Annotated in this window: 41 protein-coding genes, 2 tRNA genes and 1 riboswitch; of the genes, 13 read left to right on the top strand and 30 right to left on the bottom strand. The window is 44.8% G+C overall.

The window, feature by feature from the left end:
• Nucleotides 1-440 (top strand): Smr/MutS family protein (locus tag QVP35_RS01085; protein WP_288187714.1); only part of this gene is annotated, 440 nt, incomplete at its 5' end.
• On the opposite strand, the gene QVP35_RS01080 is transcribed toward QVP35_RS01085, so the two are convergent.
• Both QVP35_RS01080 and QVP35_RS01075 read right to left on the bottom strand, forming a co-directional pair.
• Nucleotides 437-1,090, bottom strand: a complete 654-nt coding sequence (locus tag QVP35_RS01080) for a DUF3793 family protein (RefSeq protein ID WP_009291061.1) — start codon at nucleotides 1,088-1,090, stop codon at nucleotides 437-439. The genes QVP35_RS01085 and QVP35_RS01080 overlap by 4 nt on opposite strands.
• A 117-nt stretch (nucleotides 1,091-1,207) precedes the next feature.
• The gene (locus QVP35_RS01075) at nucleotides 1,208-2,080 is read right to left on the bottom strand and encodes a LysR family transcriptional regulator (RefSeq protein ID WP_009291060.1); all 873 of its coding nucleotides are present in this window, start codon (nucleotides 2,078-2,080) and stop codon (nucleotides 1,208-1,210) included.
• Between the two features lie 139 nt (nucleotides 2,081-2,219).
• Between QVP35_RS01075 and QVP35_RS01070 the strand changes: the two genes are divergently transcribed.
• From QVP35_RS01070 to QVP35_RS01060, 3 genes are read left to right on the top strand one after another with little or no spacing between them, the layout of a single operon-like run.
• Nucleotides 2,220-3,704 (top strand): UbiD family decarboxylase, encoded by a 1,485-nt coding sequence (locus QVP35_RS01070; RefSeq protein ID WP_022260697.1) that lies wholly within the window; start codon nucleotides 2,220-2,222, stop codon nucleotides 3,702-3,704.
• Nucleotides 3,705-3,707: 3 nt separating this feature from the next.
• Complete coding sequence (locus QVP35_RS01065; protein WP_009291058.1) at nucleotides 3,708-4,271, top strand: UbiX family flavin prenyltransferase; 564 nt, start codon at nucleotides 3,708-3,710, stop codon at nucleotides 4,269-4,271.
• A gap of 4 nt (nucleotides 4,272-4,275) precedes the next feature.
• Nucleotides 4,276-4,623 carry a hypothetical protein gene (locus QVP35_RS01060; RefSeq protein ID WP_009291057.1) on the top strand — a complete coding sequence of 116 codons (348 nt, stop codon included), beginning with the start codon at nucleotides 4,276-4,278 and terminating at the stop codon, nucleotides 4,621-4,623.
• A gap of 62 nt (nucleotides 4,624-4,685) precedes the next feature.
• On the opposite strand, the gene QVP35_RS01055 is transcribed toward QVP35_RS01060, so the two are convergent.
• Both QVP35_RS01055 and QVP35_RS01050 read right to left on the bottom strand, forming a co-directional pair.
• Nucleotides 4,686-5,657, bottom strand: coding sequence for a sugar-binding transcriptional regulator (locus QVP35_RS01055; protein ID WP_022260696.1), 972 nt, complete (start codon nucleotides 5,655-5,657; stop codon nucleotides 4,686-4,688).
• A gap of 64 nt (nucleotides 5,658-5,721) precedes the next feature.
• A complete protein-coding gene (locus tag QVP35_RS01050) occupies nucleotides 5,722-6,987 on the bottom strand; it encodes a zinc-binding dehydrogenase (protein ID WP_022260695.1) in 1,266 nt (421 codons plus the stop codon).
• 277 nt (nucleotides 6,988-7,264) lie between these two features.
• On the opposite strand from QVP35_RS01050, the gene QVP35_RS01045 reads away from it, so the two are divergent.
• Genes QVP35_RS01045 through srlE form a run of 3 tightly spaced genes read left to right on the top strand, consistent with a single transcriptional unit; the run spans nucleotide 7,265 to nucleotide 9,199 of the window.
• The gene (locus QVP35_RS01045) at nucleotides 7,265-7,663 is read left to right on the top strand and encodes a transcriptional regulator GutM (RefSeq protein WP_009291053.1); all 399 of its coding nucleotides are present in this window, start codon (nucleotides 7,265-7,267) and stop codon (nucleotides 7,661-7,663) included.
• Nucleotides 7,664-7,676: 13 nt separating this feature from the next.
• Nucleotides 7,677-8,210, top strand: coding sequence for a PTS glucitol/sorbitol transporter subunit IIC (srlA, locus tag QVP35_RS01040; protein WP_009291052.1), 534 nt, complete (start codon nucleotides 7,677-7,679; stop codon nucleotides 8,208-8,210).
• Entirely contained in the window at nucleotides 8,207-9,199 is a 993-nt protein-coding gene (srlE, locus tag QVP35_RS01035) for a PTS glucitol/sorbitol transporter subunit IIB (protein ID WP_009291051.1), read from the top strand. The genes srlA and srlE overlap by 4 nt, the downstream gene beginning before the upstream one ends.
• 51 nt (nucleotides 9,200-9,250) lie before the next feature.
• On the opposite strand, the gene QVP35_RS01030 is transcribed toward srlE, so the two are convergent.
• From QVP35_RS01030 to QVP35_RS00990, 9 genes are all read right to left on the bottom strand, one after another.
• Nucleotides 9,251-10,321 carry a helix-turn-helix domain-containing protein gene (locus QVP35_RS01030; protein ID WP_009291050.1) on the bottom strand — a complete coding sequence of 357 codons (1,071 nt, stop codon included), beginning with the start codon at nucleotides 10,319-10,321 and terminating at the stop codon, nucleotides 9,251-9,253.
• A 139-nt stretch (nucleotides 10,322-10,460) separates the two neighbouring features.
• Nucleotides 10,461-10,697: a helix-turn-helix domain-containing protein gene (locus tag QVP35_RS01025; RefSeq protein ID WP_009291049.1), complete on the bottom strand. Its 237-nt coding sequence runs from the start codon at nucleotides 10,695-10,697 to the stop codon at nucleotides 10,461-10,463.
• Nucleotides 10,698-10,723: 26 nt separating this feature from the next.
• Nucleotides 10,724-11,626, bottom strand: a complete 903-nt coding sequence (locus QVP35_RS01020) for a hypothetical protein (protein WP_009291048.1) — start codon at nucleotides 11,624-11,626, stop codon at nucleotides 10,724-10,726.
• A 148-nt stretch (nucleotides 11,627-11,774) separates the two neighbouring features.
• A tRNA-Gly gene (locus QVP35_RS01015) sits at nucleotides 11,775-11,845 on the bottom strand.
• A gap of 55 nt (nucleotides 11,846-11,900) precedes the next feature.
• Entirely contained in the window at nucleotides 11,901-13,142 is a 1,242-nt protein-coding gene (locus QVP35_RS01010) for an MFS transporter (RefSeq protein ID WP_022260693.1), read from the bottom strand.
• Entirely contained in the window at nucleotides 13,139-13,927 is a 789-nt protein-coding gene (locus tag QVP35_RS01005) for an ABC transporter ATP-binding protein (protein WP_009291045.1), read from the bottom strand. Before QVP35_RS01005 ends, QVP35_RS01010 begins: the two co-directional genes overlap by 4 nt.
• Nucleotides 13,928-13,936: 9 nt before the next feature.
• Nucleotides 13,937-14,944 carry a FecCD family ABC transporter permease gene (locus QVP35_RS01000; protein ID WP_009291044.1) on the bottom strand — a complete coding sequence of 336 codons (1,008 nt, stop codon included), beginning with the start codon at nucleotides 14,942-14,944 and terminating at the stop codon, nucleotides 13,937-13,939.
• Nucleotides 14,941-15,924 carry a FecCD family ABC transporter permease gene (locus QVP35_RS00995; protein WP_009291043.1) on the bottom strand — a complete coding sequence of 328 codons (984 nt, stop codon included), beginning with the start codon at nucleotides 15,922-15,924 and terminating at the stop codon, nucleotides 14,941-14,943. The genes QVP35_RS01000 and QVP35_RS00995 overlap by 4 nt, the downstream gene beginning before the upstream one ends.
• Nucleotides 15,917-16,876: an ABC transporter substrate-binding protein gene (locus QVP35_RS00990; RefSeq protein WP_009291042.1), complete on the bottom strand. Its 960-nt coding sequence runs from the start codon at nucleotides 16,874-16,876 to the stop codon at nucleotides 15,917-15,919. The genes QVP35_RS00995 and QVP35_RS00990 overlap by 8 nt, the downstream gene beginning before the upstream one ends.
• A gap of 167 nt (nucleotides 16,877-17,043) precedes the next feature.
• On the opposite strand from QVP35_RS00990, the gene QVP35_RS00985 reads away from it, so the two are divergent.
• On the top strand, nucleotides 17,044-18,045 hold the full coding sequence (locus QVP35_RS00985) for a helix-turn-helix transcriptional regulator (protein ID WP_009291041.1): 1,002 nt from the start codon (nucleotides 17,044-17,046) through the stop codon (nucleotides 18,043-18,045).
• Between the two features lie 87 nt (nucleotides 18,046-18,132).
• Entirely contained in the window at nucleotides 18,133-18,591 is a 459-nt protein-coding gene (locus QVP35_RS00980; protein WP_009291040.1) for a DUF805 domain-containing protein, read from the top strand.
• Nucleotides 18,592-18,748: 157 nt separating this feature from the next.
• Here QVP35_RS00980 and QVP35_RS00975 read toward each other — a convergent pair whose 3' ends face one another.
• The 7 genes from QVP35_RS00975 to metG form a co-directional block, all read right to left on the bottom strand.
• Nucleotides 18,749-19,801: a zinc-dependent alcohol dehydrogenase gene (locus QVP35_RS00975; protein WP_009291039.1), complete on the bottom strand. Its 1,053-nt coding sequence runs from the start codon at nucleotides 19,799-19,801 to the stop codon at nucleotides 18,749-18,751.
• Nucleotides 19,802-19,811: 10 nt separating this feature from the next.
• Nucleotides 19,812-20,642, bottom strand: a complete 831-nt coding sequence (locus QVP35_RS00970) for a PTS system mannose/fructose/sorbose family transporter subunit IID (RefSeq protein WP_022260691.1) — start codon at nucleotides 20,640-20,642, stop codon at nucleotides 19,812-19,814.
• 15 nt (nucleotides 20,643-20,657) lie between these two features.
• Nucleotides 20,658-21,479: a PTS mannose/fructose/sorbose/N-acetylgalactosamine transporter subunit IIC gene (locus tag QVP35_RS00965; protein WP_009291037.1), complete on the bottom strand. Its 822-nt coding sequence runs from the start codon at nucleotides 21,477-21,479 to the stop codon at nucleotides 20,658-20,660.
• An 18-nt stretch (nucleotides 21,480-21,497) separates the two neighbouring features.
• Nucleotides 21,498-21,974, bottom strand: coding sequence for a PTS sugar transporter subunit IIB (locus QVP35_RS00960; protein ID WP_009291036.1), 477 nt, complete (start codon nucleotides 21,972-21,974; stop codon nucleotides 21,498-21,500).
• Between the two features lie 11 nt (nucleotides 21,975-21,985).
• A complete protein-coding gene (locus tag QVP35_RS00955; RefSeq protein WP_009291035.1) occupies nucleotides 21,986-22,417 on the bottom strand; it encodes a PTS sugar transporter subunit IIA in 432 nt (143 codons plus the stop codon).
• Nucleotides 22,418-22,775: 358 nt separating this feature from the next.
• Nucleotides 22,776-23,513, bottom strand: coding sequence for a MurR/RpiR family transcriptional regulator (locus QVP35_RS00950; RefSeq protein ID WP_009291034.1), 738 nt, complete (start codon nucleotides 23,511-23,513; stop codon nucleotides 22,776-22,778).
• 266 nt (nucleotides 23,514-23,779) lie between these two features.
• Nucleotides 23,780-25,726, bottom strand: coding sequence for a methionine--tRNA ligase (metG, locus tag QVP35_RS00945; protein WP_022260690.1), 1,947 nt, complete (start codon nucleotides 25,724-25,726; stop codon nucleotides 23,780-23,782).
• A 124-nt stretch (nucleotides 25,727-25,850) separates the two neighbouring features.
• Between metG and QVP35_RS00940 the strand changes: the two genes are divergently transcribed.
• Genes QVP35_RS00940 through QVP35_RS00930 form a run of 3 tightly spaced genes read left to right on the top strand, consistent with a single transcriptional unit; the run spans nucleotide 25,851 to nucleotide 29,826 of the window.
• Entirely contained in the window at nucleotides 25,851-27,647 is a 1,797-nt protein-coding gene (locus tag QVP35_RS00940; RefSeq protein WP_009291032.1) for a DUF885 domain-containing protein, read from the top strand.
• Nucleotides 27,648-27,700: 53 nt separating this feature from the next.
• Entirely contained in the window at nucleotides 27,701-29,368 is a 1,668-nt protein-coding gene (locus tag QVP35_RS00935; protein WP_009291031.1) for a phosphoenolpyruvate carboxykinase (ATP), read from the top strand.
• 20 nt (nucleotides 29,369-29,388) lie between these two features.
• Nucleotides 29,389-29,826: a MarR family winged helix-turn-helix transcriptional regulator gene (locus QVP35_RS00930; protein ID WP_006567972.1), complete on the top strand. Its 438-nt coding sequence runs from the start codon at nucleotides 29,389-29,391 to the stop codon at nucleotides 29,824-29,826.
• Nucleotides 29,827-29,860: 34 nt separating this feature from the next.
• Here the strand turns inward: QVP35_RS00930 and QVP35_RS00925 are convergent, their stop codons facing one another.
• The 3 genes from QVP35_RS00925 to QVP35_RS00915 form a co-directional block, all read right to left on the bottom strand.
• Nucleotides 29,861-30,334 carry a nucleoside recognition domain-containing protein gene (locus QVP35_RS00925; protein WP_006567973.1) on the bottom strand — a complete coding sequence of 158 codons (474 nt, stop codon included), beginning with the start codon at nucleotides 30,332-30,334 and terminating at the stop codon, nucleotides 29,861-29,863.
• 196 nt (nucleotides 30,335-30,530) lie between these two features.
• Entirely contained in the window at nucleotides 30,531-34,610 is a 4,080-nt protein-coding gene (locus QVP35_RS00920; protein ID WP_022260688.1) for an MSCRAMM family protein, read from the bottom strand.
• 81 nt (nucleotides 34,611-34,691) lie between these two features.
• Nucleotides 34,692-34,784: riboswitch (cyclic di-GMP riboswitch) on the bottom strand.
• A 48-nt stretch (nucleotides 34,785-34,832) separates the two neighbouring features.
• Entirely contained in the window at nucleotides 34,833-35,414 is a 582-nt protein-coding gene (locus QVP35_RS00915; RefSeq protein WP_006567975.1) for a hypothetical protein, read from the bottom strand.
• A 141-nt stretch (nucleotides 35,415-35,555) separates the two neighbouring features.
• Here QVP35_RS00915 and QVP35_RS00910 point away from each other — a divergent pair, with 141 nt between their 5' ends.
• Entirely contained in the window at nucleotides 35,556-35,819 is a 264-nt protein-coding gene (locus tag QVP35_RS00910) for an AbrB/MazE/SpoVT family DNA-binding domain-containing protein (RefSeq protein WP_006567976.1), read from the top strand.
• Nucleotides 35,820-35,879: 60 nt separating this feature from the next.
• Here the strand turns inward: QVP35_RS00910 and rsmI are convergent, their stop codons facing one another.
• The 7 genes from rsmI to QVP35_RS00875 all read right to left on the bottom strand — a co-directional run bounded on the left by rsmI (nucleotide 35,880) and on the right by QVP35_RS00875 (nucleotide 41,581).
• Complete coding sequence (gene rsmI / locus QVP35_RS00905; protein ID WP_009291027.1) at nucleotides 35,880-36,728, bottom strand: 16S rRNA (cytidine(1402)-2'-O)-methyltransferase; 849 nt, start codon at nucleotides 36,726-36,728, stop codon at nucleotides 35,880-35,882.
• Nucleotides 36,729-37,481, bottom strand: a complete 753-nt coding sequence (locus QVP35_RS00900; RefSeq protein WP_039930759.1) for a tRNA1(Val) (adenine(37)-N6)-methyltransferase — start codon at nucleotides 37,479-37,481, stop codon at nucleotides 36,729-36,731.
• Nucleotides 37,471-38,337, bottom strand: coding sequence for a PSP1 domain-containing protein (locus tag QVP35_RS00895; protein ID WP_009291025.1), 867 nt, complete (start codon nucleotides 38,335-38,337; stop codon nucleotides 37,471-37,473). Before QVP35_RS00895 ends, QVP35_RS00900 begins: the two co-directional genes overlap by 11 nt.
• A complete protein-coding gene (gene holB / locus QVP35_RS00890) occupies nucleotides 38,331-39,323 on the bottom strand; it encodes a DNA polymerase III subunit delta' (protein ID WP_022260686.1) in 993 nt (330 codons plus the stop codon). The genes QVP35_RS00895 and holB overlap by 7 nt, the downstream gene beginning before the upstream one ends.
• 38 nt (nucleotides 39,324-39,361) lie before the next feature.
• Nucleotides 39,362-39,997 carry a dTMP kinase gene (gene tmk / locus QVP35_RS00885; RefSeq protein WP_022260685.1) on the bottom strand — a complete coding sequence of 212 codons (636 nt, stop codon included), beginning with the start codon at nucleotides 39,995-39,997 and terminating at the stop codon, nucleotides 39,362-39,364.
• 1 nt (nucleotide 39,998) lies between these two features.
• A complete protein-coding gene (locus QVP35_RS00880; RefSeq protein ID WP_009291023.1) occupies nucleotides 39,999-41,378 on the bottom strand; it encodes an aminotransferase class I/II-fold pyridoxal phosphate-dependent enzyme in 1,380 nt (459 codons plus the stop codon).
• Nucleotides 41,379-41,508: 130 nt separating this feature from the next.
• Nucleotides 41,509-41,581, bottom strand: a tRNA-Phe gene (locus tag QVP35_RS00875).
• Nucleotides 41,582-41,765 lie beyond the last annotated feature (184 nt).

Here is a 41,765-nt window from a genome sequence, read left to right as displayed (position 1 = left end):
TTTCCCTAAGCGGCACGGTCCAGACACTTCCCAACTCTAAGGGAGACCTGTATGTACAAATGGGCATGATGCGTTCCAAGATCAATGTCAAAGACCTGGAGATCACCAAGAGTGTGAAGCAGGTAAAACGGGAAAATGCAAGAAATGAGGCCAGAAACAGCGGACGGACTGCCATCAATAAGTCTTCCAGTATCCGTCCCGAAATCAACGTCCTTGGTATGACCGTGGATGAAGCCGTCTCCCATCTGGATAAGTTCATTGATGATGCGTGTCTGGCAAACCTAGGACAGATCACTGTGATTCACGGCAAAGGAACCGGTGCTTTGAGAAAAGGCGTACACAATTATTTGAAGACTTTAAAAAAACAAAAACGGATTTCCGGCTACCGGGACGGGGAGTTCGGCGAAGGAGATATAGGTGTGACCGTGGTGATTCTTTAATTGCCTGTCACATTAAAGCAGCAGGGACAGCAGATGTTCCTGCTGCTTTTGAGAATACCGTAATTTGGGTAGGATGCAGTGATCTGTGCCAGAGTCTTATTGTTCTGTACCTGCTTCATGATCTGATACTTTACAAGATCGTATACTTCAAATAATTTCCTGGTATCTTCTGCATTTCCATAAACCTTCCAGTAGCCTGAAAACAGACAGCCGCGTCCCTGATGCCGGATGAATCCTTCCACATCGCACAGAGGGTATCCAAGAATCAACCCAAGTTCATGGGGAAAACCCCTTTCTCCATTCTTATACTGCCGGAAATTTTTACACAGAACTGAGAAAGTATCACTCAGCCGAACGGAATTATATCCGCAGCTTTTCATAAACTCCTGATGTTCTCTTATCATCAGATAATGTTCAAGTTCATTTTCCCTGTAAAGCAGCCAGACACACCTTTTTACTCCGTCATATATGAGTCTTCTTTGTATACCAGTGCCTGTTAACGCCTGAATAAAAACCGTTGTGTCTTCTCTGCCCAGAGTAACCGAATTTGAAGGCTTTACTCCCGCAAGCACCTGTGCACAGTGCGCTGCAATCCTCATCTGCACATTGTTTTTATAATTTATCTGGTTCCATTCTGATCGGCAGTTCATCCGGCTGCTCCTTCCATCGGTTATATTTCTATACTTTAGGATGACCGCTTCAGAACCTTTCTATGTAAAATTTTATTTATAGAGAATCTCTCTATTGTTTTTAGAAAAATGAAATCATTAATTTTCGCATATATACTCAGCAAAATTCCTCATAGCCTCTGTCTCTGTGGTACCTGCAAGTTTTGCGAGGACTACTGATATCGTCTGCGGCGGATCCAGCGGAAGTACTTTCACCTTGTCTGCCTGAAATATACGGAAATTGCTTTTTGCAAGGAGACTCACTCCTTCCCCCACCGCCACTCCGCTGATGATCGATTCCACTCTTCCGGTCCGTATAATTTCCGGCATAATTCCTGCCTCGTTCAGCAGCTGGATACAGAGCTGATATACAGATGTATAAGAGTTCATGAAAATAAACCGCTCTCCGGCAAGATCCGAAAGCCTGACAAAAGGACCCCCTGCAAGTCTGTGGTTTTCAGGCAGGATTGCCACAAGTTCATCCTCTGTAAATGGGTAGGATACACACCCTAATTTTGAAAACAAATTTTCCCGTGCAATAATATAATCATATTTTTTTTGGCGCAGGCCTACCAAAAGTTCAGCCTCTTCTGCCTCTTCAAAAGAAAAGTCAATCTGCGGGTATGTCTCCGTAAAACTTTTTAATCTGGCTGTCAGGTCATATTGTGTTAAGATTGGCAGTGTCCCGATGCAAAGTTTCTGCTTCTTGTTCTTTCGATAAGGTTCTAGCTTAGAAAGCATCCCCGCATAACATTCGGTGAGACGAAGTGCTTCCTGATAAAATACAGATCCTGCCTCAGTGAGTGAAGCCTTTCTTCTGCTGCGGTCAAACAATGTAATATCCAGTTCTCTCTCCAGCTTCATAATCTTTTTGGACAGTGTGGATTGGGAAATGTTTCTGCATTCTGCCGCTTCTAAAAAGGTTTCATTCTCTACTACGGCAATCACATCATTCAGTTGTTCAAACGTCATAGCCTCCTCCTATTCATTCTGTTTTGGAATCAATTATACTGCAAATCGAATTGATTCACTACCCTCACCTTGCTAAGATAGTCCCAAAAGTACCTCATTTCACATAAAATTCATCGAATTAAAAGAAGGAGAAAGTTCTATGTCTGTTAAAGTTACCGATTTGCGAAGTGCTATTGAACGACTGAAAGAAATGCCGGGACAACTGCTGGAAACCCATGTGCCCGCAGAACCTATGGCAGAGCTCTCCGGCATCTACCGTCATGTAGGCGCCGGAGGAACCGTCATTCGGCCCACGAAGGAAGGACCTGCTATGCTGTTTCACAAAATAAAAGGACATCCTGATGCAAAAGCTCTCATCGGCCTTTTGGCAAGCCGGAAACGGGCAGCGGCTCTGTTAGACTGCCCGCCTGAACAGCTTGGCTGGAAACTGTCTGAATGCGCTGAAAATCCCATTCAGCCTGTTAGCATCAATGGAAAAGGGAAATGTCAGGAAGTGGTTCACAAGGCTGGGTCCGCTGATTTTGACCTAAGAAAACTCGTTCCGGCACCTACCAACACACCCGAAGATGCCGGGCCTTATATTACTCTTGGTATGTGCTATGCCTCACATCCTGACACAGGCCAAAGCGATGTGACCATTCATCGCCTCTGCATCCAGGGAAAGGACGAACTTTCCATTTTCTTTACACCCGGAGCCCGGCATATCGGTGCCATGGCAGAACGGGCAGAAGAACTGGGACAAAAACTTCCGATCTCCATAAGCATCGGCGTCGATCCTGCCATTGAGATCGGTTCCTGTTCCGAACCTCCGACCACACCTCTGGGATACGATGAACTGTCTATTGCCGGAGCTCTCCGCGGCGAACCGGTGGAATTGTGCCAATGCCTTACCGTGAATGAACGTGCCATAGCAAATGCAGAGTATGTAATTGAAGGGGAAGTGATTCCCGGCATCCGGGTTCAGGAAGACCAGAACAGCCATACAGGGTATGCAATGCCTGAATTTCCGGGATATACCGGCCCGGCCAGTGATCAGTGCCGGCTGATCAAAGTTAAGGCTGTCACTCACCGTAAAAACCCTATTTTGCAGACATGCATCGGTCCCAGCGAAGAACATGTGTCTATGGCGGGAATCCCCACAGAGGCAAGTATCATCGGCATGATCGAAAAAGCAATGCCGGGCCGTCTGCAGAATGTATACTGTGCTTCAGCCGGAGGCGGTAAATATATGGCTGTACTGCAGTTCTGTAAAAAAGCACACAGTGATGAAGGGCGTCAGAGACAGGCGGCTCTTCTAGCATTTTCTGCATTCAGTGAGCTGAAACACATTTTCCTTGTGGATGAAGATGTTGACTGCTTTGATATGAATGACGTGCTGTGGGCAATGAATACACGTTTTCAGGGAGATACCGATATTATCACAATTCCCGGTGTCCGCTGCCATCCGCTGGATCCTTCCAACGACCCTGATTTTTCAGCAAGTATCCACGATCACGGCATCGCCTGCAAGACCATTTTCGACTGTACGGTTCCTTTTCACTTAAAGCACCGCTTCAGACGCGCACAGTTTTTAGATTTAAACCCGGAACCATGGTTAAAAGGCTGCAGTGAACACGAGGTATAACACATGAAACAGAAACGATTATTAGTGGGAATCAGCGGAGCATCCGGCATGCCGATTGCTGTGGAATTACTGCGTGCTTTAAAAGTTTCCCAAACAGAAGTCCATCTCATCTGTACAGACAGTGCCGTAAAAACTCTTTCTCTGGAAACAGACAATCCGATAAATGAAATTCAAAGTCTCGCAGATGCCGTCTATGACAGCCATAATATCGGCGCGGCTCCTGCCAGCGGAAGCTTTCCCATGGACGGCATGGCTGTGGTACCGTGCAGTATGAAGACTCTGGCAGGCATTCACAGCGGATACAGCGACAATCTGCTGCTGCGGGCTGCAGATGTAACCTTAAAAGAACGCAGGAAACTTGTTCTCGTCACCAGAGAATGCCCTCTAAGTAATATCCACCTCAGAAATATGTATGAGGTTTCTCAGGCAGGTGCTGTCATTCTGCCGCCTGTTTTAAGCTACTACAATCGTCCACAGTCTGTTGAAGAAATGACAAGGCATATCGTCGGGAAAATTTTAGATCAGTTTGAAATAGAATTTAATGAGTTTCGGCGCTGGGAAGGATGATAAAATGCAGGAACAAATCTCCTTAAAAACTGAGCTATTTGGTCATGAACTCCGTGTCAATGCAGCCCGTTTGGATGAAGGCATTCAGGTAACGATTGCAGGAGGAAGCCATTCTCATATTGGCTCCGTAAGCTTTGTCGGGTATAATGGAACTATTGAAACAATCCAGCTGCCGGGACACAAAGATGCCCACATCAGCACACACTGGGCCAAAGTCTTATGGAATCATTTCAAAGAGCCAGTCTGTGTTCAATGCGGTGTTCATTTTGACAATTTAAGCCATTCTCAGATTAAATATGTTACCGCCTCCTGTAACCGAATGCTGGATACTTTACTGAAGAGTTTGAACTGACCAAAGTTATCTGCAGTATTAGACACCATCAATTCATACTGGAACTGCTATGGGAAAGGGTGTTAGTCCTTTCCCATAAGCCTCCTGTTATCCATCTCAACTAATTCCCTGCCTGTCTGCACATCGGTAATCAGCCCGTCCACAATCTTATGTTTCAGCGCTGAATATATACTTGTCACTTTCTCGGTTCCTTCTGTTACGGCAATCACTTCGGGTATTCTTTTTATCTCATCAATATTTAAAGACATGAGCTGTCTGTTCCATTTACAGTCGATCATTTTCCCATCTCTATCAAAATAATTATAAGAAATATCCCCGATCAGCTGCCTGCTGATATCATTTTTTTCCCGGTTAATCCCATGGAGATAGGACTCTGTCAGCTCGAAATACTGCGGCGAACTGCCAAGTCCTACTATGGCCAGATCCGCATTCCTTGCTTTTTCCATGACACTTTTAATAAAATGCTGTTTCAAAAGTATTTCTTTTGCCTCATGAGAATCCAGAACAATCGGCGCATGCAGCTGGAGGCTGTTTCCCCCACTGTTTTTTGCCATCCTCTCACAAACTACATTGGCCTGGATCTCCCACCGTTCTTCTCCCAGACCGCCGGACATGGGCACAAAAGTCACATGGTCAAACGGCACGCCGGAAGAAAAATTTTCAGCGATCTGGCGTGTAGTATTTCCCGCGGTCATTGCCACATATTTCACGGAAGACAGCTTTCTTGCCAGATATTTTGCTGCTGCCGCTCCCACTGTTTTTACCGGAATTTCACTGTTTTCCACGCTGACGCATACGGCTTCTTTGATCTGAAAACGCTTCTTCAGCTCCTCCTCCAGTTTCCTGTACGGATGAAACTCTTCATCATGAATGATGATCTCAACGATCCCGATCTTCCTAGCCTTTGAAAGCAGTTTAGAGACCAGCGACCGGCTCATATTAAACTTCTTTGCAATCCTCTGCTGTGTCCATTCCTCCTCATAATAAAGCCGTGTGATCTCAGCGAGCATCCTGACTTCCTCTTCATCTGCCATCGTTCTCCCTCCCACAAAAGATGTATTCCCTCTTCCTAATCGATTATAGCAGATTTCAAACCTCCTATCTCGTCAGATCCACTTGATATGCATCCAGCAGCAGCTTTTCCGCCTCCGCATTCCAGCATCCGTTATGTGCTGCACAGGATTCTTCAAGCCTTTTAAACAACGGGTTTGTCTTACCCAGTTCTGCAAAGTCTTCAATGGCAGTCAATGGCAGATCGATCTGTGTATAGATCATCTTCTTGCCTCCCGGAATTTCAGGTACGTGAAGGGTCGTCTCAATAGCACTCTCAAGTCCGCCGATATGTGTCACCATGACTGTGGGACGGATTTTTTTTTGTTCCATCAGCTTGAGGGCATCGTGCAGGTCCTCATTTGTACTGCCGGTAAAACCGACCAGATGGGTATATAAATAATGCACATTGTACATGTTGATCCTCGCGGACAGCTGCTGATCCACAGGGCCCGCGAAGAAATTCATACAGCCGTCTTTTCCAAGCACCTGGTCCGCCTGTTCGATCAATGATTCAATAGGAGCATATACGAAGACATCATCATAACCTTTGCCTCCATTGATTTCTCTTAACTTTTGAACTACATCTGCATATTTCCCTGCGTTTAAAAATACAAGTTCTTTCTGGTTTCCCGATGCCAAATCAAACATTTTTTTCGCCCTGAAAAGTCTTTCCTCCGATACGTCCACAGCGACGATCTTTGAAGGGCCGTTTTCCAGCTGAAGGGCATAGTCGATACATTCCAGGCCCATCGGTCCGCAGGCGCCGAAGATCACAAGGCTCCCTCCCGGTTTTACTCCCATCCTGTGTTCGTGGTCTTCCTCCGATGTGTGGTACATCCTGCGGTACCCTGCGATAATGCAGGCTGTGGGCTCAGACAGGGAAGCCTCAAAGAAAGAATCTCCCTCAAACGGTATCAGGCATCCGTGTTCCATCACCTCTGCTGGTAGAATACAGTATGTACAGTCTCCCCCATAGGTTTCATAATAGTAACCTGCTGTTTTCAGCCGGCCATCCTGAGTCACGGCAGGCAGGACCGTAAATTTCTGTCCGTTTCTGTACTCCCCTTTCCATTTCTCTCCCACCTCTATGATCACTCCCGACATCTCATGGCCGATGACCGACGGGTGTTCAGAGAGATCCGGCCTGGCCCGTTTATGGGAGACCCCCTGTTTTGCCAGCTTATAAGTAGACATACACACGCTGTCGGAAATAATCTTTACCAGTATTTCGTCTTCTTTCAGCGGCGGCAGTTCAAAAGTATCCAGCCTTAAATCATCTTTTCCGTAAAGTCTGATTGCTCGTGTTTGCATAGTTTGCACCTCTTTCTTAAGTTTCAGGTTTATCCTTAAATTCACCCCCATCATAAGGACCTTATCTGCTCTTCGTCAATCAAAAGTGAAGACTTGGAACATTTGTTACAGAACCGTACAATTTTATGTATTCATTTCAATACAATCGTAAATTATGTTCCAAAACATTGAGAATAATTGACTTCCCTTTGTGCCCGGGATAGTATCAGCATATGTTAAGAGTTCACGTGAAACCACTTACTGATTTTTCTCATATCAAGGAGGTGCAAACCGCTTTATGCTTACTTATGTTCTTGGATTTTTAATGGTAACCATGGCAGCTCAGGCAGCCCTTGGCTGGTTCCAGATCAAACGCATGTATCAGTCTATGGAAGATCTGAAAAGGAGTTACCGCCACACCCCGTATATTTTGGCCATTGGCTCTGCCAAATCCGGTCTTACCTTCCGGCCGGGCGTGATCGTGATCGTTGTGGTCAATGATTCGGATGAGATTGTTGATTACTACGAGATGAAAGGCCGCACCGTATTTTCCAAATTCGTTCAAAAGAATGATTACATTGGCTGCTCTGTGAATACCGCCGGAACTTTCATGAAACGGAAGAATGAAAAGGCCGCCTTTGCATCAGCCTTGGAACAAATTGCCGGAAAACGAAAAACTGCTGTCTGTCCATGTTAAGGAGGATGAACTTATGAATGTATTTGTAAAACTAGCCGAAGGATTTACCGGCATCGTGTCTGCCGGAGGTGAAAACCTAATGGGCCTGATCACCGGAATCCTTCCGAACCTGCTGATTCTGCTCACGTGTATCAACGCCATCATTACACTGGTAGGAGAAGACCGGGTCATGAATTTCTCTAAGAAACTGACCCGTTTCCGCCTGCTCCGCTACACTCTGCTGCCTGTGATTTCTCTGTTTTTCCTGACCAACCCTATGTGCTATACCATGGGACGGTTTGTGGAAGAAGACCAGAAGCCCGCCTTCATCGACGCCTGCTTCTCCTTCGCCCATCCGATCACCGGACTGTTTCCTCACGGAAATGCGGGAGAGCTGTTTGTCTGGACCGGTATCGCCGCCGGTGTCACAAAACTCGGTTATTCCACGATACCTCTGGCTATCCGTTATCTGCTGGCCGGTGTCATCGTTATCTTTATCAGGGGAAATGCCACAGAATTCCTTACCAAAAAAATCATGGCGAAGAATAGAGGAGGTGCTGCAAAATGAAACCAGCCGTAACCATCACAAAAGGCTCCAGCGGATGGGGCGGACCGCTGACGGTCTGTGAAACTGAAACAAGAAAAGTTGTCGCTTCTGTCACCGGGGGATCGATCCATCCGTTAGCTGAGAAAATAGCAGATCTCCTTGGAGTTCCAGTCGTAGATGCCTTTAATAATAAAGTAGAACCCGACACGATCATTATTGCAGTTGTAGACTGCGGAGGAACTCTGCGATGCGGTGTTTATCCGAAAATGGGAGTCAAGACCATCGACATTCACCCTATTTCTCCCTCAGGCCCTTTGAGCAAATACATAAAAGAAGACAATTTTGTCTCAGGCTGTACACTGGATTGTATTTCTCTGAACGGGGAAGCAGTGTCTTTGGAGAATGAAGAGGCTGAAAAACCGGCTTCTGAAATTCCTGTGCCTCAGGCCCCAGAGCCGAGCGGTCCGGAAGGCAATAAGTTCTTTAGCTTCATTACAGGCATGGGCCGGGGAATCGGAAGTATCGTCAACGTATTTTATCAGGCCGGCCGGGATACCCTGGATATCGTTCTGAAAAATATCCTCCCATTCATGATCTTTGTCAGCATCATGGTGGGGATCATCAACTATACCGGAATCGGAGATCTTCTTGCCAATACCATCAAACCTCTTGCAGGAAGCCTCCCCGGACTTCTGGGATTATCCGTATTTTGTGCAATCCCATTCCTGTCACCGGTCTTAGGACCTGGCGCAGTCATCGCACAGGTCGTCGGTGTTCTTCTCGGTGTGGAAATCGGAAAGGGAACAATCCCGATTGCCTATTCCCTTCCCGCACTTTTTGCCATCAACTCTCAGGTTGGATGTGATTTCGTGCCTGTCGCACTGACTCTTGCCGAAGCAGAGGATGAGACCGTAAGTGCTGGTGTTCCTGCCATGCTCTTTACAAGGCTTGTGACCGGACCGGCCGCTGTGCTGGTTGCATACCTTCTAAGCTTTGGACTTTACAGCTAAGATACAAAAAAACATTCAAACTGCGTCCTAACAGTTTGAATGTTTTTTCTTTTATGATATTGTTTTTGACTTCCACTCCTTCATGAGACTCTGAAATTCCGGATTTCTCTGAAGAAATCCAAACTCCTTATTGCCAGGATCAAGGAACTCACTTAACAGCTTTGGAAGTATCGTCTCACCAAAATTTTCACTGCTTTTCTTATCCGTCATGTGCCTGTACAAAGGAGACCTGTCTAATTCCCATGGCTCAAGGACTGCCGGGATCATCTCTTTTAATATTTCCACACAACGACCGGTATCTTGTCTGGCAAGCGCAAGCTGAAGCGACGCCGAGTAAGAACCAAATCTCCATAAGCCAAATAATCCGGCTGTCTGCCTTGATATTTCCGCAATCTCTTCCGCATCAGTATCCCGGCCTTCTTCAAGTGCTATAATCATAGAATCCAGCAAAGCAGACTGGATCTCATTTAATTTCGTCATAAGCTTCCTCTCCAGTATGTTTGCCGCTTCCTTCCACTGCTTTTGTTTCATATACAGCCTCACCTGCATCTGCCTTTTATCCATCATAGACCCGGCTTCTTCCGGCAGCTGCTTAAGAAGTTCTTCCGCCTTTTCATATTCCTTTCTGTCAATGTATTTAAGGATCAGCAGGGAATTAGCTCTGTCTCTAATCTGCTCATCCGTGCTCTTCGCTGCCCGTTCGTATAGTTTTTCAATTTCGCCCTTAAATGCGGGATGTTCTTCTTTGGCATACATACCCAAAATCCCTTTCAGCGTTACGGCAATATTCAGGACCAATAAATGACAGGAAGGATATTCGTGCACCTTATCCATTCCCATTCTAAATGCATGTTCTGCCCCATTTTCAGCAGCATCCACAGCCAGTTTATTTAAAAAATCCCCGATCTCCTCACGTGTTGGCTCATTTTTAAAAGAAAGCAGTGTGTTTAAATCCGTATCTAATACACGGGCCAGCGCAGGCAGCAGCGTAATGTCCGGATAAGACGCGGCCTTCTCCCACTTGTTGACCGCAGGCGCAGAGACCCCCAGTAAAGATGCCAGCTGTTCTTGTGTAAAACCTTTTTTTATCCTCAATTCACGTATCATTTCATTTATTTTCATAGATGCCGCCTCCCTTCCTGTTTAAATTGTATCAGCCCTCTTTTCTTCCGACAATTGAAAGATTCTTTCTTTTATGATTCATAAAATTAACTGTTGGTTATTTTTCTAAAACCAAAGAGAGAAGGCCCAAAAGGCCTTCTCATGACAATATTTCTTTAATTTGTGCGATTGAGTTTCCCTGTTTTTTAAGCTCCTGGATCAGAGAAATTCTCTCTATACTTTCCTCCCGCTTGTATCTTCGGGTTAAATTTTCTTCTTCCTGTTCAAATGGAAGGATCTCCTCCTCCGTGTAATATTTTAATGTGCTGTAACGGCAGCCGGTCAAACGGACTAATTCCCCAACTGTCACATACTCGGATGAAAGGATCTTTTCCATACTCCTCTGCCTGGACATGCAATCACCTAATAATACACCGGAACCAGGCTGGCGCCCTGGATCGGAATATGATAGGCTGCTTTTGTCATAGGGAAGATGCGGTAATAGCTGTTGTCAATGCGCAGCAGTGTCTCCCGTCCGTTTTTAACTTCCTCCGCATAATGTCCCCGTTCGGATAAATAACAAAGCACTTCTTTTCTTCTGTCTGCTACCGTAGTACCGAGAACCACAAAATCAATAAAGATCGCGCTTCTTCTCTCTAAAAATGGGAACATGAGATTGACTCCCTCAAGGTACGGATTTTGAAACAGATTCTTTTTTGCCTTTAAAAAGCTTGTGCTGAAATTACTTAACACACTGTGAAATTCTGCTTCAAACAGCCTTCTGAAGCAATCATTTTGGGATGAGATATCTCCAATCTTTTGTTTCACCAATATCTGCTCTGAAGAGGAAAACACCTCAGACATCAGACAGGATTCCCGGAACATCCACAGCAGACAGACACTCTCTAAAGACGGTTCCCCTTCCTCCAAAATCTCGGCTCGTATACTTTCCACTACTTTTCTGTACTCTGTCTGGCTGGTCCGATACTCCGTAATCTTCACCCCGGCAGTCTCATAGTTCATATCACAGGCAATCAGCGCCGGAACTTCTTCCAATGCCCCTTCCTGTTTTAAAGTTAAAACTGTTTCCTTCTCTATCTCTTTTAATTCTTTTTTCCCAAGTTTTTTAACCTGTTGTATGAGTTTCGTTAAACCTTCCTTAAAGACAATCGGTTCTCCGCTTTGTATCTCAGCCAGCAAAGGCTCCAAAGCCGTGAGGGCAGCAATCCCCCGGAGCACAGCGCTCTTTGCCTGCGTATAGTGATTCGCCTCCAGTGTGTCCAAACCTGCCAATGCAGCCTTTTGCGGCAATCCATAATCCCTCATAAGTAACAGCCCCTTTCCCGTATACTTACTACTTATTACTTACTACTTACGATTTAATTATAACACAAAGTTTCATAAAGTAAATGAATATGTTCTGAAAAACAAAAAAACTGCCTGTAAAAACAGACAGTTTTCATAATAATATAAAAGCGGGTGATGGGAATCGAACCCACGTGATCAGCTTGGAAGGCTGGAGTTCTACCATTGAACTACACCCGCATCTTTCAGACAAGTGATAGTATAGCAAAACTAAATCTAAAATGCAAGAACTTTTTCAAACTTTTTTGAAATAACTTCTCACTGCAGCTTTCACAAAGAAAGCTGTCCCCAGGCTCGCAGCAGATACAAAAAGAAACAATACCGGCACTGAGACTCCGGCCTCTAAGATCTGTCCAAACAAAAATTGTCCGGGAGGGATCGCTGCCGTGGCTGCTGCCGTAGAAAATGCACTGGTCTTTCCAAGCATAATTCCGGGAACCGCCTGCTGCATATAAGTCAGTGATATGACATTAGAGAGTCCAAGGGAAAGCATAACAAGAAATCCCCCCGCCGTAAAAGCCATTAGGTTCAGGAAAGCTGCCTCTGAAAGGATACCTGAAAGGCACATGAAAAGAAAAGCTGCCGGCATCAGATAAAGTATCCTGTGGATTCCGCCCATTGAAAAAAATCCCGGATAAGCGCTGATCAGCATGCCTCCCGTGATCATTCCCAGGACAATGATCCCTTCTGCGGTGCCGTAAACTTCCGAGGACATTCCAAGGACATTTTTTATATAATGAGGCGCCGCCACAGAAAAAACCGGAACAATAAAAAGATTTGACAGACCGTAGGAGATGATCATCTTTAATACCACGAGCCTTGACTTCTTTAAATATAAAAAACCTTCGTACATTTCTCTTACACTGCCTGCCAGTGACACCTTCTTTCCGGTGTTTCCTGTTTCTTCCGGCAAATGCAGAAAACCTTCCATCAGTGCCGATACAAAGAAGCTGATGCCGTTTAAAATAACAATCCAGCGGATGCCCAGGAGTCCGTAAATCATCCCGGCTGCGACAGGCCCTGCGAAATTTGCGGCTGAACCGATCTGCTGAATGATCCCATTAGCCCTGTAAAGCTGCCTGTCCGGCACCGCCAGAGGAACAGAAGCCGTAACCGCGGGACCATATACAGTGCTCGCGCAGGATAGAAGAATCATGATCACTGTAATGATAACCGACCGGTCATTTCCGGAAAATAAAACAGCCGCATAACATGTGATCACGACTCCGCTGAAAATGTCACAACCGATCATAACTTTCTTTTTTGAAAACGAATCTGTTATTTTACCGGCGGCAGGTGCAAGCAGTACATACGGCAGCATGGACACTGCAAGAACTGCGGCAAATAGTTCGGGACTTCCTGTAAGGTCCAAAAGATAAAGGGACATGCCGAACCTCTGCACCGCGCTTCCAAGCAGTGAGATCAGCTGTCCCGCTGCAATGATCGCAAAGTTCTTTTTTATCCGCTGTGTGCTCATTCTAAGTCGTACTCCGTACAGACAGGGTAAGTTCCGTCCTCACTCATGCGCAGCTTTGCACGGATTCCATAGAGAGTCTTTAAATGCTCCTCTGTGATGACATCCGCCGGAGCCCCTTCAAATACCGCACGCCCATCTTTCATCCCAATGATATGGTCTGCAAATCTGGACGCATGGTTGATCTCATGAATTACCATCACGATCGTTGTATCGTTTTTACGGTTCAGCTCCTTCAAAAGCGTTAAAATCTCCAGCTGATGAGACATATCAAGATAAGTAGTCGGTTCATCCAGCACAAGGATCCCGGTCTCCTGTGCAAGTGCCATAGCGATAAACGCCCTCTGACGCTGGCCGCCGGACAAAGATTCTGCCGGCCTGTCCTGGAATTCACAAATTCCTGTGGCATCCATGGCCCAGCGTATAACCTGATGATCATGTTCAGAAAGTCCGCCCATGGGCTTCTGATAGGGAAACCTTCCGTAGGCCACCAGCTCTTTTACCAGCAGTCCCTCCGGTACATGCGGGCTTTGGGGCAGTACAGCCATCTGCTTTGCCGTTTCTTTTGGCGCCATCTCCCTAAGCTTTGCACCGTTGATCAGGATCTCTCCCCTCTTTGGCCTGAGTATCCCCGCCGCTGTTTTGATCATAGTGGATTTTCCGCATCCGTTTGCCCCCACTACAATGGTAATCTTTCCTCCCGGGATATTCAGGTTCAGTTTTGGAATCACAACCGTGTTTTCATATGCAGCGGTGATATCCCGAAGCTGAATTGTTTGTTCTTTCATTTTCTATCCTTACCTTTCTTTCATCAGCAAATACAGGAAATAGGGTACCCCGATCAGCGAGATCATAATGCCTGCGGGTATTTCCAGAGGCGAAAACAGGTTCCTTGCGAGTGTATCCGCGCCGAGCACTAAAATGCCGCTCAGACAGGCGGCAGCCGGTATCTGCCGCCTGTGTACAGGTCCTGCAAGACGTTTTGCCAGATGAGGACCTATAAGGCCCGCAAATGCAATATTTCCGGCCACCGATGTGGCACAGGCGGCCAGACAGACTGCAAGCACGAGGAAAATCTTCCTCTCCCGGTTTACGCGCACTCCCAGCCCTGCGGCCAGTTCATCTCCCAGATCCATGACATCCAGTGTTCTGTTTTTATAAAACACGATCCCGATCAGCACTGTGATGGCCGGTGCTGTTATGGCTGCGTAGGTCCAGCTGCTGCCCCAGAGACTTCCTCCGATCCATGACAGGGCCTGATTATAGTCTCCTTTGGACATATTCAGCTGATATAGCGTGATCAGAGCAGTAATGCCCGTATTTACGCCGATTCCGGCTAAGATCAGCCTTGCGGGCTTTAACCTTCCCTTTTCTCCGGCAAGAGCATAAATACAGAGAAAGCTTGCAAAAGCCCCTGCCGCTGCCGCCAGCGGCATCAGCAGAACAGTTCCCAGACCCAATGCCGTATAATAGCTGGCACTCTGTACAGAAATCAAAAGGACCACCGCCAGGGCGGCCCCCGCATTAATGCCGATAATACCCGGTTCTGCCAGTTCATTTTTTGTGATACTCTGTAAAATACAGCCGGACACAGCCAGCGCCGCGCCGACAAGCACTGCCGTCACTGCCCTCGGGAGCCTCAGATCAAAGACAGCAATCTTCTGCATCCCATCTCCCTTCCCGAGAAGCGTCTTTAAAACTTCCCCTGCGGTCATCGAATAGCTTCCATACATCAGTGCCCCGACAAAAACAGCGGCCAGCAAAAGGACGAGCAGAATGAACGCCGTCCGTCTTCTTTTTCTCATTGGTTTTTCTCCTTTCGGATCATCCACAGAAAGACCGGTACTCCTAGGACAGAAGTGATCAGACCCACCGGCGTTTCATACGGCTGGTTCACCAGTCTCGCGGCAAGGTCTGCCCACACCATCAGGACACTTCCTCCCAGAAAGCAAAGCGGCAAAAGCTTCCTGTAATCATTGTCCGCCAGCTTTCTTGTCATGTGCGGGATGATCAGCCCCACAAACGCAATATTGCCTGCGCCCGCCACACAGACCGCACAGACCGGTATCAGCAAAAGTATGGAAATCAGCCTGATCCTGGCCGGCCGGACGCCAAGTCCTGTGGCCGCCTCGTCTCCCAGGCTTAAAATATTTATGCTCCCCGCCAGCGACAAAGACAGGATCAAAGCCATGATTCCTGCCGGAATCAGCATACCCACGTGCCCCCATGAAATCGCCCTGAATCCTCCGGAAACCCAAAAGGCCAGCTCCTGGGAACGGTTTCCCAGGATGCCGATCAGAGACGACAGAGAAAGAAAAAAAGTCCCCAGTGCGGTCCCCGCCAGCAGAAGCCTTGAAATGCTTAGATTCGCCGTTCTGACACAGAACCCCAGCACCAGGATGCCCCCGAGAAAAGCCCCGAGGAGCGCAGATACCGTTATGCTGAAAAGACCGGAGACCGCGGGCAGAACGCTTGCCGCGGCTACGGCCAGTGAGGCCCCCTGTGTCATTCCCATGATCGATGGCTCTGCCAGCGGATTCCTGATCACTCCCTGCATGACGGCCCCGGAAAGTGCCAGCATCCCTCCAGTGAGTGCCGCTGCAATCGTCCTTGGAAGCCTCACTTCTCTGATCAGCTTAACATCCAGTGAGGCTCCTCCCTCTGTAAGAGCTGAGACGACCGTATCAAACGGCAGCTTTTTCGCTCCCAGAGAAACAGCCAGAAACATCCCCGTAAACAGGAGAACCGTGAAGACTGTGAGAAAAACAGCAGTCTTCTTAGTCATTCATTTTCTCCATCAGGCCATTCATTTCATCCAGGAATGCGAGCCGTCCAATAGAACTGTATCCCTGATTAAAGTATGGGCTGGCCGGCAGTTCCGCCACGTGCCCCTGTTTTACGGCAGGAAGCTGTTTCCATACTGAATTTTTCTTTAAAGCAGCCATGTCATCCTTCGTGCCTACCGCAAGGATATAGTCTGCCTCAATAGAAGCCAGGCCTTCATAAGATACAACCGGGAGACTGATATCCTTTTGCTTCGGCAGTCCTTTCGGTCTTTTAAGCCCCATATCATCATACAGAATACTTCCGATTCCGGCTTTGTCATAGACAAAGATCTGTCCTCCGCTGGCAAGGATGGAAAGATAGGTTTTGTCGTCTCCCATAACCTTTTTAATTTCTCTCCCTTTTTCCGCTGCTTTTTTCTCATACTGATCAAGCCATTTCTTTGCCGCATCTTCTTTGTGCATGATTTTTGCGACTGCTTTCACGTCTTCTTTCCAGTCTGTCTGAGCAAGTTTCAGCATGACCGTTGGCGCAGCTTTCGATAACTGTTGATACATCTTTTCCTGAACAGAGGAAATAATAATCAGATCAGGTTTCAATGCCAGAATTTTTTCAACATCCATTTTATCCTGCATACTGTAGCCAAGGATCTCAGCATTCTTTAATGTCTTTTCCAGATAAGCGGGATACTTTGTATAATCATAGGCATCTGAATTGGCAGTTCCGATCACGGAATAGCCGAGAATAGAGAGGATGTCGCTGTTGCCGCTGATGTCAACGATCCTTTTAGGATCAGCAGGTATTTCCACCTTCCCCTTTGCGTCTGTTACCGTAACTGTCTTTTCCTTCTTTTCAGCCTGTTTCTCATTCTTCCCTGAGCATCCGGCCAGCAGCGCTGTCATAATGGCCAGAATAAATATGACCGTGATCATTTTTGATTTTTGAATTCCCATTGTACTTCTGTCCTTTCTTCCTGTATACTACCTTTAGTTAGTTTTGTCTAACAACCTCGCAACGTATTGTACCTGAGCCCATGACGCTTTTCAATAAAACAGAATTTGTTCATCCCTTTGCATAAATTCTGCACCATGTATGATAAATAATGAAAGGAGCCTATTCTATGATAGTTACATCCAGTAAAGCTTTCCGGGAGGAAGTGCTCAGACAGCTCCATTTTCAGCCTTCTGACAGGGGCCACTGTACATTGTTCCGAGATCTGTCCGCTCCCGAAAATGGTTATTTTCTGTTTTATTCCCGTCCTGGTTATTATGAGCTGGGAATCGCAGATTATACAGTCCCAAAGGATTTTCAGATCCGGTTCGACAACCCTGAAGCTATGATCAGATTCGGAATTGTGTATGAAGGCCGCACAAAGTTCCAGCTTAAAAATCAGCAGGTTTCCTCCTTTACTCCTTCATCTTTTTTTGTTGCTGAAAAGAACTTGAAGGGAAAGCAGATCTGGCACAGAGGACAGCATTTTCACGGGACAGAGATCACGCTCCACGAAGCCTACCTTAGCCAGGTTATCTCTGAATCCTTTCCCGAAGCGCTGTGTATGGAAGATTTTAAGATGAATCATACGTATCATTACCTGCCTCTTCCAGTCATTTCCGTCATTCATCAGCTGAACAGCCTGTCTGCTTCCGGCCGTCTGACGCCCTTGTATTTAGAGAGCAAAATTCTGGAATGTACTGCGCTTTTATCAGAAGAAATCAAGAAGCCAAAAGACAATGTATTTGCACATCAAATAGATTATGGGACGATACAGATTGGTGCAGGCCGGACTTGCCGTCTTACTGCCTCTGACATTCAGTCTATTCAGAAAGCCCACGATATCCTGACCGAACAGGCAGTTCATCCACCTACTATTGAAAAATTAAGCAGGATGGTCTTTTTAAATCAGCAGAAACTGAAGGCCGGTTTTGCAAAACAGTATCACATGGGCATCGGAGAATACACCACCAGCCTGCGAATGGCCATGGGCGCCAGTCTTCTCTCCTCCACAGACCTTTCCGTGAGTGATATTGCAAAAAAGACAGGATATAGGTACAGCGGAAATTTTTCTAAAATGTTTAAAAAATATTATGGAGTCAGTCCTCTGGAATACCGCAGGCACCATTAGATCTTGAATTCCTAATGATTTATATCTATAATATTTCTGAAAAGGGAATTATCATCATTTGTTACACAAAAGAAAAGGAGGATTTTTATGATTAACGCTTATAAAGCATTCTGGAAACGTTATTTTGATTTTAAAGGAAGAACATCCCGCGGAAACTACTGGTGGGCGGTGTTAGCACAGTTTATCGCTACATTTTTGGTTGGATTCATAGCCGGGATGCTGGATATCTCTGCTCTTCAGACATTGTGGTCTCTGATCATTTTAATTCCCGGTATTGCGATGTGTGTACGTCGTCTTCACGATATAGACCGCCCCGGATGGTGGATCATACTCATGTATGTCCCATTAATTTTAACCATGGCGAGCATTACTATGACGACAGCCTCTTTGCTGCTGAACACAGACAGTACTGCTGCCGGTGGATTCGGTCTTCTAACCATGGTATTGGGAATTATCACTTTGATCGCAGCTGTTTACTTCCTTATTCTGTTTATAAGAAAAGGTACAGAAGGAACGAACCGCTATGGTATGCCGGATAATGACTAAGGGTTCTTGCTAGCTCAAGCAACTTACAGCGATGGTGTTTTCCTTTCATACATATTTATCTTATTTCAAAAACCAGGAGACAGCGAGGGCAATCGCTGTCTCCTTTTTAACATCTGTTTTTCTGTGGAGAAAAACTATCAGGTGTTACCGTATGTTCTTAAAATGTGATAATATTTCGGAATTTATCCCCTTTTATCGCTGATTCCAAAGCGTCTTTTATGTTTTCTGCCGGATATACCCCGCTGATAAATGGCTTCAGGTCAATAACACCTGAGGATACCATCTGAGATGCCCTCATAAAATCCCTGTCGTTAGAATTTGCTGTGCCGAGGATCTGCACAGATTTTCCATGCACCCAGTTAGGGTCAAACGGAACCGGTTCTGCCGGATGGATCGAGCTGTAAAGTACGATTTTTCCTGCATTGCTCACACACTTAAATGTATCTTCTACCACTGCCGGTATCGGTGTCGTGTCAAAGATCACCTGTGCTTTGATGCCGCCGGTCAGTTCTTTCACCTTCTGTTCCAAATTTTCTTTTGCCGGATTAATCACGGCTTTTGCTCCAAGGGATCCTGCCATCTCGAGTCTTTCTTCATTTACATCAGATACAATGACCTTGGCTCCCCTTTTTGTACAGACAGCTGTGTGCAGCAGCCCCATAATACCGCAGCCGATAACCAGAACTGTGTCTCCCAGGCTTACCTGGGCAGTCTCTACACTGTGCACCACACAGGATACCGGCTCAATGATACACGCTTCTTCCGGGGAAACGCCGCTGTACTTAAACATGCAGTCTGGAGAAACCAAAAGATATTCACTGAACCCGCCCATTCCTCTGTACGGAAGGCCCGGGAGATGTGCACTGTGGTCAAAATGTTCACAGCTTTGTTCATTACCGCTCTTACAGTAAAAACAATTACGGCACGGAAGTGTGACTCCCACTACTACTTTATCTCCAACACTCCACTCATTTTTATTTACTTCATTCCCCATCTCTTCGATGTGTCCTGCTATTTCATGTCCTCCTATAAAAGGAAATTCAACTTTATTGACTCCTGTATAAACTCTCTGCTCCCATGTGCAGATTGCCGCCGCGTCCACTTTGATCAAGACTTTATTTCCTGATGCCGAAGGCCTATCATACTCTTCAAGTCCCACTTGCTTTATATCCGTAAATACGGCTGTTTTCATTTTGCTGTTCACAATCATTCCTCCTGTCTTAGCCTAAAATACCTGTCAGCCCCAATACCGCACCAATGATAACCAGAATCAGCATTACATAGGTGGATTTCATTTTTTTATTCTTTAATAAATATAAGGTCAGCAGCGTGATTCCCAAAGGTATCATACCCTTTAATAATTTATCCAGAACATCTGCCTGAAGAGCCAGCTTGGTAGCTCCAACCTTAATATTCATATGGGATTCGGCAGTTACATAGTTTGCTGTCAGAGATCCAAGTACCGTAGCTCCCATAATAGATGCCGCTGAGATCAGCTGTTTCATTTTACCTCCGCCAAGGATTGCCTCAACTCCTGTTTTCCCTGTCTTATACCCCCTCATATACATAAAGTAAGCGATAGGAAGCATGATACCCGCCATTAAAGCTGCAAATGCAAACGCTCCCATAACATTTCCTCCTGAAGCAATACTGATACCTACTGCCAGAAGAATGGGCTGCAGGGTCCCCTGCCACAGAGTATCACCTATTCCTGCCATAGGTCCCATCAGACCTGTTTTTACACTATTAATAGCGTCATCTGTAACATTTGCACCATTGGCACGTTCTTCTTCCATTGCCACAACCATTCCATTGATGATTCCTCCAAAGTGAGGCTCTGTATTATAAAATGACATATGGCGTTCCATAAACTTTTGCTGTTCTTCTTTATCCCCAGGATATAATTTTTCCGGAAGATGGGACATAGACTGAAGAACACCGCTGGCCTGGAGACGTTCATAGTTATAGTTTGAGTGTGAAAAAAAGGTCCATTTCCAAAACGCCTTCAGCACGTCTTTTTTACTTAAGTGGATTTTCTTATCTTCTGCCATTTTTATTTCCCTCCTTTATTCGAAATCGTCATCAAAATCATCGTCGAAACTGTCTGCTCCTGCTGTTGCTGCTGCCGTCTGCTTTTCCTCTGCCAGAGCTACCACCCCAGTGTAAATATAAGCAACAATACCTGCGATGATGGCGATCGGCATAGTATCCAGATTCAAATATACTGCGATAATAAATCCAAGTACATACCACAACAGGATTCCAGGTTTACTGATCGCTCTCAGATTCATGGCAATACCAATGGCCGGCAGCAGTCCGCCAATGACTTCCAAAGCCTGCAGCGGCCGGCCGCTCAGAGCATGAATGATGTTTGTGACCACATCAGATCCAAAATAACATCCAAGGGCTACCGGTATACATCCGATAATGAAAGCAAATACTTGAGGCGGTACAATATGAAGAAATTTGGCTTTTTTCATATTTCCTTCTTCTGCCGCTTTATCAATCATATGTACAAAGAACACATCAACTGTCATATGAATGACCCAGATAATGGTTCCCAAAAGACCAATGGGCACTGCCAGTGCGATAGCTGCCGTTGGTTTAACTCCCGCCACCATAGCTAAGGCCGTTCCCAATGTTCCTGCAAGACCCGGATCCGTGGGAGGTGCCCCTCCTGCTGAAATATAAGCAATAAACGGAAGCTGAATTGCCGCACCGATGATGGCTCCCTGAACCGGATCTCCCAAAATAAATCCTACTAAAACACCAGATACCAATGGTTTTTGGATAATGGTACTACCCAGCAGGGTTAACCACGGGGTACCATTGATTCCAAGGTAATACACAATTCCGATGAGAACTGCCTGAACAACTGAAATACTCATAATTTTTCCACCTTTCTTTTATAACAGCTTTGCTACATCTACCTTTGCGTCTTCCGCGATGATCTGGATTTCTGTGCGGCATCCGCTGTCAACAATCTTCTTTAAAATCTCCCGTTCTTTTTCTGAGGCTGAAATATTTTTATAAAATTTTTCCCGCCCGCTGCCTGCTCCCATGCCGCCGATATTTAAATGATCGAACTCTATTCCCTGCTTCATGAGTTTTAAAATTGTTTTCGGATACTTAACCAGAATAATTACTTTATCATCAGGCTTGAATCCTTTTTTAAGCCTTGCGGCTGCCTTTTCTGCTGTAAATACTCCGAGGCCAACATTGCCGGGAACAGCATTTTTTAATACCGTCTTCATAAACGGATCTGCTGCCGTTTGATCATCGATCACCATAATTTTATTGGCACTTGTAAAGTTCAGCCACGATGTCATTACCTGTCCGTGAATCAGCCTGTCATCAATTCTTGTCAAAACAACTCCCTGCATTTTGTTTCCTCCTAAATCTCATCCATATCTGTGTCATTGAGCATTTCTTCATACTGCTTATGCAGAAGCACAACCGGCTGGTTCCCTGCTTCCTCACATAGATCAGTCAGCTCATCTAAACTGCATTGATCCCTCATCATAGCCGCCTGCACCACCATTCCCATACTGACACCTGCAATGGCTTTAAAGTTCTTCATATCTGCCATGCATTTCATCACCATATTGGATGGGCTTCCTCCAAGGATATCCACAAAAGCCAGCACTCCATCCCCATCATCAAGTTCTTTTATTGCTGTTCTGATCTTCTGCTCAAGTTCCTCTATTCCGTCTCCGTGATACAGTCCAATCGTTTTCGCCTTTTCCTGTTTTCCAGCAATCAGCTCCACTGCATTTAACAATCCTTCCGCAAAGCATCCATGGGTTGCGATCAATATTCCAACCATTCCCGCTCCTCCTTTTTCTTTATAAATTCATCATAGCAGGGCATGGCTGAAAATGTTTTCTTGTTTAGGCTGTCTCTGTCGATGTATATCCGTTGAAATATAGGAAAAATGAATGTTTTTGCATAAAAAAAGAATGTGAAAATCCAGTAATTTCCTTTTCACACTCTAGTGTTACATCTATTTATTTACTTACTACATCCATAAATGGCTGGATCATAGAAGAAAAGACAGTTAACAAAAACCCCGGAGACCAGTCCTCTCCGGGGTTTTTTTGTCACAGTGGACATACTTCAATTTTCTTACTGCCTTTATAATACCCATTTTAGTAATAATTGTAAACTTCTATTTAAGTCTAAACTTAAAGATTTAAATAATCAATCAGCGTTCTTGCAATGATCTGCAGTGGCAGCCTGGATACGATATCAAAATCCTCAATGGTCTTGTTTCTCTGGTTATATCCCAGGACAGACAAGTCTGAATAATCTTCTAAATCTGTCTTTGGCAGGCAGCAGCAGGTCACCACATTTGCACCTACCTTCTTCGCATTTTGGGCAGTCAACAACAGCTCCGGTGTACTGTTTTTTATAGAAAAAATAATGATCAGATCCCCGTGCCTGAACAGTTTATCCGACTTTTTCATAACCTCTGAATCTGACAGCATATATGCATTATACCCGAGCAGCTGAAGCTGCAGTTCCACATCTTTGGCAATCCATGCGGTAGAACCTCTTGCAATAATATAAATCTTTTGTGCCGTCTTAATAAAACGCACTACCTTGAGGATCGTCTCCGCTTTCAGTATTTCAATGGTTTTCATGCACTCTGTGACAGACTTCTGAAAAATCTCATTGACAATCTCTCCCTCCACCATATCTTCTATCATTGCAGAAAGTTTATAGCGTAGCTCCGAGAGACCGTTATACCCACACTTTCTGACAGCCCTTGATACAGTCGGAGGAGAGGTAAAACTCTTTTCGGCAAGTTCAGTGATCGTCAGCTTTAAAAACTGATCTTCATGTTGATTGATATACTCTATCACTTGCCGTTCGGCTTCTGTAAGCCCGCTTTCCAGTTCTTCTGTAATCTCAACTATCATAACCTATATTTCCCCTCTCTCGCTAAAAAAATAGTTGTCTGGTATGGCCATTACAAAAATACATGAAAAACCACCTTATAACGACCAGGTAATAAGGGTGGTTTTTGGCTTTTCTAAATTAATGATATATCATATATATGGAGGCCATCCACCCTTTAACAGCTGCTCTCCCTAAATAATATAACAATATTTGTAAATCTCCAATGTTTTATCAAAAAAGAACCCTGCCACAGTCTGTACAAGGTTCTTTTCTTTTATCAATATCTCTAGCAGATCTCCGCTCCCGCCGGCATATCTTTCTCCGGCACAACCAGAGCCTGCTCACCCTTTTCATTTTCCGCACAGAGCAGCATTCCCTCAGAAAGCACACCCGCAAGCTTGGCAGGCTTTAAGTTTACCAATACCATGACTTTCTTGCCGACCATCTCTTCCGGCTTGTAGTATGCTTTAATTCCGGAAACAATCTGTTTTACTTCACTTCCCACGCGTACCTGGGAACAGAGCAGCTTCTTAGACTTCTTCACTTCCTCACAGGCAATGATCTCACCGACCTGGAACTGCATCTTCCCGAAGTCATCAAACGTGATTTCTTCTTTCGGTTCAATGTCGATCACAGGATCTGTAAGTGCCTGCTGCTGTTTTTTCATCAGCTCTTCTGCCTGTTCAAGAACTTCCTTTTCATCCAGACGTGCAAACAGAATTTCCGGTTTCTCCGTCACCTTCGTACCGCTCTTGTAATGTCCAAATGAAGTCAGATCTTCAAAGCTTCTCGGCTCGGCATTCAGCTGTTTTAAAATCTTTGCTGAGGTCTCCGGCATATATGGTTCCAGCAGAGCGGCTCCGGTTAAAATACCTTCTACCAGATTATACAGAACCGTTGCCAGGCGGTCCTTCTTGGCATCGTCTTTTGCCAATACCCACGGCATCGTCTCGTCAATATATTTGTTGCATCTCTTAAATACATTGAAGATCTCTGTCATCGCATCCGCTACACGGAGCACATCCATCTTCTTCTGTACTTTCTCTCTCGCTCCTGTGACAACAGCTTTGAGCTGATCGTCAAATTCATCCTCAGCGCCCTTATCTTCTACAATACCGTCAAAATATTTATTGGACATGGAGATCGTACGGTTCACAAGGTTTCCTAACGTATTCGCAAGATCAGAGTTCATGCGCTCTACCATCAGTTCCCATGAGATCACACCGTCGTGTTCAAACGGCATCTCGTGGAGGACAAAGTAACGCACGGCATCCACACTGAACATCCCTGCCAGATCATCTGCATACAGAACATTTCCTTTGGACTTGCTCATCTTTCCGTCACCCTGCAAAAGCCATGGGTGTCCAAAAACCTGCTTCGGAAGTGGAAGGTCAAGTGCCATCAGGATGATCGGCCAGTAAATCGTATGGAACCGAATGATATCTTTTCCGATCAGGTGCAGGTCCGCAGGCCAGAGCTTATTAAACTGGTCTGTGCTGTCTCCGTCACAATCGTATCCAATCCCTGTGATATAGTTGGTAAGAGCATCCAGCCATACATAAACAACATGCCCCTCATCAAAATCTACCGGAATTCCCCACTTAAAAGAAGTTCTGGACACACAAAGGTCCTGGAGTCCCGGAAGCAGGAAGTTGTTCATCATCTCATTTTTTCTGGACTCCGGCTGAATAAATTCCGGATGAGTGTTGATATACTCAATGAGCCTGTCCGCATATTTGCTCAGCTTCAGGAAATACGCCTCTTCCTTCGCTGGCTGTACTTCCCGTCCGCAGTCCGGACATTTTCCGTCTACAAGCTGGCTTTCTGTAAAAAAGGATTCACATGGGGTACAGTAAAGTCCTTCGTAGTGTCCCTTGTAAATATCTCCCTGCTCATAAAGCTTTTTAAAAATCTTCTGTACCTGAGCTTCGTGGTCCGCGTCCGTTGTGCGGATAAACTTATCGTAAGAAGTATTCATCAGATCCCAGATCCTTTTGATCTCTCCTGCCACGTCGTCCACAAACTCTTTCGGCGTCACACCCTGCTCGGCCGCTTTTAATTCTACCTTCTGTCCGTGCTCGTCGGTTCCGGTCTGAAAAAATACATCATAGCCTTCCATTCTCTTATATCTGGCAATACTGTCTGCCAAGATGATCTCATAAGTATTTCCAATGTGAGGCTTGCCAGATGTATAAGTAATCGCAGTCGTTATATAATATGGTTCCTTGCTCATGTTTCTCCTCCAATTTCGCATTATACTGTGTTTTATTATAGTACATCTTGCAAAGATAGTCTATTTTTTTCCTTGAAAAAATAGTATAATAGTATCTAAGAGATTCTATTCAGAAAGGATTCTTATGCATAAATATACATATCGTAAGTTTCTTGCATTTACCATGGCTGTCATGGTGGCATTCACCGGCTGTTCCAAAGGATCGGACACCGGGAATCCCTCCACAGCGAAAGAATCAGAATCCACCAAAGACAAAGCATCGGACCGGCAGAAGTTTGACTCCTATTTGAACCAGCTTTTCAAGGAAGACGTCAATTCCAATACGGTCAATCTGCATTATACCCTTGCACATCCGGAACGCTACGGCATCAAAGCCAAAAAGGCCGATCTGGGCAGCATCGATTTAAAAGTCCTTGACCAGGCAGAAGCCCAATGTAAGAAGGAGATAAAAAAGCTTGAGAGTTTCAACTACAAAAAACTCTCCAAAAGCCAGAAGCAGTCTTATGATTATCTCATGGACTACTTTAAGCGCCAGCAAAAGCTCGCACCTTACCCCTATCTGCAGACGGTTTTAAGCCCTACTCTCGGCTCCCAGGCCCAGCTTCCGGTAACTTTGTGCGAATACCCTTTAAGAACCAGGGAAGATGTAGAAACCTACCTTTCTCTGCTCTCCAAAGTCGGTTCCTACTTCGACATGGTCATCCGCTACGAAAAGGAACAGGTCAAACGGGGATATTTCATGTCGGATGCGGATGCAGATGCCGTCTTAAAACAAATCAATGATTTCACCAGGGCTACCGACCATAATTACATGATCGAAGTATTCAACACAAACATCGATTCGGTTTCGGGCCTCAGCACCAACCAAAAGAGAAATTACCGGAAGGAAAACCGCCGCCTGATCTTAGAAGAAGTGATTCCGGCCTATGAGAATCTGTACAGTGATTTGAAAAATCTGAAAGGAAACGGAAAGAACAACCAGGGCTATGCCCATTTCAAAAATGGGAAGTCCTATTATTCTGCTCTGGCCTCCTATAAAACCGGCTCTGACAAGACCGTTCCTCAGATGATCAAGGCCACCGAAGCACACCTTCGTTACCTTCAAACAGAGATGACAGAGATCATAAAAGAAGATCCCTCCATCTACCATGCTTTTTTAGATTTGGATCTGAATAAATATTCAAGCAGAAAACCATCGAAAATTCTGTCACAGCTGAAGCAGAAAATAAAAGATAAGTATCCTGCAGCAGCCGAAGTGGAGTGTGACATCAAATATGTCCATTCTTCTCTGGAAGAAAACTCAAGCCCGGCTTTTTACATGATTCCTGCCATCGATGACTATAAGAAAAATGTCATTTACATCAATAAGGCGCAGACCGGCCAGGAATCCCTGTATCCGACGCTGGCTCATGAGGGCTATCCGGGACATTTGTATCAAACCACTTATTTCCACAGCAAAAAAGAACATCCGATCCGTTATATTCTGGATTATCCGGGATACAGCGAAGGCTGGGCCACCTACGTGGAGATGGACTCTTACAGTTACCTCGATATGAAGCAGGAACTTGAGCCATTAAAGAAGCTTCTGCCGGACAATTATCTGTACAATATGGCCTTAAGTGCCAGAGTGGATATGGGTGTTAACTATGAAGGATGGAGTGCTGACGAGGCAGTCAAATATATGCAGCAGTACGGAACCATCAGTACCTCCAGTATGAAAGCCCTTTACCGCTATGTCATCCAGAATCCGGCCAATTACTTATGCTACTACATCGGTTATCTGGAGTTCATGGAATTAAAAGATTATTATAAAGAGAAATCTGGAAATGCTTATGATGAAAAAGTTTTTCATAAAATCATATTAGATGCCGGACCTAACAGCTTTCGTATACTCAGACAGCGCATCGACGAAAACCTGTAAATCCGGGTACGATCTTTGTACCTGCAAAACACATAAGTTTAGGAGGAAAGATTATGTCAACAAAAGCACGCTACACCCATGACGAAATTGGAAAAGGAAAACCGGGATTCTCAAAGACCCGCTCCATCATTGAGGCCGCATTTTACGGCAACAACGTCATTGAGGTTGTAAACCTGAAGCAGGCATATGAGCTTGCTAAAAATTCTCCGGGAACCATTGTTACCGACATGCCGGTCTACCGCGGAGAAGAGTTCGGCCTGAAAAAAGACACAAAAGTTCTGCTGTTCAACGACGGCTCCGTTACCGGACGCTGTGCGGCAGCCAGAAGGATCGCGGGAAGTCCGAACGTGGATACTAACGATCTGGATTTAAAAGTGATGGATGCGATCTACGATACACGCAAAAAGACCATGTACCACGCAGAAGTCTATATCGGCTTAGACCCTGAATTTATGGTTAAGGCACATCTTCTGATTCCGGAGGGAGAGGAAAACATCCTGTACTCCTGGATGCTGAACTTCCAGTATGAGTCTGATGAATACAATAAAATGTATAAAAAGTCCCGTGCCATCGGCAGCGAGTCTGATATTTATATTTTCTCTGATCCTCAATGGAGCCATCCGGAACATCCGCTTGGGCTTACTTACTTCAACACCCAGACCAACTGTGCAGCTTTGCTTGGAATGCGCTATTTTGGAGAACATAAGAAAGGTACTCTTACCATCGCCTGGGCGATTGCCAATAGAAACGGCTACGCTTCCTGCCACGGCGGACAGAAAGAATATCGTTTAAGTCCGAACCACAGTTATGTTGCATCTTTCTTTGGCCTGTCCGGTTCAGGAAAATCAACACTGACTCACGCCGTACACAATAATAAATATGATATCACCGTCCTCCACGACGATGCCTTTATCATCAACACCGAAACCGGCTCTTCCATCGCTATGGAGCCTACTTATTTTGACAAGACCTCAGACTACCCGACCGGGTGCGAAGACAACAGGTATCTCCTCACAGCACAGAACTGTTCTGCCACGAGAGATGACAAAGGAGATGTTGTCCTTGTCACTGAAGACATCCGGAACGGCAACGGCCGGGCTATCAAGTCAAAACTCTGGTCTCCAAACCGTGTAGACAAGATTGAATCTCCAGTTAACGGCATTTTCTGGATTATGAAAGATCCTACCATTCCGCCGATCATCAAAGTCAACGGTTCACATTTGGCTGCAGTCATGGGCGCTACCCTCGCCACAAAGCGTACTAACGCAGAACGCCTGGCGCCTGGAGTAGACCCGAACCGTCTGGTCGTGGAACCATATGCAAACCCGTTCCGTACTTATCCTCTTGTGGATGATTACAACAAGTTCCGTTCCCTTGTAAAGGACCGCCATGTAGAATGTTATATCTTAAATACCGGCGACTTTATGGGCAAGGATATCACTCCTGGTGTTACTTTGTCTGTATTAGAACAGATCGTTGAGGGCAATGCCCAATTAAAACCTTGGGGACCGTTCAGCAACATGGAAACGATCGAAGTGGAAGGATATGTCCCTGATTTTGATGATGAGACTTATGTCAATACCCTGAAAGCAAGAATGACAGAACGTCTGAACTTCATCTTTGAAAAGGATACACAGGACGGCGGATACAATGCTCTTCCTACTGAGGCAAAAGAGGCTCTGGCTAAAGTAATCAGCGAAGCGCACAACCATGTAAAATAAAAGTGAGGTGAATTCTTACCGTGACCAAAGAGCAGCTGAATGACATTGTGGTAAACCTTTTCCATGAAATATCTTATCAGGAGGAAAAGGCGGTCATCACAGAGGAGTTCAAAGACATTTCCAACAAAGAACTGCATATCATCGACGCGATCGGAACCGGCAGTCCGAAGAATATGTCTTCCATCGCAAAGGCCCTGAACATCACGGTAGGTACGCTGACCATCGCCATAAACAGTCTTTTAAAAAAAGGCTATGTAATCCGCAGGCGCGGAGAGCAGGACCGCAGAATCGTTTATATATCCCTCTCTGACAAAGGAAAGGAAGCCTTTGACCATCACAGTCAGTTTCACCGCGCGATGCTTGAAGATGTACTTTCCCGATTAGACGAAGAGGAAGAACGCCTTCTGATACGGATCATGGAATATTTCCGGGATTACTATGAGACAAAAAACAATTAAAAACGGGGGCTGGAAATCTTTCCAGCCCCCGTTTTTAATGCATCCCGGTGAGAAATACACTGGCCATTACTCCTGCGAAGGTTGCCAGAAGAGCACCTGCCAGGGTGTATCTGGTCTTTTTGATATGTACGGCCGAGAAATAGATAGACATTGTATAAAAACATGTCTCGGTAGAACTTAAAATAATTGATGACATGACTCCCTGAGCTGAGTCAGGGCCAAAGTTCTTAAAAATATCCAAAAGGAATCCAGTAGCTGCCGAAGATGAAAACAGCTTTGCAAAGATTACCGGAAGCACGTCCTTGGGAATCTTTAAAAGCTGTCCCACCGGACTCAATACGGATACAAGAAGATCCAGCGCTCCGGACGTCCTGAAAATCTGCACAGCTAAAAACAGTGCAATCAGGGTAGGGGCAATTTCCATGACTACCTTAAATCCATCCTGGACTCCTTCCAGAAACGGCTGATACATTTCTTTTTTTGAAATCATTCCATACAAAAGTATCATGAATAAAATTAAAGGGATAATAATGCCGGACAGCGAAACAATCACAGTCACACCCGCCTTATTACTTTATATTACAATATATACATGCATCCTCGTCCTATATGCCAAAAACAGGTAAGATTGATAGAACTCATTATAATAAAAAAGGATACCAGAAACAAATCGTGCTTTCCTGGTATCCTTAGATTATTTTTGGTTACTTCTTATATTTTTTTCTGAGAAGCAGCAGTACGGCACCTGCCGCACACACAGCCACTATGGCGTAAACAGCTGTATGTGAACTGTCTCCGGTTCTGGAAACCCTTGATTCAGTCACCGATTTGCTGGAAGCTTCAGAAGTTTTGACAGTTTCACTGTCCTCTCTGTAGTAAGAATCTTCATCCTCAGGTTCTTCATATGTTGTCGTGGTTGTTGTCTCACTTGTGCTAGATTCTTCTTCATCATCTCCACCGTAATATGGATCTTCCGGTGAAGGCTCATCATACATTTCCACAGTCTGCAGTTCTCCCCCTGCATTCACTGTAAACCTCACATCCTCTGCAAGTTCGTAGCCAAACGGTGCTTCTGTCTCCCTTAAAATATATTCTTCTCCGGGAATAAGCTTTCCTGTGACCGCGTGTGCCTCCTCTTCAGATGTCCACTCTTCAACGATCAATTCTGATCCGTCTTCCTGAATCTGAATGATCTGAAGCTCAGCTCCTGCCAGCGCTTTCTTCGTCGCTGCATCCAGCTTGATGACAGAAACTTTTGTAGGTACATTTTCAGCTTCGACAACTACCGGTGTCTCTGCTGCCTGATCGTTAATTCTGAATTCATATTTGGTCTCCGCATCCAGATTGTAGCCTTCCGGCGCTTTTGTTTCCTGGAAATAATAAGTTCCGAGCCTCAGATAGTCAAATCTGATCTGACCCTGTGCATCGGTCTTAAGTCCCTGAGCCACTAACTCTCCGTCTGCCTTGTACAGGCTGAATTCTGCTCCTTCAAGAGTCTGGGCGTCTTCGCTGCTCACCTTTTTAAGGAGAACGGAACCTCGTTTTGCTTCATTTGTAATTGTAAAACCAAAGTTCAGAGTTCCATTTTCATCTAATGAGAAAGTGTAGTCTCTTCCGTCAAACTGAACCTGTACTCTGTCGGATTCTTTCTCCCCGATCACTAGTTTGTGCTCCGCTGCGTCCAGTACATAATCGTTCAGAGCCTTTGTCTCTTTCAGATAATAGGTGTTGCCGTATTTTAATCCTGCATCGAAAGCAATCCTTCCCTTGTTATCTGTTTTCATAACACTTCCAACTTCATTCTTATTATGGTCATAAAGCTGAAATTCAACATTTTCCAAGGGAGCATTATCTTCTGCATCTGTTTTGTTTAAGATAAAACGAATGTTATCACCTGTCAGGCCGCTGTTCATTCCGCTTAATATCAATGGGACACTGCCGCTGGTTACCTTGGTCTCTTTGGCACTCGCATCAAAGGTAACGGTGTTTTTAATATTTCCTGTGGCAGATGTGACATCTGTGATAAATAAGACTTTAAACTGGTGAGTTAAATCCAGTCCATCCGGGAATGTAAACACAATCTTACCTGAAACATCATCATAATCTGAATCCATTCCGGAAATCTCTTTATTGTTTGCCGTCACATCGATCAGCTTTACAGATCCCTCTCTGTAAGTCAGCCCCGGCTGAAGCTGATCTGTAATTTCGGCCTTCTGTTTCGTAATTACCGCATGGTTTTTATTTACATTTACGGTCCACTCTACATAATTTCCTTTTTTATAAGAAGTGGTTTTTTCTACATCTGGCGTATAGCTTACATTTACTTCAGCTTTTGCTGTCAGCTCTGTTTTAAACTCGTCTGCCCGTACACTCACTTCATTGACTGCACTTACCTTTTCTGGTTTTGTCTCAGCCTTTGTCTCATCGGTAACGGTACTCAGTGTCATGTCATTTTTGTCTGTCGGAAGCATTTGTTCCGGGAAGTAAATAATGATACTATCACCGCTGACCTCATAGTAAGGCTGATCTGCACTCTTCTCTGTCCCAAGAACTTTATCTCCGTATTTAAGGCTTCCCTCTACGAGTCTGTGGCCTTCCGGAAGCTTCTCTGTGACAACCATGTTATGAATGTAAATGCCCTTTGACCTGAGCCAGATCGTCCAGTTGAATTCATCTTTGCTGCTGTTATAACTTCCCTTCTTGGAAACGAAAGTCTGGATATTTACAGAACCTGTTCCCGTAATATCCTGTTTGTTACCATCCCATTCGAGAAACACATGGTTTTTAAAAGAAACAGCCGGTGAGTTCCCATTTGCATTCTGAGTGAACTGAAGGGCTCCGCCCTTAATCCTTGTTGTATATGTGATCGTGCATTTGTTTTTTCCAAGATCCTTTATAGTAAAAATTAATTCGTTTCCATTTACCTGCACATTTTTTTCATTCTTGCCCTTATAATTAGCATTAAAAGATCCGGCAATGTATTCAAGCCCTTCCGGAAGCACATCTTTAAACTGAATGTCTCCATTCACTGTTTTGGTTGGATTGTTATTGACAGTGACTGTCCATTTTATGGTATTGTCATCTTCAACTCTTGCAAAGGCTCCTGACTTTGTAAGTCCCAGCTTTCCTTTCTGATATCCGCTTCCCCAGCTGGAATCCTCATAATCAGAAATGCTTACATGGTTTCCAACCGTCATGACTGCAGTATTTCTTACACTTCCTTTTTTTACAGCCGCCTCGGTATCCAGCCAGATCTTATAATTGACATAGACAAAGTTATTGTTGTACTTTGGATCAAGTGTTACTTTAAATTCTCGTGTTGCCGTATCATACGTATATTCATTTTCACCCGGTGTACTTCCTGCTGCCTTTGTAAGTTTCACTGCATTGCCGCTGCCATATTTCACTGTGAGCTGTCCTTCTGTCTCCATCAGTGAGGTTCCTTCTGGAAGCTTATCTGTAAATGTAACCGGCAGTTCTCTGCCCGCTGTATCGTACCAACCTTTCAGCTGAAAGCCAAGATACGGCTTCTTTGCATCGTCATCATATCCTATATTATTGGATGCATTTTTATCTTTCCAAAATGCATATCTTACCACCCGGACTGAAGCATCGGCTGAAGCTTCACCTTTACTGTCCCCTGTCTTAATTGTTACAGTATTAGCTGCAATGGCAGACATATCTTTTGCACCATTGGACTTATAATCTGATTCAAAAAATTCATCCGTAAGCTTTGTTTTGTAAGTTAATGTATGGGAACCATTGCTGATCTTTCCGAACTTATAGTTCCATCCATTGTCAGTTAGTTCCGGATCGGCAGTTTTTGTTCCGTCTAACTCCACGGAACCTTTTACAAAGACTTGTTTTTTATCAAACGTATCTATCAGGGTGTATCCTTCCAGATTATTGTCTCCCTTATCCGGTGTGGCAATGACCGTCCATGTGATGGTCTGGTCTTCTCTGTTCAGCGTTCCCTTTTTCGCTACTTCAGGGCTTTTCTTTTCCACTTCCGGTTTAAAGTCAGTCTGATACTCCTGCCCGAATCCCTCAAGTTGTCCCAGATCGAAAATAATTGTCTCTTCTTTTAACTGATCTGCGTCCACGCTGCAGCTAATCTCCATGAACCCTTCAATATTAGATTGAGTCAGCGTTTTTGGAAATTTTACTGTGATGGTTGCATTGTTGTTTACGGTCCAGTTCGGAACTTCCTCTACAGCGCCTGCCTGTTGCTTATTTAATTTCTGCGCAGCGCCGCTGAGACCATCTAACTGGAACACGTTCGGCATTTTCAGAATATAAGTGGATCCTCCCTGAATGGTTTCCTTATTCGGAATTTTGAACTCATATCTGATGATCACATTGCTGTCTTTTGTGACAGGATGAGACTCCGTGAACGGATTTCCTAAATGGTCTGTAAATGCAAATTTAGTTAAGTATTTGGTGAAATCGCCGTTTGTCACCACAGGATCTGATCCCTGTTTTACGGACTTTACGGCTGTTTTTTTCTGAATTGCTGTGACAGATGCAGTGCTCTCGGCCTTTGCGGCTTCTGTATTACTCTCTGTTGCGGCCTTTTGCTCTGTTGTGACAGATTCTGTGGCCATTGCAGCTGTTTCCTCAGTTGCTAAAGAAGCCTCTGTTGTAGAAGTGATCTGTTCTGATGCAGTTTCTGTTTCCGCCTCCTGTGCATGGACATTGGTGAACGCACCATTCCCTGCGATAAATGATATCGTCAGCACAAAAGCCGCAAGAACTGCAAGACTTTTTCTTACCTTTTTACTCATTTTCATACCCCCATTTATTATTTGAAACAAAAAAGACTGAGTATCCAACGGATTCTCAATCTACACATAAATAATAATTTATGAGGCAGCTGGCTGGCACGATCATACTCCCTATACGATATAGCCCCTTTAGCTTTGCGTCACTGCCTTTCGGCAGCTTTGCCTATTTATTTTACTCTTTCTAAACCTATATTCTCATCATATACAAATTGTCTCTAAAAATCAAGTGCTTTTCTGAAATTTCTCGATGATCTTTGCAAAGAGAATTCCTACGATCGTGGAACAAAAGGTTGCAACAATGGCCGGCGCAACAATCGCGGTCGGATTCACACTTCCGTACTGGCTTCGGAATACGATGATGTTGACCGGAATCAGCTGTAAAGATGAAATGTTAAGAATCAGAAACATACACATTTCCCTGGTGGCGACACCTTTGTGCGGATTGATCCTGTCAAGGGCCTTCATTGCCTTGATCCCTGACGGTGTTGCGGCCCATCCAAGTCCCAGAAGATTAGCCACGATATTCGTGCTGATGTATTCCTTTGCCTCCTTATCCCTCAACCTCGGAAACAGAAGCTTTAAAAAGGGCGCTATGAGTCTCTCAAGCTTTTTTACAAGGCCTAAGGAGACTGCAACGTTCATAATCCCGGACCATACCCCCACGACCCCGAACATCAGGATACAGAGTTGTACAGCTTCCTTAGAAGAATCCAGAATCGTGTCTGATACGGCATTCAGATTACCGTTTATACTTCCTATTAATATACCTGCTAAGATTAAAATACTCCATATATAATTGATCAAAGAAAAACTCCTTTTTCGTTCTTAGTGTATCCTATTCTTTTCCCCATAAGAATATGCTTCAAAGCCCGGATTTGACAAGCTTTGTGAGGTATGATATTGTTAGGTATAGTAGTTTACTAATTTGCAAGGAGGGAAGCGAATATGAAGAGTACAGGTATTGTAAGAAAGCTTGATGAGCTGGGACGTATTACTTTACCAATTGAGTTAAGACGTAATCTGGATGTGAATGAGAGGGATCCCCTTGAGATCTTCGTTGACGAAGATACGATCATATTGAAAAAGTACAATCCAGCAGACATCTTTACTGGCGAAATGGATGATCTCGTTGAGTACAAAGGCAAGAAAGTGTCAAAAAGTTCTATCATTGAATTGGCGAAACTTGCTGGTTTAAATGTTGCAGAATAAAGCAGTGGGATATAGTGAAAGGACATATGCTGGATGATATGTCCTTTTTTTGATGTTATTTTATTTCTTATACCGGAGAAGCTCCTGATAAATATCTCTTTTTCCTACTCCGCGGTCTTTGGCCACCAGTTTCATAGCCTCTTTTTGTGAGAGGCCTTTCCCTAAATAGCGTTCCATATGCTCCATCAAATCGAGTTCCTGAAACTGCTCCTGGCTCTCCTTTTTCAGTTCCTCCAATGTTCTTCCCTGAATGATCAGAACACACTCACCCTTTGCCGGATGTTCGGTATAATAGGAGATGACCTCTTCCATCTCAGAAACAAATACCGTTTCATGCTTCTTTGTCAGTTCCCTGCAGACCGTCATTTTCCTATTCCCCATCGTGCTGTAAAGTTCCTCCAAAGTCTTTAACAGCCTGTGGGGAGCCTCATACAAAATAATCGTCCGTGTTTCATCCTTCAGCTGTTCTAAGATCATGACGCGCTCTTTTTTATCTGGCGGCAGAAATGCTTCAAAACAGAATCTTCTGGTTGGCTGCCCTGAAATAATCAGTCCATTGATCAGGGCACATGCACCCGGCAGGGACGTTACCTGAATGCCGTTTTCATGACACTGTCTCACCAGTTCTTCTCCCGGATCTGAAATGCCCGGTGTTCCTGCATCCGTAATCAGTGCAATGTTTTTTCCATCCTCCAGAAGCTTTACAAGATAACGGGCTTTTTCTACACGGTTGTACTCGTGATAGCTCGTCATCTTTGTCTTAATATCAAAGTGATTTAAAAGCTTAATGCTGTGCCGTGTGTCTTCCGCAGCGATCAAATCTACAGCTTTTAACGTTTCCAGTGTCCGGAATGTAATGTCCTCCAGATTGCCGATAGGCGTTGCACATAAATATAATTTCCCTGCCATTTAAACCTCCTCTGGTTTCCATCCATAAATTTTATAAATTTCTTCCGTATACTGTCCGGGCTTTTCATAGATGATCAAAGGCGGTTCGACCTTCATCCTGGACTTCCCTCCTTTTACTGCTTCCAGCAAAAAAATATTGGATTCTTTTTCCCTGTAAGGATAAACAAACCGGATTCTTTTGGGCTCCAGTCCGTCATTGCTCAAACAGTTAAGGATCTCAGAAAGACGATAGCTTCTGTGAACCAAAAACAAACTTCCGCTGTGTTTTAAAAGGACTCTGGCAGCACCGGAAATATCCCGGAATCTGCACAGGATCTCATGTCTTGCAATGGCTTTCACATCATTTGAATTCCTGAAGCCATGATCATGCACCATATAAGGCGGATTTGAAGTAATGACATCAAAGCTGTCATGTGAAAAAATCGCAGAAGCCTTCGTAATATCACCTTCTACGATCTCTATCTTTTCTTCCAGCCCGTTTAATGCAGCACTTCTTGCTGCCATCTCGGCCATCTCACTCTGGATTTCCAGCCCGGTAAAATGTCTTCCGGGCGTCTTGGCTTCCATGAGGATCGGAAGAATCCCAGTTCCTGTGCCAAGATCCAGCACATTACCGTTTTTCTTCACTTTGACAAAAGAGGACAGTAGAACCGCGTCCATTCCAAAACAGAAACCGTCTTTTTTCTGGATGATCTGATATCCCTTTATACCCAGATCATCCAATCGCTCTCCGTCTCCAAGTTTAGCTCTCATGATTCTTGTGGCTGCCCTTTCCCCGTCTTTTTCTCGCATTTTTCGGATGATAATTCAAATCATCCAGCTTGTACTCCACGATTTCCTTATCGCCGTTGTCATCTTCTACGATCAGCTTCACATTTTGTCTGAGTATATTGACCCGCTGCACTTCGCCAGTGCGGCCGTCCGATGTTTTCACTGCATCTCCGATGTTCGGCAGTTTCTTGTTCAGGTATTCGTATGTCTCCTGCTCATTTTTCAGACAGCACATCAGTCGCCCGCAGACCCCTGAAATCTTAGTGGGATTCAGAGACAGGCTCTGTTCCTTTGCCATCTTAATGGAGACCGGAATGAATTCCGACAGATAAGAACTGCAGCACAGTGCCCGTCCGCAGATTCCAATCCCGCCGAGCATCTTTGCCTCATCTCTCACACCGATCTGGCGCAGTTCGATTCTTGTTCTGAAAATAGATGCCAGGTCTTTCACCAATTCACGAAAATCCACACGGCCGTCCGCGGTAAAGTAAAACAGGACTTTATTGTTGTCAAACGTATACTCGGTAGCTACCAGTTTCATCTCCAGTTTGTGCTCCCGGATCTTCTGTGAACAGATAGAGAAAGCTTCCTTCTCTTTCTTCAGATTTTCCAGTGCTGCATCTTTATCTTCTCTGGTTGCAATCCGAAGAACCGGTTTTAACTCGTCAGAGACGGCTTCCTTGTCCACTTTCTTTTTGTCCGTTACAACTCTGCCGTATTCCACGCCGCGGGCAGTTTCCACAATCACATGGTCTCCCTGTTTTATGTCAAACTTTTTTGGATCAAAAAAATATACTTTCCCGGCAGTACGGAACCGCACTCCAACTACTTCTACCATACCTTTCCATTCTCCTTCATCGTTAGAAGCAACATTTCCATCGTCACTTCAAAATTCACGTTCGCATTCAAGCGTACTCTGGCCTTCTGAATCTCGTCCATGATGTGGGTAAGTCCTTCAAATGTAATATATATTTCCTGCTCTTTGAGCTGGCGGTACTTGTCCTTGAAAATCAGAAGATTCACAGATCCCGTTGTCTTGAGGATCAGCATATCCCTGTACCAGTCTGTCATAATATCAAGAAAATCATAAATCTGTTCTTTATATTTTGTCAATGTCTTTAAATAAGAAATCATCTCATGAAGTTCAATATGATGTATATAACCAAGCATTCCCAACGCTTCATTCAGCATCTCGTGGAACTCTTTAGTCTCAGCCACATGGACAGCCTTTCCAAGGTTACCCAGTGAGAATGATACTGCAAACTCAATCATATCCTCATCTGCCTGAGTATGTTCCTTCAGGTAATCCCTGATCTGATCTTCCGGGACAGTTCCCAGAGACATACATACACATCTGGACAATATTGTCTCCAGCAGACGGTCTTTGTTGTTTGTAAGAAGCAGGATCACTGCATACTCCGGCGGTTCTTCCAGCGTCTTTAACAGTGCATTCTGAGCCCCTACATTCATACGGTCTGCATCGTCCACAATATATATTTTATAATTGCTGCTGTACGGCTTAATGTCTATGGTCTCATTGATCCCCTGTCTGATCTCATCTACGCGGATCTCGTATTTTTCATGTGTTATATAGATCAGATCCGGATGGTTTCCCGTATCCGCCTGACGGCACGGCGTACATTGTCCGCACCCCTCATGTTTCTCACAGAGCAGCGCTTTCGCAAAGGCTTTTGCCAATGTCATCTTTCCTGATCCGTCTTCTCCATTCAGTAAATATGCATGTGAAATCTGTCCGGTCTGAATGGCTTCTTCAAAATGCTGTATGATCTTCTTATGTCCAACCACGTTATCAAAACTCTTCATCTCATCCTCTTCCATCCCTATGAAATCAATCCCCTGCCTTACGTCTGTTTTGTCTCTCTCGTCAGGGCATCATCAACTGCTACTTTTATCTGACGGTGAATTTCCTCAATGGAGTTTCTCCCGTCTATTTTAACCATTCTGTTTTTATCTCTTTCGGCTAACAGCCTGTATCCTTCCACCACTTTCCTGTGAAATTCCAGCTTTTCTGATTCCATACGGTCCAGCTCTGCCTGCTGTTTCTTCCTTCCGATGCCGGTCTCTGCATCCACATCAAGCAGGAGCGTTATATCCGGCATAGTATTTCCCACTGCAAAACGGTTTACTTCATATACCAGATCAACACCCAGTCCCCTTGCAATTCCCTGATATACGGCCGAAGATTCTATGAAGCGGTCACAGATGACTACTTTTCCCTGGTCCAGAGCAGGCTGTATGACTTCCTCTACTAACTGGGCCCTGGCCGCAGCGTACAAAAGAAGTTCTGTCATATGTCCCATGTTTTTATAATCCCGGTTGAGGATCACTTCACGGATCGCTTCGCTTATAACCGTGCCTCCCGGTTCCCTGCATACTATTATATCATACCCCTTCTGCAATAAGTAGACTCTTAATAAATCAATCTGTGTCGATTTTCCGGCACCGTCCGGCCCTTCCATCGTTATAAATATTCCCATCTCAAACCCTTTCATCCACTATGTAAATCCGGCCTTCTGACAGACCGAGCAAATTCATCTTCTGTTCCCGGTACTCCTTCATTTTCTGCACTATTTCCTCTGAAATTCTCTCTCCCGGCACCGCCAGCGGTATACCCGGAGGATATAAAAATATAAATTCCGCACTGAGCTCTCCGACCGCTTCGTACGGAGACACCAGCTTCCTGCCCCTGATCTTTGCCTCATAAGGCGTCATAACCTGCTCAGCAGCCGGAATAACAGCCTGTCCCGGATTTGGGACATGGTACAGGCTTTCATCTGTCTCCAGAAAAGCCTCACACAATTTACCTAACGCCTCTTTTGTATCACAAATACTCGTCATAGCCGTGACATAGGATATTTCGGACATCTCCAGCTCGATCCCATATTCACTCCTCAAAATATGAAACAGCTCTTTGCCGGTAATCTTTGTATCTCCGGTCAAAACAACGATTTTCCCCGGATCATCTGTCCTTAAGAGCTTCAGATTTCTCATATGTTTAAGTCTGGCCCGGATATCCATTAGATTCTGAACATAGTCATCAAACAAGTCCGGCCTGTCTGCACATTTCCTGACACAGTAATCAATACTTGCCATCAAAATATAAGACGGACTGCTGCTCTGAAACGTAGATAAAGCCTGCTGAATCTCCCTGGTGCCTATCCTGGAACTGCATATGTGCAGAAGTCCGGTCTGAGTAAGGGAAGGCAGTGTCTTGTGCAGACTCTGGATCACTGCGTCTGCTCCCTGAGATACCGCACTCTCGGGAAATCCACTGTGAAATACAAAATGTGCTCCGTGAGCTTCATCCACGATCAGGGGAATCCCCTCTTCATGAAGAACCTCGGCAATCTGCCTGATATCAGACACGATCCCTTCATAAGTGGGAGAAACGATAACAGCGGCTTTAATGCCTTTTTCCCTGTTCAGGATGTCCTGCACCTGGCTTCTGGTAATCCCCATACAAATATTCTGCTCTATTTTGGGATATAAATAAACCGGCCTTAATCCAAGCATGGAAATTGCATGATATACGGACTTGTGACAATTCCTGCTGATAAGAATCTTATCCCCCAGCCGACAGGACGCAGTCACAGAAGCTAAAATACCTCCGGTGGTGCTGTTGATCAGAAAATAACTTTCCTTACTTCCATATATATGTTTGATATACTCCATTGATTCTTTAATCATCCCTTCCGGATGATGCAGGTCGTCATAGCCGCTGATCTCTGTAGTGTCAAGCGCAAACAGAGATCCCTCTCTCATAATGTCCTGTTTCTTCCTTTTGTGCCCAGGCATATGAAACGGATACAATCCTTCTTTATCTAATTGTCTTAATTTTTCAAAAATAGGATATTTCATAAATTATTATTAAGCCTCATTTTATCCTATTTTATCATACACACCGTGGATATTCCAAGACATTTTAAGGAGTAGCACAGTCTTTTGTGAAAAACGAAAAAAGCCCTGATATAAATCAGAACTTTTGGGATGCCCAGAGCCGGAATCGAACCAGCGACACGAGGATTTTCAGTCCTCTGCTCTACCGACTGAGCTATCTGGGCTTGGGTATTGATCTTTGTAGTCCGTGTGCCGAACTCAGAATCAAAGATTCTTCGTTCACGGTGTTTCCGCCTATAAAATATAAAAAATAAATAATTCTGACCATAAATGCTCAGCCTTATTTATTTTTATATTTTGCACACTCAAATGCAAATGGAAGTTGCGGGGGCCGGATTTGAACCAACG

The organism is Anaerostipes sp. CAG:276, from assembly GCF_000432215.1.
In the GTDB taxonomy this organism is placed as follows: domain Bacteria; phylum Bacillota; class Clostridia; order Lachnospirales; family Lachnospiraceae; genus Anaerostipes; species Anaerostipes caccae.
Note: the sequence above shows the minus strand (reverse complement) of the source record. Positions and strands in the feature narration are given on the sequence as shown.

What these genes read in the sequence shown, in the direction of transcription:
- QVP35_RS01055 (WP_022260696.1), bottom strand. Translation starts at nt 5,657, where the DNA reads ATGGCAGATGAAGAGGAAGTCAGGATGCTCGCTGAGATCACACGGCTT.
- QVP35_RS00960 (WP_009291036.1), bottom strand. Translation starts at nt 21,974, where the DNA reads ATGCAGGGAGTTGTTTTGACAAGAATTGATGACAGGCTGATTCACGGA.
- srlA (WP_009291052.1), top strand. Translation starts at nt 7,677, where the DNA reads ATGAATGTATTTGTAAAACTAGCCGAAGGATTTACCGGCATCGTGTCT.
- QVP35_RS01045 (WP_009291053.1), top strand. Translation starts at nt 7,265, where the DNA reads ATGCTTACTTATGTTCTTGGATTTTTAATGGTAACCATGGCAGCTCAG.
- QVP35_RS01050 (WP_022260695.1), bottom strand. Translation starts at nt 6,987, where the DNA reads ATGCAAACACGAGCAATCAGACTTTACGGAAAAGATGATTTAAGGCTG.
- QVP35_RS00975 (WP_009291039.1), bottom strand. Translation starts at nt 19,801, where the DNA reads ATGATTGTGAACAGCAAAATGAAAACAGCCGTATTTACGGATATAAAG.
- QVP35_RS00940 (WP_009291032.1), top strand. Translation starts at nt 25,851, where the DNA reads ATGCATAAATATACATATCGTAAGTTTCTTGCATTTACCATGGCTGTC.
- QVP35_RS00970 (WP_022260691.1), bottom strand. Translation starts at nt 20,642, where the DNA reads ATGGCAGAAGATAAGAAAATCCACTTAAGTAAAAAAGACGTGCTGAAG.
- QVP35_RS01060 (WP_009291057.1), top strand. Translation starts at nt 4,276, where the DNA reads ATGCAGGAACAAATCTCCTTAAAAACTGAGCTATTTGGTCATGAACTC.
- QVP35_RS01000 (WP_009291044.1), bottom strand. Translation starts at nt 14,944, where the DNA reads ATGAGAAAAAGAAGACGGACGGCGTTCATTCTGCTCGTCCTTTTGCTG.
- rsmI (WP_009291027.1), bottom strand. Translation starts at nt 36,728, where the DNA reads ATGGCAGGGAAATTATATTTATGTGCAACGCCTATCGGCAATCTGGAG.
- QVP35_RS00995 (WP_009291043.1), bottom strand. Translation starts at nt 15,924, where the DNA reads ATGACTAAGAAGACTGCTGTTTTTCTCACAGTCTTCACGGTTCTCCTG.
- QVP35_RS00880 (WP_009291023.1), bottom strand. Translation starts at nt 41,378, where the DNA reads ATGAAATATCCTATTTTTGAAAAATTAAGACAATTAGATAAAGAAGGA.
- srlE (WP_009291051.1), top strand. Translation starts at nt 8,207, where the DNA reads ATGAAACCAGCCGTAACCATCACAAAAGGCTCCAGCGGATGGGGCGGA.
- QVP35_RS00955 (WP_009291035.1), bottom strand. Translation starts at nt 22,417, where the DNA reads ATGGTTGGAATATTGATCGCAACCCATGGATGCTTTGCGGAAGGATTG.
- QVP35_RS01080 (WP_009291061.1), bottom strand. Translation starts at nt 1,090, where the DNA reads ATGAACTGCCGATCAGAATGGAACCAGATAAATTATAAAAACAATGTG.
- holB (WP_022260686.1), bottom strand. Translation starts at nt 39,323, where the DNA reads ATGAAGAGTTTTGATAACGTGGTTGGACATAAGAAGATCATACAGCAT.
- QVP35_RS01065 (WP_009291058.1), top strand. Translation starts at nt 3,708, where the DNA reads ATGAAACAGAAACGATTATTAGTGGGAATCAGCGGAGCATCCGGCATG.
- QVP35_RS01005 (WP_009291045.1), bottom strand. Translation starts at nt 13,927, where the DNA reads ATGAAAGAACAAACAATTCAGCTTCGGGATATCACCGCTGCATATGAA.
- QVP35_RS00985 (WP_009291041.1), top strand. Translation starts at nt 17,044, where the DNA reads ATGATAGTTACATCCAGTAAAGCTTTCCGGGAGGAAGTGCTCAGACAG.
- QVP35_RS00895 (WP_009291025.1), bottom strand. Translation starts at nt 38,337, where the DNA reads ATGGTAGAAGTAGTTGGAGTGCGGTTCCGTACTGCCGGGAAAGTATAT.
- metG (WP_022260690.1), bottom strand. Translation starts at nt 25,726, where the DNA reads ATGAGCAAGGAACCATATTATATAACGACTGCGATTACTTATACATCT.
- QVP35_RS00910 (WP_006567976.1), top strand. Translation starts at nt 35,556, where the DNA reads ATGAAGAGTACAGGTATTGTAAGAAAGCTTGATGAGCTGGGACGTATT.
- QVP35_RS01010 (WP_022260693.1), bottom strand. Translation starts at nt 13,142, where the DNA reads ATGAGCACACAGCGGATAAAAAAGAACTTTGCGATCATTGCAGCGGGA.
- QVP35_RS00920 (WP_022260688.1), bottom strand. Translation starts at nt 34,610, where the DNA reads ATGAGTAAAAAGGTAAGAAAAAGTCTTGCAGTTCTTGCGGCTTTTGTG.
- QVP35_RS01030 (WP_009291050.1), bottom strand. Translation starts at nt 10,321, where the DNA reads ATGAAAATAAATGAAATGATACGTGAATTGAGGATAAAAAAAGGTTTT.
- QVP35_RS01020 (WP_009291048.1), bottom strand. Translation starts at nt 11,626, where the DNA reads ATGAGGGATTATGGATTGCCGCAAAAGGCTGCATTGGCAGGTTTGGAC.
- QVP35_RS00950 (WP_009291034.1), bottom strand. Translation starts at nt 23,513, where the DNA reads ATGATAGTTGAGATTACAGAAGAACTGGAAAGCGGGCTTACAGAAGCC.
- QVP35_RS00935 (WP_009291031.1), top strand. Translation starts at nt 27,701, where the DNA reads ATGTCAACAAAAGCACGCTACACCCATGACGAAATTGGAAAAGGAAAA.
- QVP35_RS01070 (WP_022260697.1), top strand. Translation starts at nt 2,220, where the DNA reads ATGTCTGTTAAAGTTACCGATTTGCGAAGTGCTATTGAACGACTGAAA.
- QVP35_RS00965 (WP_009291037.1), bottom strand. Translation starts at nt 21,479, where the DNA reads ATGAGTATTTCAGTTGTTCAGGCAGTTCTCATCGGAATTGTGTATTAC.
- QVP35_RS00925 (WP_006567973.1), bottom strand. Translation starts at nt 30,334, where the DNA reads ATGATACTTTTGTATGGAATGATTTCAAAAAAAGAAATGTATCAGCCG.
- QVP35_RS00980 (WP_009291040.1), top strand. Translation starts at nt 18,133, where the DNA reads ATGATTAACGCTTATAAAGCATTCTGGAAACGTTATTTTGATTTTAAA.
- tmk (WP_022260685.1), bottom strand. Translation starts at nt 39,997, where the DNA reads ATGGGAATATTTATAACGATGGAAGGGCCGGACGGTGCCGGAAAATCG.
- QVP35_RS00900 (WP_039930759.1), bottom strand. Translation starts at nt 37,481, where the DNA reads ATGAGAGCTAAACTTGGAGACGGAGAGCGATTGGATGATCTGGGTATA.
- QVP35_RS01075 (WP_009291060.1), bottom strand. Translation starts at nt 2,080, where the DNA reads ATGACGTTTGAACAACTGAATGATGTGATTGCCGTAGTAGAGAATGAA.
- QVP35_RS00990 (WP_009291042.1), bottom strand. Translation starts at nt 16,876, where the DNA reads ATGGGAATTCAAAAATCAAAAATGATCACGGTCATATTTATTCTGGCC.
- QVP35_RS01025 (WP_009291049.1), bottom strand. Translation starts at nt 10,697, where the DNA reads ATGGAAAAGATCCTTTCATCCGAGTATGTGACAGTTGGGGAATTAGTC.